Here is a 56686-nt window from a genome sequence, read left to right as displayed (position 1 = left end):
GTACTGACCCGCGACACCGTACTGGTCGGCCAGCGCCTTGCCCGCGGCTTTGGCCTGGTCGACGGCAGCCCGAACATCGGTCTCGGTCTGGGCGGGCAGCTCGACCGGCAGTTCGGCGGCGGGCTCCTCGACTACCTCGGGCTCGGATGCGCCCGACTGCAGGAACTGGCCGCAGTGGGGCCACGCGCCGACGCCCTGGCTGGCGAGCACGTTCTCCGCGACGCGGATCTGCTCCTCCTTGCTGGCGTTGTGTGCCGAGCCGTGGCCGCCGTTGGCCGCCCAGGTGCTCTGCGAGAACTGCAGGCCGCCGTAGTAGCCGTTGCCGGTGTTGATGCCCCAGTTGCCGCCGCTCTCACACTGGGCGACACCGTCCCAGTTGTAGGCGGCGGCGGAGGCGGTGCCGGTGGCGAGGCCGAACGGAACGGCAACAAGGGCGCCTGCGATGGCGGCGACGCCAAGGGCGCGGGTGCTGAATTTCCGGGTATCGGTCATGGGAGAGACGCTAACCAATGAATCGTTGTCGATCACATCTTGATAACGGTCAGATTCCATGATTGGAATATACGCCTTTTGGGTGTTTATGCCGCATAGCCAGTGGGAATGTCGGGAACTGATTACTTTGTAATTGTTCCGTTATGTGTTCGGTATCACGCGGAGATAGTGATTCCGCTCACTGAAATGTGGGCATACTGCCCGAGGTTGCCGGACTATGTGATGACTGCCACAGTCGCCATTCGCTGAAGCGCGGTGATTCGGGGTCGGGATGATGCGTGCGGGTCGTAAAACCTGTATTGACCTCGCGATTTGGTACCTGTGTGCACCTGTGTGTAATGTTGTGTTCACACCGACGCGGGGTGGAGCAGCTCGGTAGCTCGCTGGGCTCATAACCCAGAGGTCGCAGGTTCAAATCCTGTCCCCGCTACAAAGAAAAGGCCCGGAACCACTGGTTCCGGGCCTTTTTGTCTTTCGGGCCGGCTCCCGCGTGGGAATGGTGCCGCTGGTCACACCCGAACCGGCAAGTGCTCGACGTCACGGTGAAAGTCGGTGCAGGTCAACAGGTTTCGAGTGCGCTTTCACATCACCGTTACGCGCCTCGCCGAAGATCGACATCTCGGCCGGAGACGCTCAGCCGCATGAGGCGATTCGCAGCGCGACCCCGTGTCACGGTCCTGGCCTGCGAGGTGTGCGGCAGGCTGCCGCATCCGGGGCGGACCAGGCTCACTCTCGCCAAACTCGCGGCGGTGTTCCCGGTGGAGCTGGCGCTGCACGCGTTGGTGGTCCACCTGCACCCGCCCTACCTACTGACCGTGGCGCTGCTCACGGTCACCACCACGATCCTGGTGATCTGGGTGGTGGAGCCGTCGGCGATGCGAATGCTCGGCGGCTGGCTACACAGCCCGGAGCTACGTCACCGTGACCGCATCGACGCCGCGCCCGCGCTCTGGCGGATCCGGGTGCGCCTGGCTGATCGGCCGGGCGCCCTCGAGACGCTGGCCAAACACCTCGCCCATCGCGACGCCAACATTCTCACCGTGCACGTGCACCAGCTGGAGGACGCGGTACTCGACGAACTCGTCGTCGCCGCGCCCGCCGAGGTGACCCCACACGCCATCACCGCCGCCGCGGAACACGCGGGTGGCTCCGGTGTGCGGGTCTGGCCCGCGACCGTACTGTCGCTGATCGACGGTCAGACCAAGGCGCTGGCCATCGCCGCCCGCATCGTCGGCGATCCGGACGAATTACCCCTGGCGGTCGCGGAGCTGCTCGGTGCGCGCTACCTCGCGCCCGGCACGCCCGCGGTGACCGAATCAGGCGATGGCACGCTGCTGGAATTGGACCGCGACGATCGTCGCTGGGGTTTCGTGCGCCCGGACGAACCGTTCACCCCCGCTGAGATCGCTCGCGCGCATCGGCTCGCCGATCTGGCGGCGCTCATCGCGCGGCGACAGTGAGCGTCAGTCGAAGCCGAGGTCGCTGGTGAGCGGATCGCGCAGGGCGCCCTCGGCGGCTCGCAGCCGATCGGTGACCGAGGTCAGCAGATCCATCGAATCCCGCGACAGCCCGAGCGCGAGGCGAGTCAGGTGGCGGGTGGCATCGCAATGGAAGCGGTCGGCGAGTAGGGCGTCCGGGTCGGCGGGCGCGGCCGAGTGTTCGACGACGTTCACGGCAGGGGCACTCACAATCTCGTATTTTCGAGTATGACGCACCTTACATCCACCCTGGGGTTCGTGAACCCCGGTCGGCGTGCGAAAGTGCAGCAATGAGTCAGTTCGCCGACTATCAGAACGAGATCTACCTGGCCGCACTCGGGGGGATCCAGCCCGAATTCCCCATGGACTACGCGACGCTGGAGCGCAAAGCCACTGCGGCACTGCCGGATTCGTTGCTGAACTACATCGCCGGCGGAGCGGGCGACGAGCTCACGCAGCGGCGCAACGCCGAAGCCTTCGCGGATTGGGGCCTGGTGCCTCGGATGCTGGTCGGCGCCACCGAGCGCGACCTCGCCGTCACCGCCTTCGGCCACACCTTCGCCAGTCCGCTGTTCCTCGCACCGGTCGGGGTGATCGGTCTGGTCGGTGAGAACGGACACGGCGACATCGCGGTGGCGCAGGCGTCGGCGCAGACCGGCGTACCCGCGATGTACTCGACGTTGATGGAGGATCCGCTCGAGGACGTGCGCCCGCACGCGGGCGACACGCCCTCCTTCTTCCAGCTCTACACGCCGAAGAACCGTGAACTCGCCGAGAGCCTGGTGCACCGCGCCGAGGCCGCGGGGTACGCGGGCATCACCGTCACCCTCGACACCTGGGTGCCCGGTTGGCGTCCGCGAGATCTGGCCGGTGGCAACTTCCCCCAGCTGCGTGGGCACGTGCTGAGGAACTACACCAGCGACCCGGTCTTTCAGCGGATGGTCGGCTCCGACGACCCCAAAATGATTGTCCTGCACTGGATCGCGACCTTCGGAAACTCGCTGACCTGGGATGACCTCAGCTGGCTGCGTTCGCTCACCGATCTGCCGCTGATCCTCAAGGGCATCTCTCATCCCGAGGACGCGCGCAAGGCGATCGACTTCGGCGCCGACGGCATCTACTGCTCCAATCACGGTGGGCGCCAGGCCAACGGTGGTCTGAGCGCGCTCGAGACCTTGCCCGCTGTCGTGGCCGCGTGTGACGACCGAGTGCCGGTGCTGTTCGACTCCGGGGTGCGCTCCGGCGCCGATGTGGTGAAGGCGCTCGGGCTCGGTGCGACGATGGTCGGGCTCGGCAGGCCGTATGTGTACGCGCTGGCGCTGGGCGGCGTGCGCGGACTGGTGCACCTGCTGCGCAGCTACGCGGCCGAAGCGGACCTGTTGATGGCGGTCAACGGCTATCGCGATGTGGCCGCGGTGCGCGCGAACATCCGGCCGACCACGCGCGGCAACGCCACACTCGGCTGAGGGGAGTCACGGCCCGGAATCCTCGCGCGGGAGGGATTTTCGGGCCGTGTGGGCGGCTCGGGGAAGAACTTGTCGGTGCGGTGCGGCATCATCTGTGCGAAGACCACGCTGTAGCACCAACCCCCGGAGTCCACGATGTCCTCGCCGAGCACCAAGTCCGCATCCCGCCGATCAGCACCGCCGGTATTGACCGAGGCCGAGCTCGCGCGTATCGCGGACGAGCTCGCCGATGGCAAACCGCCGATGGTGTGGTTCACCGCCGCCGCTGTCGGTGTCGCCGAGGGGAAGTCGGGCAAGGTTGTCGCACTCGACGATCCGTCCGCCGGCGACTTCCTGCAGGTGCGGCCCACCGGTTCCAAAGATGTGCTCTCGTTCGGCCCGAGCGAGGTGACGCTGACCAAGCCGGCTCGCGGGACTACCGTAGCGCCGGGCGGATCCGCACGGACCCGCCCGGAGAGTGCCCCCGCGCCGAGCAACCGAAAGGACAACACTGTGACCCAGCCGTCGACCCTGCCGAGCACGCCCGCGCCCGCGCCGGCGTCGCTCGCTCCGGTAGCCGATGACACCAAGCCCGCCCCGGCGACGCCGCGGCCCGCGAAGGCTCCCGCGGTACGCAAGGCCAAGGTGGCCGAGGTGACCGTGACCCTCACCGGGACCACCGACGGTGAGTGGACGGTCGATGTGGTCAACGGGAAGAAGCGCAGTGTGAAGGGGTTGGCGGTCAGCAGCGCGGCCGTCGCGCAGACCGCGAAGATCCTGCACCCCGAGGTGGAGGAAGTGGTGGCCGGGATTCTCGAGGCCGCTCGCGGGGCTCAGCAGGCGAAGGTCGCGCAGTTGCAGGCCGAGCTGGAGGCGGCCCGGAAGTTGTTGGAGGAGTTGGGGGATTGAGCTACTGCGCCACTCGCGTGATGCGCGGGGAGGCGGAGATCCGGCGACGCGACGTCGGCTTGCGCAGTTCGTCGTGGAAGCTGAGGCCGAGGCGGTATTCCTTGGCGTGGTACATCGCGGCGTCGGCGGTGCGGATCAGGTCGTAGATCGTGGTGTCGGTGGGGCAGGTGGTCAGGCAGGCGACGCCGATGCTGGCGGTGATGGGGATCTCGCCGCAGCTCAGTTCGAAGGGGCGGATGAAAGCCCCGAGGATGTGTTCGGCGAGGACGGCGGCTTCGGCGCGGGTGCGTGGCGCCAGGACAACGAATTCGTCGCCGCCGTAGCGGGCGGTGAGGTCGGCGCTGGCGGTGGTGCGGCGGATGCGGGACGCGGCGTTGGCGATGAGTTCGTCGCCGACAGCGTGCCCGTAGCTGTCGTTCACCATCTTGAAGCCGTCCAGGTCGATGAACAACAGGCACAGCGGTTTTCCGGCCCACTGCTCGCGGTATCGGTGGGGTGCGCGCAGTAGAGCGGCCCGGTTGAACAGGCCGGTGAGCAGGTCGTGGTCGGCCTGATACTGCGCGCGGCGTTCGCTGCGCGTACTGCGGGCGATGGCGCGTTCGCTGCGCACCAGTACACCGGCCAGCAGCACCGTGAGCATCGAGCAGATCACGACGCGGTCGACCACCCAGAGCTCGGCGCCGACCACGCTCACCAGCGCGGCCGCCACCAGTGCCACCGCGATCATCCCGGCCCGCTGCCGCGATCGATGCGGTCCCACATCCTCGACGTCGCGCGCCGTGCCCATCGTCGGCTGCACCGCGGCCAGCCCGGCCAGCAGGTACGCCCACTGCTGTGGCACCAACGCGAATTCGGGGTCGAGGGCGATCGTGCCCGCGGCGGTGAGGCTTTCGAGGAACCCGCCGATGAGCACGGCGATCAAGGCAGCCTGCAACAACCGCAGCCAGGTTTGCGAGCGAACCACGGTCGCCAGCGAATGCGCGAGCACGGTGGCCAGTAGTGCGTTGATCACCGGGAAACTCGCGGCCAGCGCGGTATCGACGAACCCGGTGCTGTGCCGCAGAATCGGCGAGATCAGGAACGTCCAGGAGGCCAAGAGCGCACTGAGGCCGATGAGTGCCGAGTCCAGCCACAGGTCACGGGTATCGCGGAGCCGGTGCGGCCGCAACCAGCCGACTGCCGCCAGGCCCAGACACAGCGAGGCGGCCAAGGTCGCGAGATCGTCGACCGGGTGCAGGCTCGAATGCGGCCCGAGCGCGCGGATCGCGGCGCCCGTCGCGAACAGCGGCCCCGAGGCGGCCATGAGGTACCAGGGCAGCCGATGTGCGGGTCGGTGGCAGTACATGCCGTACCCGATCATCGCCAGCGATCCCGCGACGATCACGACGAGTAGCAGCACCGGCACCGTCCGGCCGCCCGCCAACGGTGCGATCAGTACGGCCCCCGCCGCGCCGAGCAGTGCCACACGCCGTCGCCTGCTCCCGTCGTGTGTTTCGCTGATGGTCATCAGCCCCCCTCGATCCTGCTGCGCACGCGACGAGCGTCGATCGAATGTGAGGCCGGTGAATCACTCGAAGTATCGGCCGAGAGCACCGAGTGTTGTTGTCCGAGCACGATCCCCAGCCGGCAGCGCCGACGCTCAAAACCTTGACACCTCAGTCGATCATGACACGTCCACGGCCCTGCTGTCGATGCGTTGTGGGCATTGCCGGATACCGATTCGACACCCGATGCCCCACGATTGCCGACCGTGGTGTTCGGTGATGGCATCGTCGCGGGAAGCGGAAGGGAAGTACGGGTGCAGAAGTGGATCGCGCCGGGCCGGGTCAACATCATCGGCGAGCACACCGATTACAACGCCGGATTCGTGTTGCCGATCGCGTTGTCGCTCGGCGTTGTCTGCGCGGCCGAACCACGCGCCGACGGGCTGGTGCGCCTCACCTCGGCGCAGCGGCCCGGCGACATTGTGGTGGCACGCGTAGATGATCTTGTGGCCCAACGGGATCGGTTGCCCGGTTGGGCCCGTTATCCGCTCGGGGTCGTCGACGAGTTCGTCCGTGGCGGCCATCCCGTCGGCGGGGTGAATCTCGAACTCGACGGCACGGTGCCGATCGGCGCCGGCCTGTCCTCGTCGGCCGCCCTGTGCTGCGCGGTGACGATCGCGCTGCGCGATCTGTTCGCCCCGGCGCTCACCGATCGGCGCATGATCGAGATCGCCAGGGCGGCGGAGAACGGTTTCGCCGGCGTACCCACCGGCCTGCTCGATCAGGCCGCCTCGATCCTGTGCACCGAGGGACACGCCCTGTTCCTCGACATCCGAGCTTTCACCGGTGCGGAATCGTGTGCCGCCGAACAGATTCCGTTCGACCTGCGTTCCGCCGGACTGACGCTGATCGTCGCGGATACCGGTCACCCGCACGAGCTGGCCGACGGTGGGTATGCCGAGCGCAGGGCCCAATGCGAAGCCGCCGCCGACGCGCTGAATCTGCCCGCCCTCCGCGATGCCACCTCCGAGGACCTGCCACGCCTGCGGGATTCAGTGCTGCGGCATCGCGCGCGGCACGTGATCACCGAGAACGCGCGGGTGCTCGCGGTCGTCGACCGGCTGCGCGATGGTGCTGACCCACGCGCGATCGGTGAGCTGCTCACGTCCTCACACCGCTCGTTGCGCGAGGACTTCGAGGTATCGGCGCCCACACTGGATCTCGCCGTCGACGCGGCTCTGGACGCGGGCGCGTACGGTGCGCGCATGGTCGGCGGTGGCTTCGGCGGCAGCATCATCGCCCTGGTCGAACACGCCGACCACGTCGCCGAGCGCATCATGAATCGTTTTGCCGCAGCGGGTTTCGCGTCACCTCACATCTTCGCCGTCGAACCGGGCACGGGTGCGCGCACACTGGAGTGAGCCGTCCTGCGGTCGTTGTGCGCGAACCCTCACGCTGACTGGACCGCGCCGGGGATTCCGTCCTCGACGACGAAACTCGCCCGCGTGCTGATCGGGGCACCCGGACGGCTGACGTAGGGGACGACACGAAAGTCGTTGCGCCACTGTCGATGATCCAGATCGACGCGGACATAGCCCCGCTGGCGGTTGTAGAACTTGAGGTCCGGGTTGGCGGCCAGCGGGTGCGGCCCGTGTCGGTGAGGTCGGCGCCGTCGCTGCCGGTGCTGATCGAGGTACCGGTGAATTCGGTGGCTACGACCGGCGATTCGGGGTCGGCGTAGTCGCGGCGCAGGTCGGCGACGTAGTTCTCGTGGCGGTCGCCGGTGATCACGACCAGATTGTCGACAGCGTGATCGGCGGCCGCGGCCAACACCGTATTGCGGTCCGCGACATAGCCGTCCCACGCGTCGGTGCCGAGCAGCAGATCGGGCCCGGGGTCGTAGTCGGACTGGGCCATGGCGACCTGATTGCCGAGCACCTGCCAGCGGGCGGGCGAGGTGGCGAAGCCGTCGACGAGCCAGTCCCGCTGGGCCGCACCGAGAATGGTGCGGTCGGTGGCGAAGCGGTCGGCGCATCCGAGCACCGCCGAGCCGTCACCGCAGGCCTGGGGGGTGCGGTACTGCCGGGTATCGATCATGGTGAACTCGGCCAGATCACCGAATCGGTAGCGGCGGTGCAGGTGTATCGATGGGCCCGCGGGTAGCTGGGCCAGGCGCATCGGCTGGTGTTCGTACATGGCCTGGAACGCGGCGGCCTTGCGGCGGCGGAACAGTGGCGCGAGGCGGTGGACATCGAGTCCGAGGCCGGGCCGGTCGCCGGCCCAGTTGTTGTCGAGTTCGTGATCGTCGAAGGTGACGAGCCAGGGGAAGGCCGCGTGCGCGGTCCGCAGCGGCGCTTCGCCTTTGGCCTGGGCGTAGCGCAAACGGTAGCCCGCCAGATCCACCGCCTCGCCGGCGAGCTGGGGCGGCAGGTGCGCGCCCCGGCGGGCCAGTACCCAGGACGACTCGTAGATGTAGTCGCCGAGATGTACCACGAGATCGAGATCCTCGGCGCCGAGGTGCTCATAGGCGGTGTAGTAACCCGAGCTCCACGACTGGCACGACGCGAAGGCGAACCGCAGTCGCGCGGTCGGGCTGCCGAGCGCGGGCGCGGTACGCGTACGGCCGACCGGTGAGATCGCCGAACCGGCCCGGAACCGGTAGTAGTACCACCGATCCGGCGCCAGCCCGGCGACCTCGGGATGCACACTGTGCCCGAGCTCGCGGGTCGCCACCGCCGAGCCCCTGACCACGACTCTCGTGAACCGTTCGTCCTCGGCGACCTCGTAGTCGACGGTCACCGGGGCGATCGTCATCCCGCCGTACCCGTCGGGCGCGAGCGGATCGGGCGCGAGCCGCGTCCACAGCACCACGCCGTCCGGGGTCGGTTCGCCGGAAGCGACCCCGAGCGAGAACGGTTCACCGAGCCGCCGCGGCGCGGCGAAGCGCGCGCTGCTCACCGCGGATACCCCCACCAGGGCGGCGATCGAACCACCGATGCCGCCGTGCAGGAGTTGTCGGCGAGACAGCGTCATCGATTGATCCTCGCACCGCCGACGCCGACCGGCCACCGATCGTGTCCGGTTCGGCGTCGCGGTGTGGGTGTCAGAGCCGGAAGATCCGCGCGCCGACGGCCCAGCCCGCGCTGGACCAGTTCGGACCGAAGCACGCCACCGTGCCCGCCTGGCCGACCGGCAGATCCTGGCGGATCGTGTACGGCCCGACGGCGAAGGGCGCGATGTTGTAGCCGACGCAGTCGACCTCGAGCCGGTAGGTGCCCTCGCCGCCGTAGCATCCGCCATTGAACGCCCACGGGCCGTTCAGCGACCCCTGGCAGCCGGGATCAGCGGCGGCCGTCCCCGCGGCGACGCCGGTCAGGGCGACCGCGATAGCCGGAACGGCCAGGCACAGAGCGACTGCGCGAGCTGAGGTACTCATGGGGCTCCGATCATCGAGTGTCATGGGTTACATGGGATGTTTCCTCGATAGTTAGCCATGCGTTACACCTTGTCCGCGCGAGCGGCCAGGCCCAATGCCACATCGATGAGCAGGAAAACGAGCAAGCTCACCCCGATGAGCGGCAGGAACCAGCCGATAACGACCGCCGCGCCGACCAGCGGAACCGTGATCCACGGTGACGTGCGGCGCAGGACACCACGTCGTGGCGGCACGGGCAGCGCGGTCCGTCTGGTGGGTCGACGCTGCCACCACATGCGGTAACCGAGCACGATCACCGTGCCGAGTCCGACCATGATCGCGAGCAGCAGCAGCTGGTTGACCAGGCCGAACAGCAGACCCATGTGGAAGGCGATGCCCCAGTTGGTGAGCTTGGCCATCAGCGGCCAGTCGGCGAAGGCCAGCCGATCGGTGACCGTGCCGGTCGCGCCGTCGACGGCGAGCGCGTCGATGGTGTAGGTGCCGGGCAGGCGCAGTTCCTTGACCCCGAACGCCTTCTCCGGTGTCGCCGGGATGGCGATCTCGGCGCCCTGGGTGATGCCTTCGGCGCGAGCGACCTCGTACACGCGATCGAGTCGCGCGATCTGCGCCGCGAGGTCGACCGGGACCGGGGCGCTCTGCCCGCCACTGTGGTGGTCACTGCCCGATGGCTGGGCGGGACCGGCGGCGCCCGGCAGCTTCACACTCACCGAGGGGGTGGTCCAGCTGAGTTCCTGGCGCAGCTTCGTGACGTTCTCACCGGCATAGGTCGACCACGTCATGCCGGTGGCCGAGAGCAGCAGCAGCACAGGCAGGATCCAGACGCCGATCGCGCCGTGCCAGTTCATCTTTCGCCGCCTGGTCTGGGACAGGTCCGGCTTGAGCAGCCACTGCGCGGAATTGCGCTCGCGCCGCTTGCGCACCCGATGCACCCACAGCACCAGCCCGAACAGCGCGATCACCCACAGCCACGAGGCGGCCAGTTCGCTGTAGATTCTGCCGGGATCGCCCAGGTGCAGGCTGCGATGGAACTCGCTGAGCCAGGCGCGCAGTGGCAGCGCGCCGCCACTTCCGTAGACCACGGACTCGCCGACCGGCTGGGCGGTGTGCGGGTCGACGAACACCGACAACCGCTCGGAATCGCCGAGGGTCGGATCGTTGAACAGCACGCGGGTGGTGTCGCCCGCGTTCGGGGCGGGGGCGACGGCGACCGGAGTCAGGTCGGGGCGAGTCGCTACGGCGGCTTCGACCTGGGCCGAGAGCGGCTGATCGGGTCCGGTGGTGTCGACCTGGAGCAGATCGCGCGAGACGAACCCTTCGATCGTCGGTGCGATCGCGTACAGCGCGCCGGTGAGCGCGGCGATCAGGATGAACGGGGCGACGAAGAACCCCGCGTAGAAGTGCAGGCGCAGGGCCAGGGGCGACAGGCGTAGGCCCCGGCGTGTGCCGGAACGCGGACTGTCATCGGAGATCGGTGGTGCCGAGGGGGAGTTCTCCTCGGCCGGACGAGTGTCCGTGATACTCATGCTGATTCATTTCTGGAGTTCTGGAACCCGGTGCGCGCGCACGGCAGTCAGCCGGGTGCGCCGATGCGCGAAGAAGGCGCACGGGAAAAGTCCGTGCACCGGGTGAGGGAAAGGTCAGAAAGGAATCGCGAGCGGGGGAGCGCGGGTTCGTCGCGACGACGTGGCGAGGATTCGCAGAATGACGCGGTCGCGGTGGGCCAGGCGCAAGGGCGCCGGGTCGGGGACGCGGGGGGTGCGGTAGCGCAGCGGCAGGATGCGCGCCAGCACGGCGCCGCCGATCCGGTACGCGGCTTCGGCGCCCACGATCACCACGGCCGCGAGTAGCGCGGCGACGGTGTGCGCGGTGAGCATGCCGAGTCCGAGGGCATCGTCAGCCGAGTGCGCGTGCCCGGACCAGCTCATCGTGGTGTGGCCGACCAACTGGCCGCCCAACAGCACCGCGGCCAGTCCCAGCGCACCGTGACGCAATGGCCCGATCCCGGCGACGAGGGCGCCGACCACCGCCGAGGCCGCCGCCAGCAACGCGATCGCCGTGCTTCCCGGCAGCGCGCCGCCGGTGGCCATCCCGTGCGCGGCCAACGACAGCGCACCCGACATCGAGCCCGCACAGGCGCCACGCAGCCGCGCGCCGACCGCACGCGACGGCGCGGAGGCCTGGTGGAACCCGATGATCACGCGCTGATGATAGTCGACCGGCGTGACCCGCTCGGCCGGCTTTAGAGCGGGCTACGTCCAGTCGTACTCAGTCCGTCTCGACGGACATCTCGATCAGTGGCTTGCGCAGCAGTTTGCCCGTCGCGTTGCGCGGCAGTTCGTCGACGAAGATCACCTCGCGCGGCACCTTGTAGCGGGCCAGGTTCTCGCGGACGTACTCCTTGATCTCCTTGGCGTCGCGCGCGGACTCCGGACCCGGCACCACGATCGCGCGCAGGCGTTTGCCGTAGTCGTGGTCGTCGACGCCGACCACCGCCGCCTCGAACACGTCGGCTCGGCCCGCGATGAGGTTCTCCACCTCCAGCGGGAAGACGTTCTCGCCGCCGGAGACGATCATGTCGTCGTCGCGGCCGTCGATGTAGAGCAGACCGTCGGCATCGAAATGGCCCACATCGCCGCTCGACATCATGCCGTCGACCATTTCCTTGGTCCGCCCGTCGGTGTACCCGGTGAAGGCGAACCCGTTGTCCACGAAGATCGTTCCGGTGACATTCGGTTCGGTGATGGGCTTGCGGTTTTCGTCGAGCAGCACGATCCGGATGCCGACCGGCGCCTTGCCCGCCGTGGTCGGCGCCTTGCGCAGATCCTGCGGGGTGGCCACGGTCATCACCGCGCATTCGGTGGAACCGTAGAGGTTGTAGAGCGAATCACCGAAGTAGTCCAGGGTGCGGGTGACCACGTCGGGCGCGATCGCCGAGCCCGCCGCGAAGATGACCTTCATCGTCGACGGGTCGTACTTCGCCAGGGTCTGCTCGTCCAGATCGAGGATGCGCTGCAACATCGTGGGCACCACGACCAGCGAATCCGCCTGGTACTTCACCACATTGGCGAGCGTGAGCTCCGGGTCGAACCGGCGCTGCTGGAAGATGACCCGGTTCCCGAGGGCGAGTCCGAGGGTGAACTGCGACAGGCCGGTGCCGTGGAAGATCGGCGCCGCCATGATCATGGTGCCGTTGTTGGGCAGCGGCACCCGATCCACGAACTGCGCCGATGCGAACGGGCTCACCTTGTCGCGCGGTGCGCCCTTGGGGGTACCGGTGGTGCCGCTGGTGAGGATCACCATGCCGCCGGGCTTGCTCGGCGCGGTGAACGCGGCGGTCGACCGATCCGCCGACAGCGATGCCACGGTCGGGATCGAGGAGTCGGCCCCGTGCGCCTCGTCGACCCAGGTGAGCACCCGCGGGATCTCGGTGGGGATCGCGCTCATCAGGTCGAGGAACTCGCTGTCGTGCAGCACCGCCTTGACCTTCTCGCGCGCGGCGACGTCGGCGAACTGCGGCTTGGCGAACCCGGTGTTCATCAGCACCGCGCGCACACCGAGCTTGCCCGCCGCGAGCAGACTCAACACCATGCCGCGATGGTCACGGGCCAGTACGGCGATCACGTCGCCCTCGTTGATCCCGCTCGCGCGCAGGCCGCGGGCGAACGCGTTGGACTGCGCGTCGAGTTCGCCGAAGGTGATCTCACCCAGTTCGTCGACGATCGCGCCCGCCTGCGGCCTGCTCTGCGCGGCGTGCATGACGACGCCGGCGAACGGGCCGAACTTCGAGACATTGCGAAACGATCGGGCGGCGTGGTCGAGGCGCAGTGGGTTGAACAGCTTGCGATCCACCATGACCTTGACGCCGAGCGCGAAGTCACCGGCGCGGCGAGCCGTGGTACCGAGCGCGGGCAGAGACAGAGACATCGAACAGCCTTCCGGCAGACCTGGCCCACGCGACATCGCAGGCCGGACCGCGTCTTCGAGATCCAGTGCTGTGGATAACACTAGCAAGCGATCCGGCCGCGCTGTCTACTCCGTAGTAACCAGGGCCTATCCCTGTGAGACCTCATAGTCGACAAGGGTGCGGCGCACGATCTTGCCGGTGGCGTTGCGGGGCAGTTCGTCGAGGAAGATCACCTCGCGCGGCACCTTGTACCTGGCCAGATTCGCCTTGACATGCGCCTGGAGCTCGGCGGCGTCGACGGTGTGGCCCTGCTCGAGAACGACGAAGGCGCGCAAGCGCTTCCCGAACTCGACGTCATCGACGCCGACCACGGCGACGTCGAAGACCTCGGGCCGTTCTACCAGCAGGTTCTCGACTTCCTGCGGGTACACGTTCTCGCCGCCGGAGACGATCATGTCGTCGTCGCGGCCGTCGACCATGAGCAGCCCGGAGTCGGTGAAGTGGCCCATGTCGCCGCTGGACATGAAGCCGTCGATGATCTGCTTGTGCCTGCCGTCGGTGTAGCCCTCGAACGGCGCGCCACTGCGCACGAAGATCCGGCCACGCGTGCCCCGAGCCGTGACCGGCTTGTCCTGGTCGTCGTAGAGGCGGACCTCGCAGGTGATCGGTGAACGGCCGACCGTGCCCGGCGCCTCGGCCAGTTCGGCCGGGTTCGCGACGCTGGCGATGGCCACCTCGGTCGACCCGTAGAGGTTGTAGAGCACCGGCCCGAAGGTCTCGGTGGCCTTGACGCACAGCTCAGGGGTGAGCGCGGAACCCGCGAAGAGGATGACCTTCAGCGAGGACAGGTCGTATTTCGCGCGGACCTCGGCGGGCAGTTCGGTGAGCCGGTGCAGCATCGTCGGCACGCACACGAGCATCTCGACCTTGTGCTCGGCGATCGCGGCGAGGGTGGCCTCGGCATCGAAGCGACGGCGCATCACGATCTTGTTGGACAGGATCGAGTTGACCAGCCAGGTGCCCAGACCCGTGCTGTGGAAGATCGGCGACACGATCATCGCCGTGCCCCGCCTCGGGAACGGGATGCGGTCGACGAACTGCGCGGTGGCCATCGGCGTGACCCTGGTGCGCGGGGCGCCCTTCGGCAGGCCGGTGGTACCGCTGGTGAGGATGATGAAGCCGCCCGGCTTGCTCGGCGCGGGCAGATCCTCGGTGGCGTTGTTCGCGATGAGGTCGTCCAACGTCGTGGCGTCGGCGGGGAGTTCGGTGCCCTCGTCGACCCAGGTCAGGTAGCGCGGTAGGTCGGCGGGTAGCGCGTCGAGCAGGCCGAGGAATTCGCTGTCGTGCAGCACCGCGCGCACGTTCTCGCGTACGCACACCTCCGCGAACTGCGGCTTGGCGAAGCCGGTGTTCATCAGCGCGATGCGCGCGCCCAGCTTGCCCGCCGCGATCATCGACATGATCAGGCCGCGATGATCGCGCGCCAGCACGGCGATGACCGTGCCCTCGCCGATGCCCGCTTCGCCCAACCCGCGGGCGATGGCGGTGGACTGCTCGTCGAGTTCGCGATAGGTCAACTCACCGCGCTCGTCCGCGAGCGCCACCTGGTCGGGGGCTACGCGGGCCGAATGACGCACGAGCGTGGCCTGCGGGCCGTAGATCTTGGACTCTTTCATCGTCCGCAGGGTCTCGAGCGGCGTTTTGGGATCGGAGACACCGCGTGCGCGCAGTACTCCGATCGCCTTCACGCTTTCGAGCAGATGTGACAGGTTCACGTGACTACCTCCGCAGCGTTGTTCACTCGACGTTTACCGTAGCAGTCGATGTGCTGTGGATCACAGTAGCCTATACGGACAATTTGGACATATTCCAGAGGTCGCCCGAGTCAGCGCTGCGCGGCCGCCAGTGTCGCGAGCAGCGGGATGAGCCTGCTCTCCGGCACCTCGAAGCGGCCGCGACCCGCGGTCTGCAACCAGCCGACCGCGGCGAGCTCGCGCAGATGCTGGTAGATCTCGGCCGAGGTGCCCAGTTCGGCGATCGCCGCGAGATCGGCGGCGGTCCTGCGGCCGTAGACGATCTCCTGCAGTAGCCGCAGGCGCACCGGGTCGGCCAGTGCGGCAAGGCAATTGGCGGCCTCGATGGTCCACACGTCGCCGACGATCGCATCGGTGGCGTATTGCGCCTGCCAATCGAATCGCTCGCCGGTCGGCAGTTGCAGCGCACCGGCCAGCAGTACGCCGCCGGTGCGCTGCCCGGCATCGGCGAACTCCTGCCGCAACCGCGCCACCGCCCACGGCAGCTGCGCGTCCTCGGGGTGCGCGCTCTCGAGCGCGGCCACCCGCCGTTCCAATTCTTCGAGTCGGTCGACCAGATCCTCCACGCCGGTCAACCTACGCCACACCGAAGCTGTTGCGCTGCTTCATCGAAACGACAACGCACCCCGGATCGCGTGGACCCGGGGTGCGCAGGGGCGGGTATCAGCGGGTGACGGCGCCGAACGAGGGTTGCTGGATGGTGCCGAGCTGGTACGCGAAGCCGTCCGGATGCGCGTCGTCGACCGGCACGGACCAGCGGTGCCACAGGTTGCCGTAGACCGCGGCCACGATCAGCCCGCCGCCGGTGTTCAGCGGCGCCGTGCGGATGGTGGTGTCGACCGGCACGTCCTGATGTTCGGTCAAAACCGCGGTACCGCTCTGCCCGGTGGCCAGATTCAGCCACATGACCTCGAGCTTGGCGCCGCCCTGGTTGGGCGAGATGGTGCCGGGGCCGCCGAAGAAACCGAAGCGGAAGCCGTCGAGGTCGAGGGCGATGCCAGAGCCGTAAACCCCTGGCCCGCCGCCGTTCTGGCCGATATCGGAGGTCGCCGGGATCTGGAACGGTTGCGCGGGCAGCGCGACCTCGACCGCGCCCTTCGCGGCGAATTTGTCGAGGGCGGCGAGCGCGCCCGGATTGTCGGCCACCGATGTACGCAGCTTCGCGACGGACGCGGCCACATCGATAGTCGGTGGCGACGGTTGCGCGACCGCAGGGCCCGCGAAGACGATGGCGACGGCGGCCGACGTGACGGCTACCGCGGTGGTGAAGCGACGCGTGAAACTCAGATGATGCATAACCAGCTCTCCCTCGAGTGTTCCTGGTACTGCTGTCCCTGGTGATTCGTTCGCTGTGTCGGTCGGGCGGATGAGCCACCGACCACCTGTGCACGGTACCGACACCGGCCGTGGAATCCGCCACTACCCCGGAAGGCGAGTTCGGGCCGTCGGTTACGGCATATTCGCGATTTCCACCTTGTAGCCGCGATAGAGCTCGGGTTTGGCGGTGAGGACCGGCATGTCCAGATGCTGCGCGGTGAACACCACGGGCGCGATCAGCGGCCAGTCGAGATGGTTGTCGGCCATCGGCACCGTGGTGCCGACGCGGATGGCGGTGGGCGCGTCGAGTTCGGCCCAGCGCACGGCGACGCGATTGTCGAGCAGGCGTCCGAGTTCGTCGATGTTGTCGACGGCGCGCATCGCGGCCATCAGACTCACGGTCGGCACCACCAGGATTCGGCGCTGCTGGGTGAACTGGCGCATGATCACCTGCCCGAACAGCGGCGACAGGGCCAGGGTGGTGAGCGCGGTGTGATCGGCGACGCTCACTGGTGGCTGTCCAGCGCGCCCATCAGCTTGCTCAGTTTGGCTTGCGCCTCAGCGATATCGGCCGCGGAATGCTGGGTGATCCTGGCGTCGAGCTTGCCCAGGATCTGTTCGCGCAGATCGTCGTTGAAGTACGCGGGAGGCAGTGCCGCGTGCCGCAGGACCTCGGCGGGTACCACCGCGACCAACTCTTTTCCCTCCCGCGTCACGATCACCGGCCGTCCGCTCGCGGACACTCCGTCGAGAACACTTCCCAGCTGACCACGCAATTCGGTCAGCGGCACACTGTCGTAATCGGCCATAGTCAACTGTACATCGCTATGTACAGTTCAGCCGTTCGATGACGGGTATCGATGATGCCCGCCTGTTCCGGCGGGCGTCATCGTGCTCAGGCGACTTTGCGGGCGGGTTCGCTGCGGTAGCGGGTGACCGGGCCGTCGATGCCGAGTAGCCGCCAGGTCAGCTTCGCGACCGGGTTCATCAGGCCGCTGTTGGTGGCCAGCGCGCGCACGTCGCCGAAGATATTGCGCATCGTGGTCTGCGATTGCTCGCTGCCCCAGTAGGCCTCGCGCATGACCTCCGCCGGAATGTCGAACTTCTCGACGAATTCCTTGGGCGGGGTCATGATCATGTCGAGCATCAACCGCATCGCGATCGGGAAAGCCACGGAGAGAACCGATTTCGTGATCGGGTTCATACCGGGCACGTTGCGTCGCAGGTACTCGTGGGCGAAGGAGATGTGGCGGGCTTCCTCGGCCACATGGATCTGCATCACCCGCTGCACCATCGGGTGCAGATCGACGCCCGCGCGCAGCAACGACTTCTGCAGGTGGTCGATCGGCTCCTCGCCGCCGAGGATCATCGTGAAGAACAGTTCGGGGAAGTACTTCACCGCGGGCCAGATGGCCATCGTCAGCTTGCGATCGATGGTGCCCATGCCGATCACATCGCGATAGCCGATGCGATTGATCATCTCCTGGAACATCATCGTGTGGTTGCACTCTTCGGCGGCCTCGTGCGTGATGTACCGGAATTCCGGGTCGCCGTTGGGGACCGAGATCAGGTACTGCATCAGCCCGCGGATCAGCAGCTGCTCGAAATCCAGGCCGACCTTGGCGATGCCGGCTTGGCGCCACATGCCGATGGCGATCTGCTTCTCGATCGGCTGGGCCCGGTACCAGGGGTGGCGACCCAGTGGGTCCTCCTCGGGCATGATCCAGCGCGGATCGTCGCTGTGCACGGCGAACTCGGGGGAGTCCCAGTCGATGTCGACATAGGGGTCGAAGTGTCGGTTGACCGAACCTTCGGACAGGTTGCGCAGGATCTCGTGGTACTCGGGATCGGTGGCGGTGTTCTTGATTGTCGACAGCATCAGCGGTGTCTCCTTCGGTGTGGCGCGATCTCCACGTTATATGAGACTCGGAGTCCCACACAACCCCCCTGGTGGTGCGATCCGTCCTTGCGACGCGATCTACCAGCGCCGACGTAGGATGAAGCGTCGCAGGACACGCCGAACGGTTGACCAGTCAGCCAGCGCACCTGGCTGTGAACGGGCGGGGCCGACGTCGGCCGCGCACCGAGAGAGCGAGGAATCCGATGCCGCGTTCCACTCCCGCCGGGGCCGTCTGGCCGACCCTGCGCGTCGACACCTGGTCCGATACCCGCGACACCCTGCACATGTGGTCGCAGATCATCGGCAAGCTGACAATGGCAGGCACGCCGCTGGTCAACCACTGGTGGAATGTCACGTTCGCGGTCGGCGCGCGCGGGTTGTCGACCGGTGCGATTCCCGTCGACGGCCGCCTGCTCGACATCGAATTCGACTTCGCCGACCACGAACTCGTCTTACGCGTCAGTGACGGCCACCGCGCCACCGTCGCCCTGCGCCCGCGCACGGTCGCCGACTTCTACGCCGAACTCGGCCACGTGCTCGGCCGGCTCGACATCGTGGTCGACATCGAGGCCTCACCCAACGAGGTCGACCCGGCCATCCCCTTCGCCGAGGACACCACCCACCATTCCTACGACGCGGACGCTGTCCACCTGTTCTGGCAGCAGCTCGTCCAGATCGAACGAGTATTCCAGCGCTGGCGCGCCGGATTCGCCGGGAAATCCAGTCCGGTGCAATTCTTCTGGGGCTCCTTCGACCTGGCCTGCACCCGTTTCTCCGGTCGCCCCGCGCCGCTGCACCCCGGCGGCGCCCCCAACTGCGCCGACTGGGTGATGCAGGAGGCGTATTCGCGCGAATGCGCGAGCGCCGGCTTCTGGCCCGGTGGCGACGAAGGCACCTTCTACGCCTACTCCTACCCGGCTCCGCAGGGCTACTCGGCGCGTCCCGCGGGTCCCGACGGCGCCCAGTGGGACGCCGCCCTCGGCGAGTTCGTTCTCCCGTACGACGTGGTGCGAAATTCCGCCGATCCCGATGCCACGCTGCTGCACTTCCTCGATACCACCTACGCCTCGGCCGCCGACCTGGCCGACTGGGATCGTGCGCTCCTCGATGTGGATCCCCACCGCCTCGATCGTCGACTCCACCTCGACGAGACGACCGCACTCTGACCGCGCGTTCCTCGACGCGACATCAGCCCGTGTAGCCCGACGAGTCGTGCCATCGACGTATCGCCGCGCAGTGCCCTTTCGGGATGATGCGGCAAACGTCGATGGCACGACCCGTCGGGCTCGCGAATCAGACCGGGACGCCGCCGTAGGTCCGGCGGTGCTTGGCCTCGAGAAAGGACAGCACGCCGAAGGCGATGAGCCCGAGCGCGATCAGCATGAGCAGCCAAGGGCCGAAGGGGCTTCCGGCGAAATCGTGCAGGACCGCGTCGACGCCCTTGGCAGCCGTCGCGTCGTAGTTCACCGCTGCCACCATGGCGGCGAAACCGATGGCGATCACGATCACGCCCCGCGCGAGGTAACCGACACGGCCCAGCCAGATCGCGGCCTCGCGCATACCGTGCGTCATCCAGCCCATCCGAAGGCCCGCGGCGAAGTCGAGGCGCAAACCACGCGCCGCCTGCCAGAAGCCGAAGACGAGAATGGCGGCGCCGATCGCCAGCACGACCACCTGCCCGCCCTCCCAGCTCAGGATGCGACCGGTCAGATCGCGGGCCACCGCATCGCTCGGGGTCGGCGTGCGGCCGTGCATCACGAACCGCAGGGTGGCCCAGAAAGCCAGGGCGTACACGATTCCGGAGATCACGGCGTAGGTGCGGTGTCCGCCCGAATAGGTCCGTCGCGCACCGGCCACCTGCACCGCGCGCCACACGGCCAGCGCGGCGAAGCCGAGCACGAGGATCCACAGCAGCAGATAGCCCAGCGGCTTCGCGGCGATCGCGGCGAGTGCCCCGCCGGCGTCCGGCTCGTGCTCGGCCGTACCGATCGCCAGCAGGAAAGCCAGAATGCCGATCACGATGTAGGCGATGCCACGCGCCACGAACCCGAAACGGGCGACCGACTCCAGCGCGCCGGAACCGGCGGACCTGCGCGGCGCCCGTTCATAGGTCCGACGGCCCCAGCCCCGGGTCCGGGTGGACTGGCGGCCCCGGTTTCGGGTGGACCGCCACCGGCTACGCCAATCGGTCCGGACCGGTTCGCGTCGCCGAAACGCGCTCGCACTGCGAAATATGCTCATGATGTTCCCCATCTCTCGTGTGCGGGAATGCCCGCGCTGTGGGGTTGAAACACCATGAACCGATTTCGATGAGGCCAGACCTGCTGCCGGACAAGCGAATGCGTCGAAAAACAAGAAATCCGGTGCGAGTCGACTCGCACCGGATTTCCTTGCCTACCAGGTTACTTCAGCTCGGAGCTGGTCTTTCCGAGCACGCGGCGAGCCACGATCAGCTGCTGGATCTGCTGGGTGCCTTCGAAGATGTCGAGGATCTTCGAGTCGCGGGCCCACTTCTCGAGCAGGGTGCGCTGGGAGTAGCCGATGCTGCCTGCCAGCTCCACCGCCTTGAGGGTCACGTCGGTGCCGGTGCGGCCCGCCTTGGCCTTGGACATCGAGGCCTCGAGGGAGTTCGGCTTCTTGTTGTCGGCCATCCAGGCGGCGCGCAACGAGAGCAGATAGGCCGATTCGTAATCGGCTTCCATGCGCAGGAATTCGGCGGCCGCCGCGGACTGGTTCATCGCGGGGGTGTCGTAGGAGATCTCGACACCCGCCTCGGTGAGGACGGTGCGCAGTTCCTCCAGCGCGGCGCGGGTGACGCCGACCGCCATCGCCGCCACGAGGGGGCGGGTGTTGTCGAAGGTCTGCATGACCCCCGCGAAACCCTTCTCCACGTTGACTTCCGGCGAGCCGAGGATGTTGTCGGCGGGGATGCGGCAGTCCTGCAACAGCAGCACCGCGGTGTCGGAGGCCTTGATGCCGAGCTTGTGCTCGAGCCGCGCCACCGACAGGCCAGGAGCGTCACGCGGGACGACGAAGGACTTGATCGCGGCGCGACCGAGGCTCTTGTCGACCGAGGCCCACACCACGATGTGGGTGGCGCGCTCACCGCAGGTGACGAAGATCTTCTCGCCGTTGAGGACCCACTCGTCACCGTCGAGGGTGGCGGTGGTGGTGACGGCGGCGGAGTCCGAACCGAAGGACGGCTCGGTGATCGCCATCGCGGCCCACACCTTGCCGAAACGCGACAGCTGCTCGTCGGTCGCCACCGCGGCGATCGCGGCGTTGCCCAGTCCCTGGTAGGGGATGGTGAGCATCAGGCCGACATCGCCCCACGAGGTCTCGAGGGCATTGAGCAGCGCGGACATGTTGCCGCCGTTGGCATTCGCGGTGAGGTCAGTGGCGGCCTCGTCGTTGCGGCCGCCCGCGGCGCCGCCGATCTTCTGGGTGCCGGAATCGGCGAGCCCTTCGATCATGGCGGCCATCGTGTCGAGCTCGACCGGGTACTCGTGCTCGGCGAGGTCGTACTTGCGGGAGATGGGACGGAAGATCTGCGAGGCGACCTGATGGGCCTGGTTGGCGCTCGCCTTCAGCTTCCTGGGGAGTTCGAGATTGATCATGGGGGGCTCCTACGGAGGTGAGAAACGGGCCTAGACCAGCACGATGCCTTCGGCGACACCGACGGAACGAAGGTCGCGGTACCACCGCTCGACCGGGTGTTCCTTGGTGAAGCCGTGACCGCCGAGCAGCTGCACGCCGTCCAGACCGATCTGCATGCCCTTGTCGGTGGCGAGCTTGCGCGCCAGCGCCGCCTCACGGGCGAACGACAGACCCTGCTCCGCGCGCGACGCGCCACGCAGGGTGACCAGGCGCAGGCCGTCGAGCTCGATCGCCATGTTGGCGACCATGAAGGCCACCGCCTGGCGATGCGAGATCGGCTCGCCGAACGCCTCACGCTCGTTCACATACGGGATCACGTAGTCGAGCACGGCCTGGCCGGTACCGATGGCCAGCGAGGCCCAACCGAGCCGGGCGAGCTGCACCGCGTCGCCGTATTCGGCGGCACGGGTCTTGGCGTCGCTGTCGCCCAGCACCGCATCGGCGCCGACGGCCACGTTGTCCAGGATCAGCCGGCCCAGACCCGCGGCGCGCAGACCCATGCTCGGGTCGGCCTCCACGGACAGCCCGGCGGAGTCGGACTCGACGATGAACAGCGCGGGACGCCCGTCGAGCTCGGCGGCCACGATGAACAGCTCCGCGTCGGCCGCGGCCGGAACCAGGCTCTTCACGCCGTTGAGCTGGTAGCCGCTGGGGGAGCGAACGGCCTTGGTCTGCAGCGCGAACGGGTCGAACAGGGCGCGCGGCTCGTTGATCACCACGGAGGCCTGCGGCACGCTCTCGCCGGTGAAGGCGGGCAGGTAGGTCTGCTGCTGGGCGTCGGTGCCCCACTGCGACAGCGCGACGGTGACGCCGCTCGGCGCCAGGATCGGCAGGGCCAGGCCCATGTCGCCGTGCGCCAGCGCCTCGGCCACCAGGGAGTTGGTGACGGCGCCGCGCTCGGAGGCCGCGCCTTCCAGCTCCTCGGGCACGTTGATGAGGGTGATGCCGAGTTCGGCGGCACGCTCGAGCAGGTCACGCGGGGCCTTGGCGGCGTTGTCGGCCTCGTAGGCCGCGGGGCGCAGGATCTCGCCCGCGAAATCGCGCACCGTCTCGACGATCATCTGCTGTTCGTCGGACGGGGTGAGATCGAAGTAGTCCTTGGTCTTGGCCTCGTTGTCGACCAGACGCTTGGGTTCGCCGCCGCCCGCGACCTTGGCGAACGTACGAGTGGCCGCGCCCAGGGTGCGGAACCCGGTCTTGGTGCCCTCGTAGGTGACTCGCTCGATCGGCTTGCGCAGGTTGTACTTGCCCGCGAGCTCCGACCCGGTAATGGTCGTCAAAGCGCGCATCGCGGCGCCCATCCAGTCCCGCTTGGGCTGGCTGAGACCGACCGCGGACGTGTCGTTCGGACGTCGCTTCGTCGCGCTGTCTCGAGTGCTCATCATCACCTGATTTCCTCGGCTGTCGGGGTACCTTCGACCCCACTATCTTACTCTTCGGTAAGACTATCTTACTCCGGAGTAAGAAGTGTGCCGACCCGTTGCCGAATCATCGGTCCGCTCGCCGGCCACTGGTCGGCGGCTGGACTGGTCTTACCCTGATCGGCCGCCGTTGTCGCCGTTTCTGGCCGAACTCATGGTCGCGGCCGATTCCGATTCGTTACGTGTCATGAGGATTGTGCCGCCGTCGACGTGACCGCGCGGGGTTGATGGTGAGAGTCGTTCCAGCTATTCGCGGACGTAATAGCGCAGGGTGAGATACGCCGTGACGGCGGCGAAGATGATGCCGACCGGCGCGATCGTCAGGGCCACCACCGCGATGTCGTCGCCGGTGATGCGCGGGAAGACATTGCTGTCGAACAGCGGGCCCAGCGCCCGGTCGATCACCAGCGGCCGGGCGATGACCAGGCCGAGGACCGCGAGCACCGAACCGACGAAGGCCGCCGCGACCGCTTCGAGCAGGAACGGCAGCTGCGTATACCAGCGGGTCGCGCCCACCAGGCGCATGATGCCGACTTCCGTGCGCCGCGTGAACGCGGCGATCTGCACCATGTTCAACACCAGCAGCATCGCGGCCAGCGCCATCACCAGGGCCAAACCGAACGCGGCGTTGCGTAGTCCATCGAACAGACTGGTCAGCCGGTCGACGAACTCCTTGTCATTGGCCACGATCCGTACGCCCGGACGCGTGGCGAAGCTGTCGTAGATGTGCTGATACTGGTCGGCGTCGGTCATCTTCACCCGCAACGAGGCGGGCAGCGGCGAGTCTGAGATGTACTGCACCATCTCCGGCTGATCCGCGAACAGCTTCTTCGCCTCTTCCAGCGCGTCGGCGCGGTTGAGGAACTGCACGCTCTCCACGCCGGAAGTCTGCTTGAGATCGGCCAGCAGCGACTTGCACGGGTCGGCGGCGCAGTCGGGATCGGTGTCGGAAACCGCGTCGTCGAGGTAGAAACGCACCTCGAGGCGGCCGATGAAGAAATTCTCGGTCTTGTCGGCCATCCGCACCGACAGCATGCCGCCGCCGAGCATCATCAACGACACCGCCGTGGTCAGGATCATCGCGATGGTCATCGTCAGATTGCGGCGCAGGCCGTCGACGACCTCGGTGAACAGGAAACTCAGTCGCATTATCGACCCACCCCGTAGACGCCGGTCGCCTCGTCGCGCACGAGTCTGCCGCGGTCGAGTTCCACCACCCGCCTTCGCATGGCGTCGACGATGTGATTGTCGTGGGTGGCCATCAGCACCGTGGTGCCGACGCGGTTGATCCGTTCCAGCAGGGCCATGATGTCGGCACTGGTGTCGGGATCGAGGTTGCCGGTCGGTTCGTCGGCCAGCAGCACGAGCGGCCGGTTGACGAACGCGCGCGCGATCGCGACCCGCTGCTGCTCACCACCGGACAGTTCCGACGGCAACCGCTGCCCCTTACCGCCGAGCCCCACCATGTCGAGCACCTCCGGCACCGTCCGCTCGATGAACTGACGCCGCTTGCCGATCACCTCCAGCGCGAACGCGACGTTCTGTTCCACGGTCTTCTGCTGTAAAAGCCGGAAGTCCTGGAACACGCAGCCGATCCGCTGCCGCAACTTGGGCACCTTCCGGCCGGGCAACCGGTCGACGCGGAAATCCGCGACCCGGATCTCGCCCGAGGTCGGCGCCTCTTCCTTGAGCAGCAGTCGCATGAACGTCGACTTGCCCGAACCGGACGGGCCGATGATGAAGACGAACTCGCCTTTTTCCACATCGACGGAAACATTGTCCAGCGCCGGTCGCGTCGAGGTCTCGTACGACTTGGTCACGTTGCGCATGGTGATCACGGGGAGCCAGTGTAGCCAGCGAACACCCCGTCTCAGCGGGACGCGGCGCGTCGATCAGGGTTGGGGGTCGACATTCACCCAGGTCGGTACAGCATTGAGGAACGTGGTCGGACCTTCGGCCGTGGTATCGGTGGGTCTGACGAACACGTACACGACGAAGGTCGCCAGCCACGCCGCCATCAGGATCGCTGTGGACTTACGTGGTCTCACTGATTCCCTCTCTACGCAGGGCCGCGGCGACGCGCACGCGCAGTTCACGACCCACTTCGAATTGTTTGCCTGGCAATGTGCGGGCAACCATCCGGATGTTCATCACCTCGAGCGAGAGATCCTCGACGCCCATCACCGACGGCTCGTCGAGCAGCAGCGGTGTGAGGCGGGGATCCTCGTAGGCTTTGGTGCACACCTTGTGCAGGATCTCGTTGATCTTGGTGATGTCGGCCTGCGCGGAGACCGGGACGTCGATCGCGGCGCGCGCCCAATCCTTGGACAGATTGGTGACTTTCACGATCTGCCCGTTGGGGACGATGATCACCTCGCCGTCGGAGTTGCGCAGCGTGGTGATGCGCAGGGTGACGTCCTCGACGGTGCCCTCGGCCACCTCGGCGGAGCCGGTGACCGAGATCTGCACCACGTCACCGAAGCCGTACTGGCGCTCGGTGATCAGGAAGAACCCGGCCAGGATGTCCTGGACGATGCGCTGCGCGCCGAAACCGAGCGCGGCGCCGAGCACCGCCGCAGGCGCGACCAGACCCGTCACCGCGAAGCCGAGTCTGCGCAGCACCTCCATGCCGACCAGCACGTACACGATGGTCAGCACCACCCATGTGACCACCTGGGCCAGCGCGTGCCGGTGCTTGGCCGCCTCGGTGCGGACCAGGGCGTCGCTGGTCTGGAATCCCGAGTCGATCTTGGTGGTCACCCGGTCGCGCAGGAACGCGGCGAACCGGCCGAACAGCATCGCGCCGACGATCAGCAAGACGATCTCCAGCCCACTGGAACGCATCCAGTCGGTGATCTCGGGTCCGCTGTTGGCCGCGAGGACGTCGGTCATCGCGTCTCCTTCATGGACCTGCGCAGGCACAGTTTCGGTTCGGTCGAACACACACCAGAAAGGTTACAGGTGGGTCACGGCGTGCGGTCAAACGTGGCGAAAGGCACGGTTTGCGAGCGAACAGTTGGCTACGCGTCGTCCTGATCGCGCATGCGCCAACGGATTCCGGATTCGATGAAGCCGTCGATATCGCCGTCGAGCACCGCGGTCGGATTGTTGACTTCGTGGTTGGTCCGCAGGTCCTTGACCATCTGGTACGGATGCAGCACGTAGGAACGCATCTGGTTGCCCCACGAAGCGCCCTCGTTGGTCTTGAGCGCGTCCATCTGCGCCCGCTCCTCCTGGCGCTTGCGCTCGAGCAGCTTGGCCTGCAGCACGCGCATGGCCGAGATCTTGTTCTGCAGCTGCGACTTCTCGTTCTGGCAGGTCACGACGATGCCGGTGGGAATGTGGGTCAGGCGCACCGCGGAGTCGGTGGTGTTGACCGACTGACCGCCGGGGCCCGACGAGCGGTACACGTCGACCCGGATCTCACCCTCGGGGATCTCGATGTGGTCGGTCGTCTCCACCACGGGCAGGACCTCGACCTCGGCGAAGGAGGTCTGACGTCGGCCCTGGTTGTCGAACGGGCTGATCCGGACCAGGCGGTGCGTGCCCATCTCCACCGACAGCGTGCCGTAGGCGTAGGGCGCCTTCACCGCGAAGGTGGCGCTCTTGAGGCCCGCCTCTTCGGCGTAGGAGGTGTCGTAGACCTCGACGGGGAACTTGTGCCGCTCGGCCCAGCGGATGTACATGCGCATCAGCATCATCGCCCAGTCGGCGGCATCGACGCCGCCGGCCCCGGAACGGATGTTGACCAGCGCGTCACGCTTGTCGTACTCGCCCGAGAGTAGGGTGCGCACTTCCATCGCCTCGACATCGACGCGCAGTGCGGCGCGCTCGGCATCGGCGTCGGCGGTGGCTTCCGCGGCCGCCGCGTCCTCCTCGGCCTCGGCCAGCTCGTAGAGCACCGGTAGGTCCTCGAGCCGCTGGCGCAGGTCCTCGACCCGGCGCAATTCGCTCTGCGCGTGCGACAGCTCACTGGTGACCTGCTGGGCGTGCTCCTGGTTGTTCCACAGCTCGGGATCGGCGGCCTGGTGCTCGAGTTCGTCGATGCGGCGGCGCAGCTCCTCGACATCGAGAACCGACTCGACCGTCTTGAGCGTGGTGTCGAGTTCTGCGAGGTCGGCGATAACGTCAGGATGCACGATGACCTAGGCTACCGGTCCCCTCCGACACCGCACGTATTCGCCTCAGCTTGCGATGGACCGCAGCCCACCCGGGCGGCGTCCGACCAGCTGGTCCAGCGCGCCGGCGCTGGCCTCGTCCGCGGGGAGCAGGACGTAGAGCGACTGGTCGTCGTCGATGGACAGATCCAGTGATTCGTAGGCCAGCCGCAGGGTGCCCGCCTCGGGATGGCCGATCCGGTCGATACCGCCCGACGGCGGTAGCCCTGGCAGGCTCGTGAGGCGATCGGTGAAGGCGCTGCCCGCGGTGACGGTGAGCTCGTCGACCAGGGCGGCCACCATCGGATCGGCGCGAAACGGACCCTGCTTCAACGAAGCGACCAACTTGTCCGCCGCCACGTCCCACTCCGGGTACAGCTCGCGCGCGCCGGGATGGGTGAACACGAATCGGGCCACATTGGCCGGCTCACCCTGCTCGAACAGCCCCGCGGACGCCATCAGTTTCCGGTAGCCCTCGGTGCAGGCCAGGATCTCGGTGCAGCGGTTGGTGATCGCGGCGGGCGCGGGTTCGAGCTGGGCGAGGATCGCCAGGATCGTCGGACGCACCGTGCGATTGGGCCCGTTCTCCGCGGCGCCACAACTGAACCCGGACACCCCTTTACTGAGTTGGTGCAGGTGAACCCGCTCGCGGGGAGTCAGTCGCAACGTCTCGGCCAGCGCGGACAACACCTGAGCGGAGGGGTGGCTGTCACGACCTTGCTCGAGCCGGATCAGGTATTCGACGCTGACCCCGGCCAGCATCGCGACCTCCGCGCGGCGCAGACCCGGCGTGCGCCTGCGTGGTCCGGCGGGCAGACCGACCTCGGCGGGGGAGACCGCTTCGCGGCGGGTCCGCAGGAACAGCCCGAGTTCGTTGTCGCTCACCTCTTCCACGGTACCCAGCGCGGCGCCGCGCAGAGTGGCCGTGCCACTACCACTCTCAGCGTGGTCTCCCTGCGATGTTCGCGGTCCGCGAGATTGGGTCGTACCGGCCGATCGGGCCGGATCGACGAAGAGGAGGACATCGTGTCCACACTGAAGCTCGCGATCATCATCGGCAGCGTCCGCGAAGGCCGATTCGGTCCCGTGGTCGCGAATTGGTTCGCCCAGCAGGTCGACGACCGTTTCGACGTCGACATCATCGACCTCGCCGACACCGCCCTGCCCGCCCTGCCCGCCGTGCCGCCCGCGCTCGACCCCGACCCCGTTCGTCCCGCCGACATGCGCGATCTCACCGATCGTCTGGCCGCCGCCGACGCCTATGTCATCGTCACTCCCGACTACAACCGCAGCTACCCCGCCGCCCTCAAGGCCGCCATCGACTGGCACTTCACCCAGTGGGATGCCAAGGCGATCGGTTTCGTCGGCTACAGCGGCGGCTCCGGCGGCCTCCTGGCCATCGAGCACCTGCGCCAGGTCTTCAACGAACTCAACGCGCACACCGTCCGCAACTACGTCTCGTTCCCGCGCTACTACCTTCTCTTCGACGAGGCAGGCCGGCTTCGCGACCCGCAGGAACCAGGAGCTGCCGCCGCGGCCCTCCTCGATCAGTTGCACTGGTGGACAAAGGCACTGGTCGCAGCCCGGTCGGCCCCGATCGCGTCCTGACCGACCACACGACTGCGGCCACCCGGGGGTCATCTCGACAGGCTCGGAACCGTCCGGATGACTCGCCGCACTTCTCGGCCAAAGAAATTGCCGCACAGATAGATTCGCGAAAGTTTGCGACGAAGGAGCATGCAACACATCGGAACTGGCCGCAACTGAAACGAATCACACAGGCCCCCGAACCGGACCTAGAGTCACACCGCAATCACTCTTGTCGCGGGCATAACTGACTAGTCAGTAGCGTGAACACCCGTTGCGTAACTCGATTACCCGTGATTACAGTGACGCTGAACACAGTCGGGACGGCTCGCGTTGCGCGAGCTGATCCCATAGGGGCGATAGCGTCCAGAAGTAGGCTCGATCATCGGTGTTTGGCAGCAGGTTTTCCCGGAGTTCCTCGGTCGCGGTGGGCAAACCCGGGTGGTGGCGCAAACCGTTAGGTGTGCGTGCGAGGTTGCTGATCATCGTCCTCATCCCCAGCGTCGCCCTGTTGGGGATGGGCCTCGGGGCCGCGGGCTACCTGATCAAAGATGGACGCAAGTCCAAGGATTGGGCAGAGTTCGCGAGGCAGACGACAGCGCCCGCGATCGCGATGATCGAAGCGTTCCAGACCGAGCGCACCGCGTCGATACTCGTCCTGGCCGGCGATGAATCGGCGTCGGGCGCGCTGACCGCGGCGAGAAAGAATTCCGACAGCGCGCTGGCGTTCCTGCTCACGTTCGGTCAGGGCTCACGTGACACACGGCCCGAACTCATCGACGACATGGCCGGTTTCGACCAGCTCTACGCCTCGATGCCGATGCTGCGCGGCGGGATCGACGCGCGTGCGATGCCGCCCGAACAGGTCTTCGACGCGTTCAGCATGATCATCGACACGATCGTCTCGGGCAGTCTGATCTCCGCGACAGTCGCGCCCGATGCCGCCATCGCGGTCGACATGGTGCGCGCGATCCCCATGCTCCGTGCCGGCGAGGCGATGTCGAAGGCACACAGCATCAGCACGACGGCGATGCTCACCAACCGGGTCACGAGCACCCAGCTCGCGGATTTCGCCCGCAATACCGGCGATGCGCGCGCCGAACTGGCCTACGCGAATACCGTTCTGTCGGGGCAACGACAGGAACAGCTCCGCACGATCGTCACCGGCCCAGCCTGGCAACAGTTCACCGCCATGGCCGATGCCTTCATCCGCCGTGGGGTGACAGCCACGGACGAGACAACGGGTTCGACGTCGGAGGAGACCGCGAGCGGCACGGCGTCGAGCACGAGCGCTCGGCGAAACCCTCAGCCGAGTACCGCCGTACTTCCGCTGAGCATCGCGGATTGGACCTCGGCCACCACGGAGATCCGGTCGGAGTTGTTCGAATTGTGGCGAGGTCAAAGTGCTGACTCGCACCGCAACGCCATCGCCGCGGGAACGGCGCGCGAGCGGGATTCGCTCTACGGCGCGATCGCGATCACCCTGCTCACGTTGCTGGCGTTCTCGGCGGCGCTCTGGATGAGCAACCGGCTCATCCGGCGGATGCGCCGATTGCGCGAGCAGACGCTGGTACTCGCCGACGTGCAACTGCCCGGGACCATCCGCGCCCTCGCCGAGGGGAAGCCGACCGACAGCGATATCGAGATCACGGCGCTGGACTTCGGGACCGACGAGCTCGGCCAGATCGCCGACGCCGTCAACCGGGCCAACTCCTCCGCGGTCACCGCCGCGGTCGCCGAATCCAAGACCAGGTCCGGGGTCAACGCGGTGTTCCTCAATATCGCCCACCGCAGCCAGGTCATCGTGCACCGCCAGCTCGCCCTCCTCGATGTCGCCGAACGCAAGGAAGACGACCCGGACAAGCTCGATGTCCTTTTCAAGCTCGACCACCTGGCCACGCGTACCCGCCGCAACGCCGAGAATCTGCTCATTCTGGGCGATGAGCAGCCGGGCAGGCGCTGGCGCAATCCGGTGCCGTTGATCGACGTGGTGCGCGGCGCCGTGGCGGAGAGTCTGGACTACACCAGGATCCAAACCGGGAAACTGCCCGAGCTGAGCATCATCGGTGGTGCGGTGACCGACGTGATCCACCTGATCGCGGAGCTCACCGACAACGCCACCGCCTTCTCACCACCGCAGTCGCGGGTGAATATCTCGGCGGGCCATGTCGGCAAAGGCGTGGCCATCGAGATCATCGACCAGGGACTCGGGATGTCGAGCGAGGTCTTCGCCGAACGCAACGCGCTGCTGGCGGAGCCGCCCGACTTCAGCGTCGCCGCGCTGTCGGGCGACGCGCGCCTGGGGCTGTTCGTGGTCGCGAAGCTGTCACAGCGACAGGGCATCTCGGTTCGGCTGACCGAATCCGACTACGGCGGCGTCAAGGCGATCGTGCTGATCCCGACCTCGCTGATCGCGACCGATGCCGAGCTCCCGGCCGAGGAGGTCCCCGCAGCGGTCCCGCGAGAATTGCCGCGACCCGCTGTCACGCCCCAGCCGGTCGCCGCGGTCGCGCCGGAGGTGGCCGACCGGGCGCCGATAACTGCCCACAAGCCCGTTCTACCTCGACGTCGGAGCACCGCCACCGAATCCGCCGCCGCACCGGTGCCGGACCCGCCCCGGACTCGGGCACCGCGCCAGCGGTCCGCGGAGGAAGCCCGCACGCTGATGTCGGCGATCGAGAACGGCACCAAACAGGGCCGCGCCAATCGCGTGGATACAGACCACTCCACCCAGGAGTCCGATCGACAAGAAGGCACCGGTGACCACCTCTCCAGCCCGTAGTCTCGACTGGTTGCTCGATGATCTCGTCGAACGACTCCCCGGTGTTCGATTCGCGGTCGTGCTGTCCACCGACGGACTGCTCCTCGGTCGCTGTGCGGCGATGGACCAGCCCGACGCGGAACGCTTCGCCGCGATGGCCTCGACCCTGCACGGCATCGCACGCAGCGCGGGAGCGCACTTCGATGTCGGCGGCGTCTGCCAGACCGTGGTGGAACTGGACGAGGCGATCCTGTGCATCACAGCCGCCGGTGAGAACGCCTGCCTGGCCCTGCTGACTCTGGAGACCGCCGACATGGGAATGGTCGCCTACGAGATGAACCAGACCGTCCAGCGCGTCGGGGCTCACCTCGGCGTCGGTTCACGTCCCGGGGCGGATCAGGTCGATTCGCGACAGCCATGACCGATGACGAGCGTGAGTCCTGGTACGACGCGGAGGCGGGACCCGTCGTCCGCCTCTACGCGCTCACGCAGGGGCGGTCGAGGAACGCGCGGCCGGAACTGGACATCATCACCCTCGTCGTGAACGTGAGTGGGGGCGTACGACCACGTCGTCCCGAACCGGAGTACGCGCGGATCCTCCAACTCAGCCGCACGCCGTTGTCGATCGCTGAGGTCGCCGCACAGCTCGGGCTGCCGTTGAATTCGACGAAGATCCTGGTCAGCGATCTCATCGACGACCGGATGCTCGAACACCGCTCGCCCGATCAGTCCGCGGAGCCCGCGCGTGACCAGGATCTGCTGCGCAGGCTGCACAGGGCGATCCGGGCGCTCTGATCCCCGGTGGAGTCGGTCGACGCACTACCGCAGGTCGGAGGGTCCGATATCAGTGCCCGCGCCCCGAAACGCCCACCGGTCTCTGCCGTCGGCCTTCGCCCGATACAGCGCACTGTCGGCGTGATCGAGCAGCGTGGTCGCGGGTCGGCTCGAGGCATCGGCGATCACCACCCCGATGCTGAGGGACACAGGCAGAGTGTGCGGTCCGACGACGATCGGCGTCGTCAGCGAGGACAGCAGGGCATCGGCTACCTCCGCGACCCGCGCGTCGTCGGCCGGCGGGGTGACCAGGACGACGAACTCGTCGCCGCCGATCCGCGCGATGGTGTGCTCATCGTCGACCACGCTGGTCTGTAGCCGGTGAGCCACCGCTGTCAGAACCTCGTCGCCGACGGCGTGCCCGTACCGGTCGTTGATGTGCTTGAAGTGGTCGATGTCGGCGAAACACAGCCCTATCCGGGCGTCAGGGCCGGCGGACGTGCCGATGTTCGCTATCCGCTCCATGAGCAATCGGCGATTCGCCAATCCGGTGAGGACGTCGTGGCGGGACTGCCAGTGCAGTTCGTCCTGGAGGCGACGTCGTTCCGTGACGTCCTCGGCGACCGCGACGAACGTGTCGGGGTGACCGTCGGAACCCGGCACATAGGTCACGGCTACCGATGCCCACCGGATCCTACCGTCGGTGCGGACCATCCGGCATTCCACTCGCGCGGTGCCCGACCGGTCTCCGATCCCGTCCAGAAACGCCGCGTTGGCGTCGTCCACATCGTCGGGATGGGTGAAATCGAAAACGGACACGGTATGAAGCGCGTCCGGCGGCACACCCAACAATTCGCCCAGGGCCGGATTCGCGTAACGCACGGTTCCGTCGAGATCCCCGATGGCGACAGCGACCGCCGCATTGTCCAACGCCACCCGCAACAATCGCTCGGTCACCGCGTGGGACGGGTGGTCACCGCGCACAATCGTCGACGGCACAGTGATCGCTTTGTCCCGATGGCCGCGAACCACCGCCGACAGCATGGTCGAGACGCGGTGCTGGGCCTGCGGGTCGTGCCGAGCCTCGGCCAGGCGTCGCAGCGGATGCACCGCGGCGGTGGGCGCGGCGGCCATCACCAGGCCCGCCGCGACCAGAGCGGCCCCGACCCGCTCCCCGACCGCGGCATCGAAAGGCTCGGCATCGAATCCGGTCGACAATTCTTCCACCGAATCGGCGAGTACCTGCGGCACTACTTCCCCTGCTGAGAGTGGCGCATCGCCATCGGAGACGATGTGCTGCCACCACAGCGCGGCAAGTGATGCACGCTCGAGGTCTTCCATTTCGTTACCCTCGCAAATCATCGCTGTCGCGCTAAGCGCTCGACCCGATTCGCGCTCCGGAGCGACAAACCAACGGCACACGTGATTCGAGTGGCCAACTGGTATTGCCAGGATATGCGCACTGCGGTGCCGTCCGCGCCGAGTTCGACCCAGCGGATCCGCGAAAGCGATGAACCCGCCATCGACGGCGAATTCGAGTCCCCTATCTCGCACTCACCACACGGACGGCGCCTGAACACCGAAGCCGGTCCCGAACTCGTGACGGATCACCGCCCAAATACACTTTCCCCGTGGCTGCCTACTCCGCTGACCTGGACCTCGCCCTGCGATTGGCCGACCAGGCCGACGCCATCTCACACGACCGCTTCGGCGCCGTCGACCTCCAGGTCGACGCCAAGCCCGACCTCACCCCCGTCTCGGACGCCGATCTGGCGGTCGAGCAGATGATCCGCCGCGTCCTCGCCGAGGAGCGCCCCACCGACGCCGTCCTGGGCGAGGAGTTCGGCGGTGACGTCGAGTTCAGCGGCAGGCAGTGGGTGGTCGACCCGATCGACGGCACCAAGAACTTCGTCCGCCGCGTTCCGGTCTGGGCCAGCCTGATCTCGCTGCTGGAAGACGGTGTCCCTGTGGTCGGCGTCGTGAGCGCGCCGGCACTGGGCAGGCGCTGGTGGGCCGCCGCCGGTTCGGGTGCCTGGGCGCAGGTCCACCCCGGCGCCCCCAAGCCGATCTCGGTGTCGGCGGTCGCCGATGTCGATGCGGCGAGCCTGGCCTTCTCCAGTCTGTCCGGCTGGCACGAGCGTGGCCTGCGCGAGAAGTTCATCGACCTCACCGATGCGGTGTGGCGGGTCCGCGGCTACGGCGACTTCTTCAACTACTGCCTGGTCGCGGAGGGTGCGGTCGATATCGCCGCCGAGCCGGAGGTCTCACTGTGGGACCTGGCCGCCCTCGACATCCTGGTTCGTGAGGCGGGTGGCGTGTTCACCTCCCTGGACGGGCGATCCGGCCCGCACGGCGGTGACGCCGTGGCGTCGAACGGTCTGCTCCACGACGAGGTCCTCGGCCGTTTGCGCGGGTGAATCGAGTTATCCACAGGTGCGCAACTTCGGCATCGGCCGCCGTCGGCTCCGGTCGACGGACTGCGCGCCCGGCGCGCGCTCGTAGGATGGCCCGGTGAGCAATTCCGGCGCCACAGCCCCCGATGTCGACGACTTCCCGCCCGAGGACTTCCCACCCGACGACGCGTACCCGTCCGACGGCGAATACTTCTCCGAGCACGATTTCGCCGACACCGGCGACTTCCACTTCGACGACCTCGCCCCCGCCACCTCGGGTCGGGTCGCGGCTCCCGACCGTGCCGAGACCGCCGACGAGGTGTTACGCCGCGTTTTCGGCTACGACAGTTTCCGCGGCGACCAGGCGGCCATCGTCGAGCAGGTCGTCGGCGGTGGCGACGCGCTGGTACTGATGCCGACCGGTGGCGGTAAATCCCTGTGCTACCAGGTGCCCGCGCTGGTTCGGGCCGGTGTTGGCGTCGTCGTCTCGCCGCTGATCGCCCTGATGCAGGACCAGGTCGACGCGTTGAGTGCCCTCGGTGTGCGGGCGGGGTTCCTCAACTCCACCCAGTCGCCGGATCAGCGGCGGATGGTGGAGGCGCAGTTCGTCTCCGGCGATCTGGACCTGCTCTACCTGGCGCCGGAACGCCTACGGCTGGAAGCCACGCTGCGCTTGCTCGACCGCGGCAAGATCGCCCTGTTCGCGATCGACGAGGCGCACTGCGTGTCGCAGTGGGGCCACGACTTCCGGCCCGACTACCTCGCGCTGTCGCTGGTGCACGAACGCTGGCCGCACGTCCCGCGCATCGCGCTCACCGCGACCGCCACCGAGAAGACCGCCGCCGAGATCGTCGAGCGGCTCGATCTCGGTGCCGCGAAACAGTTCATCTCCAGTTTCGACCGGCCCAATATCCAGTACCGGATCGAATCGAAGAACCGCGCCGATCGGCAACTGCTCGATTTCATCCGGGCCGAGCACCCCGGCGACGCGGGCATCGTCTACTGCCTCTCGCGCAATTCGGTGGAGAAGACCGCGGCCATGCTCAACGAGAACGGCATTCGCGCGGTGGCCTATCACGCGGGCCTGGATTTCCGGACCCGTGCCGAGAACCAGTCCAGATTCCTGCGCGAGGACGGGCTGATCGTGGTCGCCACCATCGCCTTCGGTATGGGCATCGACAAACCCGACGTGCGTTTCGTGGCGCACCTGGACCTGCCGAAATCGGTCGAAGGCTACTACCAGGAGACCGGCCGCGCGGGCCGCGACGGTCTGCCCTCGACCGCCTGGATGGTCTACGGCCTCAATGATGTTGTTCAGCAACGCAAGATGATCGATTCCAGCGAGGGCGACGCGGCCCATCGCCGACAGCTGCAACTGCATCTGGACGCCATGCTCGCCCTGTGCGAGACGGTCGGTTGCCGCCGCGCGCGGCTGCTCAACTACTTCGGCCAGACCGGTGGCGCCTGCGGCAACTGCGATGTGTGCCTGAATCCGCCCGAGACCTGGGACGGCACGGTGCCCGCACAGAAGCTGCTGTCCACGGTGCTGCGGCTCAAACGCGAACGCGGACAATCATTCGGCGCGGGCCATCTCGTCGACATCCTGCTCGGCAAAACCAACCAGAAGATCACCCAGCATCGGCACAACGAGCTCTCGGTGTTCGGCATCGGCACCGATCTGCGCGATACCGAATGGCGCGGCGTGGTGCGGCAGTTGCTCGCGGGCGGCCTGCTCGCGGTGCAGGGCGAATACGGTGTCCTCGCACTCACCGACGAGAGCAACGAGGTGCTGTTCGAGGGCAGGAAGGTGCCGATGCGGCGCGAGCCCGAACGCGCCGCCCGCCCCGCGCGCAGCGCGAAATCGGCCAAGGCGACCGTCGAGCTGCCCGCCGCCGACGTCGGCGTATTCGAGCGCCTGCGGGCCTGGCGTGCCGCGACGGCGAAGGAACAGGGCGTGCCGGCCTATGTGGTGTTCCACGACGCCACCCTGCGCGAGATCGCCGCGCGCAAACCCGCCGACCTCGCGGCGCTGGGCACAGTGGCCGGTGTCGGCGAGAACAAATTGGCCCGCTACGGCGAGGGGGTGCTGACCACCCTCGGCGAGCAATAGCGGTCGGCATCCGCCGCGCGCCCACGCCCATCAGGGTGTACACGCGCGGCGGAGAGGAACCCGCTCCGAATCCGACGACTCCGGGTTACTGTCGAATCATGGCGGACGGTGAAGGCTCGGAAGTCGATTCGTCGGGTAGCGGCCCGAGTGCGGGAGCCGATGCCCCGACACCCCCGATGCCGCACCGCCATATCGACCCGGTCGTCGCGCCCGGCCTTCTCGGCGTCCACCACGGTGTGATCCACCTCGGCAGGCCACGATGGTCGACCCTCGCGCTGATCGCCATCTTCACCGCCGCCCTGGTTCTCTACCTCGTCCTGAGCCCGGGCTGACGGCAGTTCTGTCCACGCCGCCCGATCGGTGCTGAGCGTCGCGCAGCGGTCAGCACTTCGTCCTGACAAAGGGGCAGGTGATGATGTCCAGCAACGCGGTCGCGCTACCGGTCGCCGAGCCGGTGTCGGGGGTGGAGGACTCTGCCTGGACAGGTGCGACGTCAGCGGTGGCAGGTGCGGCCGCGCCCACGATCACTGCGGACATGAGGACGGCACTGGTCATCGCGGTACGGATGGTGCTGCGGAAGGACACTGAATAACTCCAGATCGAATCGGGTCTGCTACAGAGTCGGCGACGCCACGCACCGGCTGGTGCGATGACGAGAGCCTGGCGAGCGAGAACCGGCTGGATCGCGAAATCCATTCCAGCACTGAGTATCTGGGTTGTTCACGACACCCTCCCGCCTGGGCGAAACCATACGGTCGCCTATGTCACCGCGCAAACCAGCTCCACCCGAACCACTGTCGGCTTGCTCCCACGCAACGACCGCTCGACCGATGTGGCGATGACCGCCCACTCCGGAAATTTTGCGATGGCCCGCACCAGCATTCGCCGACATACGCATGTGAGTTGTCGTAACCGCAGGTCGAAGCGATACCGGCGGCCCTCGACCCGGCGCACCGTTACCGAGCGGGATCGATCACGGAGATCGGCCCGAGTTCGAGGAGGCGACGGCGATGATGCGGTGGACTTGGGGTAAGCGCGTGGTGTGCGCGGCGATCGCTGTCACGGGATTGGCCTGCGTGCCGGCGCCCGCCGGTGCCGACCTCACGGCCCCACCCGGTCTCGACCTCGCGTCGATACTCGGCACGCCGAGCTTGCCCGGCATCTACGGCCCGGACACCGCGGTGGTGGTGCTCGGCTACGGCCTGACACCGGAGGGCACGATGCGCGACGAACTGGTCCGACGACTGCGCGCGGGCCTGGCCCAGGCCGTCTTCGCGCCGTGGTCGCCGATCATCGTCACCGGCGGCAACCCGCGAGCCGGCCGGTCCGAAGCCGACGCCATGGCGGGCTGGCTGGTCGACGCGGGCGTCGACGAGCGCCGGATCCTGCGCGAATCCGAGGCCGACTCGACGGTGGCCAACGCCCGCAACACCGCGGCGATGCTCGTCGAAAAGGGTTTGCGCTCGGTCGTTCTCGTCACCTCGGAGGACCACATCGCCCGAGCCAGAGGAGCCTTCGCCGATGCGGGTGTATCGGTCGTGGGCGACCTCACTCCCGACCGCACCCAGTGGGATTCGGTGCCGCTGTACCTCGGCCGTTTCGGCCCCGTGCCCTCGGTCCGATGATGGGTGCGCCGCACCCGTCCGGTGACGCTGTGACCGATCATCGTCGCAGGTCGATAGTCGTGATGAGTACTCGCGGAATTCTCGGGAATAACCCCGAAAACCCACCCTCGGCCTCGTAACGTCGACTCATGACGCTCCACCTGTCCGACAGCGACATCCTCGCCGAGCTCGAGCCGACGGCCGAAGCCAACCTCAACGACCACCTGTCCAAGGCCAAGATGTGGCACCCCCACGACTACGTGCCGTGGGACGAGGGCCGCAATTTCGCGGCCATGGGCGGCGACGACTGGGATCCCGAACAGTCGCGGTTGAGCGAGGTCGCCAAGGCGGCGATGATCACCAATCTGCTCACCGAAGACAACCTGCCCTCCTACCATCGCGAACTCGCCGACACCTTCGGCTTCGACAACGCGTGGGGCACCTGGGTGGGCCGGTGGACCGCCGAGGAGAACCGCCACGGCATCGTCTTGCGCGACTACCTCGTGGTGACCCGCGCCGTCGACCCGGTCGCGCTCGAAGAGGCCAGGATGTCGCACATGACCGCGGGCATCGCCAAGCCGGAGAAGGGTTCGCAGTTCCTCAAGGGCGTCGCCTACGTCACGTTGCAGGAGCTGGCGACCCGCATCAGCCACCGCAACACCGGCGCCCTGTGTAACGACTCGGTCGCCGATCGCATGCTGGCCCGGATCGCCGCCGACGAGAACCTGCACATGGTCTTCTACCGCAAGCTCTGCGCGGCCGCCCTCGATCTGACCCCCGACGAGGCCATGCGGGCCATCACCGACGTGATCCTGCGTTTCCAGATGCCCGGCCTCAACCAGCCCAACTTCCGTCGCAACGCGGTCCTGCTCGCCAAGCACGGCGTCTACGACCTACGCCAGCACCTCGATGTGGTCCTGCGCCCGACCCTGCGAATCTGGCGAGTCTTCGAGCGCACCGATTTCGGTCCCGAGGGCGAAATCGCCCGCGCCGAGCTGCACGCCTACCTGCTCGACCTCGAGGCCAAGGCGGCGCGTTTCGAGGAACAGCGCGACCGAGCGCTGGCCAGGGCGGCCGCCAGGGTCTGAGTCAGCCATGGAATAAAGCGCTGGCGCCGTCACTTACAGTTGACCGTTATGAAGGAGAAAGGCCGGAAGGTCATCGCGACCAACCGCAAGGCCCGGCACAACTACACGATCCTCGATACCTATGAGGCGGGGATCGCGTTGGTCGGCACCGAGGTGAAGAGCCTGCGTGAGGGCAAGGCCTCGCTGGTCGACGCTTTCGCGACGGTCGACCACGGCGAGGTCTGGCTGCGTGGGCTGCACATCCCGGAGTTCAGCCACGGCACCTGGACCAATCATTCGCCGCGCCGCACCCGCAAGCTGCTGCTGCACAAGCGCGAGATCGAGCACCTGGTCGGCAAGTCGCGCGAGGGCAACCAGACGCTGGTGCCGCTGTCGATGTACTTCTCCGACGGCAAGGTGAAGGTGGAACTCGCCCTCGCCAAGGGCAAGCAGGACTACGACAAGCGCCAGGATCTTGCCCGTCGGCAGGCCGAGCGTGAGGTCACTCGTGAGGTAGGTCGGCGGGTCAAAGGCATGCGTTGATCTCCGTAGTGCTCGCCCTCGTCGCGGCGGCGGGCTACGGAGTCAGCGACTTCTTCGGCGGGATCGCCGCGCGTCGGGTGACGGCGCTGCGTGTGGTGGTGGTGTCGTACCCGTTCTCGGTGCTGCTGGTGCTGTTGATCGCGCCGTTGGTGGGCGGGCATGCCGACACCGCGTCGGTGATGTGGGGCCTGGCCGCCGGTGTGGCCAGCGGCCTGGCGGTGTGGTGGTTCTACGCCGCGCTCGCCGATGGACCCATGTCGGTGGTGTCGCCGGTGACCGCGGTACTGGTCGCGGGCATCCCGGTGATCGCCGGTTTCTTGCTCGGTGAACGGCCTGGCCCGATCGCGGTCGCGGGCATCGCGGTGGCCTTGGCGGCGGTGGTGCTCGTGAGCCGGGAGGCGCCCGACGAGACCACCGAGGAGATCACCGGCGGCCGGAAACTGCGTTTCACCCGCCGGGTGGCGCTGCTCACGATCGGATCGGGCGCCGCCTTCGGTTTCGCGTTCTACTTCCTGCACGAGACCAGCGCGAGCGCCGGCCTGTGGCCGCTGCTCGCTCAACGTGTCGCGGCGACCGCGGTCGTGTGGACATCGGCGCTGGCCGCCGGTGAATTCCGAGGTCTGCACGGTGAACCGCTGCGCCTGGCGCTGGCGGTCGGGGTGCTCGATGTGATCGCCAATGCCGCGCTGCTCTACGCCTTCCACGGCGCGATGCTGTCGGTGGTGAGCGTGATCGGCTCGCTGTATCCGGCGGCGACCGTGCTGCTGGCGATGGTCCTGCTCGGCGAACGCGTCAGCGCCACCCAGAAGGTCGGCATGGGGCTCGCGCTCACGGCGGTCGCCATGATCGCGGCGAGCTGACCTCCGCTACAACCGGGTGCAGGGCTCGTGCAGGTTCAATCGACCCAACGTCGCGCCCTGGTAACCGACGCTCACCGGTCGTGCGCCCATCGGCGCTCCCGCATCCGGTTCGAACACCACCGACCACTCCGACTTCAGATCCGGCTCGGCCGCACCCGCCGGGTGGATCACGACCATGCCCTCACCGTCGGGTTTCATCGCGCCCACGCTGCGGCGCAGGCCGGCTCGGGTGAGTTCGCCGTTCGCCGCCGCCGTGGTGAGCAGGGCTTTGAGCGGATAGGTGATCGCCCAGCCCAGCGAATAGCCGAAGTTGGCCGGTTCGCCGCTGATCGCGTCGCGGGCGTGCTTGGCGCCCATGCTGTCGCCTCCCCAACTGTCGACCGGGGTCGTGTAGTTGTAGAGCGCGGTCAGCGCCGGCGCGGCAGCCGATTTCAGCAGGGCCGCGTTCCAGGTGGGTATCGAGCCGAGGAACCGGCCGGTGTAGCCCGATTTCACGAGCTTGCCCACGATCTCGGCGGTCTCGGCCGGCCCGGTGGCCAGCATCACCAGGTCCGGTGCGGCCGCCAGGATCTCCGCCACCGGGCCGTCCTGGTTGCCGACCTCGGCATTGGGTCCGGTGTCGATGCGGTCGGCGATGGTGGCGTCGTTGGCCAGCGCCCACTTCAGCGCGCCGCTGGCGTAGTCGCCGCCGTAGTTGCCGCGATAGGCCACCACGGCGATATTGCGTGGCGTGTAGTGGGTTTCGGCGAACCAGTCGAGCCCGGTCACCGCTTCGGTGCAGTAGGAGTAGCCGCCGCTGAGCACCAGATTGCGATCCGCACTGCGGTAATTCCAGCCCGACCACAGGGTGGCCGCCGTGCTCATCATGTCGTCGGCGTCCATCTGATTCAGCATCGCGACGGTCTGCGCGGTCCCGAAACTCATCGACAACGCCAGCACGTTCGGCGCGATCTCCTCATACGCGATGCGATGGGTGCGCGGGTCGTAGGAGGTGTTGCGGGTATAGGTGCTGATGTCGATGTCGTAGCCGCCGATGCCGCCCGCCGCGTTCACCTGCTTCCAGAACGCCACCTGACCGTCGTTCATCGAGGCACCGAGCGGGGTGAACGGCCCGTTCTCGAGATCGGAGAGCACCCCGAGGTAGATGCAGCCGCGATCGGTGTGCGCCGAACCGGGGCAGGGGGTGCTGGTGACGCCCTGCGCGGCGATGGAGTCGCCCGACGAGCAGGCCGCGGCCAGCACGAGGCTCGCGACAGCCGGAATAGCCGCGAATCGGCGCAGTCCACGCTGACCGGTGTATGCCATGAGATAACTCCTCGCTCCAGTCGCCCTGAACATTTCACGGTTCCGGGGCGGCCGAACGAGAACAGTACATGTCACTACCGGCGGTCCCACCCGGATTCGCCGAGGCCATCTGGCATGGTTCGCTGCAAGATCACTTCAGCGACACCGCGAGCTGGCAGAGATATTGGGATGATCCGGCTCCGCGCCGGTGTTAATATGACTAGCCCGCACGGTGCGGGCACGTACGGGGCTGAACGGTTTCGACTGCGTACGTTGATTCAGGGGAAGCGTGTCGGTGCAGGCAAGAGACCACCGTAAGCGTCGCTGCAACCAATTAAGCGCCGATTCCAATCAGCGCGAGTACGCCCTCGCTGCCTAAGTAGCCAGGTCGTCTCTGTCAGTCCGGGTTCGTCCCTCGACCCGGGTACTGGCATCAGCTAGAGGGAATTACCGTTCGGCTCGGTCGCGGAGTCGGATGGGACATCCAACAGCGACTGGGATCGTCATCCGAGCTTGTTCGCGAGACCTGGAGATCCGAGTAGAGACACAGCGAACTGCACACGGAGAAGCCCTGAAGACGCGGCGGAGGACCCGGGTTCGATTCCCGGCAGCTCCACTCGAGGCCCCTCACCTGACCCACAGGTGGGGGGCTTTTTCGTGGCTCGGTGGCCTGACTCGCCGTCGACGGCACGGTCCGCGCGTTGATCCGGTAGACCCTGGTGACGGGTGGTGCGGATGGGCCACGTAGAACTGAGCGAATGACGCGGTATGCATACGACTCGGGGGCGGGAACGCTGGTCGCCACCTGGGGGACCGGTCGCGGTGATGTCGCCGAGACCATCGCCGAGGTGCCGGGCGCCGAGCACGGGGTGGAGTTGGCGGCGGCGTTGGCGAGTCTGGCGCGGTTCCAGTGGCGGACCTACACCCATCCGGCGACCGCCGCGGGCGATCCCGACGTCGTGAACGGGGAGGCGTGGCGGCGGGCGGAGGAGCGTAATCGCTTCGCGAAGGTCGAAGCCGCGTTGCGCACGCCCAACCTGCCCGACGACGACGGGTGCATGCTGGTCTTCTACAGCCCCATCGAGGAATCCGCGCACTATGTGGGTCGCGTGCTCCACGCGATCGGTGACGCGGGCCTGGTGGATCGGGTGGTGAACGAGGTCCTCACCGAGCAGGCGGCGATCACGGCCGCGGAACTGGGTGATCTGGCGGGTCGAGCCAGACAGGCCGTCGAACTCACCCGCCCGGAGATCTCCCCGGTGCAGGTGCACGCGGCGGACAGCCTGCTCCGCGCCAATCCGTTGGGCACGATCGACCTGTTCACCGAGCTGGATCCCGCCGCCGCCTCGGTCGCCGCCGCGCACTGGCTGCGGGCCGCGGCGACGGTGGCGGGCGAGGTCGCCAACCTCGAGCCGGTGGACGTGGTAGCCGAGGCGGACGACATCGAAGCACTACAGGTCGAAACGCCGACTGTGGTCCTGGAACGGCTCGGCGCGGGTGAGACGCCCACCGAGGTGGTGGTCGACCTGATCGCCGATGCGATCGCCGTCTCCGAGGGCAAGGTTCGCGACCTGGACGGAATCATCGAAGCCGCACAGGAAATCGAGGAACGCGACACCGAGGACGACGACCTCGCAGCCTGGACCGACGGTTACCGCATCTGCCGCCTCGACCCCACGCGCCCCGCGATCGATCTGCTCGAGGATCTGCTCGGTGCCATCCGGGGATGCTGGCTGGTCTTCAGCGAAGCCGACAGCGGCGCAGGCTTCGAGGACTCCGTTCGCACCGAAGCGGACGCCGACACGTCCCGCTTGCAGTAGTTGCGGCCCGAAAAGCCCGGCGGCGCAGCATGATTGCCGAAGTGCCGCCGCGCAGTGACCGACCTCGGCGCGAGACTATCCGCCGGCGCGACGGCGGAAGGTGCGCTTCCCGCCCGCCTGCGCATGCGTCCCACGCACTTTGGCGGAATTCTGGGCGGCCCCACCCACGGCGGAGTGGCCGTTCTTGCGTTCCAGCGCCTCACGGAACTTCCGCTTCGTCGCTTCTTCCTGCGTTTCGATCGCGTCAGTGGACTGTTCGGCGCGGACTTCCTGGTCATCGGGCATGGGTACAGCCTGCCACCTCGGCACACCTTCGAACACCATCGGCAGGACCATCGCCGGGCTCGCGAGGGACCCTCGGTAAGATCCACCGATGCGGGGCAGGCCAGGAGGGACGTGGCTTTGATCGAAATATGGGGTGCGCGAGTCGCGGTCCGGTACGCGGGCGGGCGGTTGGTGACGACGCCGCTGCGCGCCGACCACGAGATCGCGCTCGATGTGGGGGTGGCCGAGCTGGCCAGAATCGCGCTGGCGACCACCGACGACGCGCAGATGGCGTTGCTGCTGTTCTTCCGGTCCGCCCAGTTCGTGGTCAACGGGGCGCCGACGGATCGTCATCCGGTGCCGGTGTATCTCGAGACCGGCTTGCGCGAACAGGCGCAGACGCTGGTCAGGGCGGTCGAACGCGACCTGGTCAGCTTGCGCCGGGTGTTCCCGCCACGCCCGAATCTCGTTCCACCGCAATCGGTGCAGGGGTCGAACGGTCGACACCGTCCCGATGTCACGGCGGCGGCACGCCGCATGCGCCACGCGGGCAACTCCTTACGCGAGATCGACGTCCTGCACGGTTGCGCTCGTTCCGACGAGTACGTCCTCGAACTGGCCCAGGCCGGTCACGAGGGCGCACCGGGTCTGGTCGCGATCACCACCCTGCGCCTGCTGTTCGTGTCCGCGTGGGCGGTCTACGAATTCCCGGTCTCGGTTCTCACCGGCGCGCAGGTGCGCACGGCTCCCGGGCAGGTCGCGACCCTGCGGGTCTCGGGAGCGGGCACCGATCTCGATTTCGTCGACTGGGAACCCGGCGACTTCACCCGTGTCACCGAGGCCGTGCGCCTGGCCTGCGAGATCGAGCATGTCGACGGATCCATCGCCCAGTCGATGCCCTGCTCGGCCGATCTCTTCGGCGAATGGCAACTGCTGGTGGAACGCCGCAAACTGGGCATGGTCGACGACGATCCGTTCCGTCGTCAAGCCGTCGGCATCATGCTGACGATGCCGGGCTGAACACCGGCGCACCCGCGTGCAGCGACACCCGTCGCCACGGACTCGACGGGCGAAGGTGCAGCCCCGCGATCATCCGTCTGCGTTCGGCCACTTGGCTTTTCGCGGCGGACAGATCCTGTGTGGCCGCCCAGAAGATCGCCCCCGTGAGGAATCCGTCGCCGAATTGACGCCAGTTGCGATAGTGCTGACGCGCCCGATCCAGTCCGGTCAGCATGTGCTCCCACGCCTGGTCCTCGGTCAGATATCCCGCCGTGTGCGCGGCCCTGGCGATGAACACCAGCCGCGCCAGATCCCATGCGGTGGCATCGATCTGGAGCGGGGTCGGCAGGCTGTCGGTGATGCCGAGCTTGATGGCCTGTAGCCAGGCGTCGTAGTCGCGATCGATCCCGGCGGGCCCGCGATAGCCACGGAAACCCGACAGGGTGTGCAGGAATTCGCGATGCTCGTCGGCCACTCCCGACCGGTCGACCCGGCCGGTATCGGTCGCGGCCGTGACGGCGAGCGGATGGACGAGCTCGAACAGCGGCGCGTGCATTCCGGCCAGCAACCGGCGCACGGTGTCGTGCGCGTCCTCGGCGTTGTCCACGCCCCACGACTCGTGCAGGCCATCGATCGCGGTCTCGCGCCGGGTCGACGCGCTGTCGGGCTCCTCGGGCAGGAACGCGACGCCATCGCATTGCGCACCCCAGCTGCGCCCGTAGTACGCACCGACCGCCAACGCCCTGATCCGGTCGTCGTCGACGTGCGCCCCCGACCACACATCCGGTTCGATATCGATATCGGCACCGGGAAATCCCGCCACCCGCGGTCGTCCACCCCGCACTGATGCTGTCGGTTGCATTGGCACCCCTCCGCCGAGCCGAACGTCGTGCCGTCAGATCTTACGGACCGGGTGATCACGGTGCGCCGACCACCTGTCGGTGGGTGGGGTTACCGTCGACGGGTGGCGGAATACCGGGAACGCGCGTCGCGGCTGGACCGAGCGGTGGTCTGGTCGCGGACCATGCCCGCCGTCGCCGGTCCTGTCACAGTGTTGCCCGACGGTTGCATGGACCTGATCTGGACCGAGGGCACGCTGATGGTGGCGGGTCCGGACAGTCGCGCGTTCCTCGCGCCCGCCGCGCGGGCGAGGGAGTTCGTCGGTGTCAGGTTCGCGCCGGGCACCGCACCCACGTTGCTCGGGATTCCGGCGGTGGAACTGCTGAACCGGCGCGTCGATCTGGCGCAGATCGCACCGTCGCGGGTTGCCCGTGAGCTCGTCGACGGCATCGACAACGCGCCCGACCGCGTTGCGGCGCTGGAAGCGGTCGCATTACGATTTGCCGCCGAAAACGGCCCTGTCGATCCCGCGCTCACCGCCGTCGCCGATGCACTCTCAGCGGGTGCGACGGTCGCCGAGACCGCCGCTCACACGAGTATGTCGGCCAGGGCGCTGCACCGGCACTGTCTGTTCGCCTTCGGGTACGGACCCAAGATGTTGGCCCGTATTCTGCGTTTCCAGCGTGCGCTCGTCGCGCTTCGCGCCGGAATTCCGGCCGCGCAAACCGCCGCCGTGACCGGCTTCGCCGATCAGGCACACCTGTCCAGGGAAGTCCGTGACCTGGCGGGGTGCACGGTGGGCACGCTGCGAAACCGCTGATCGGGCGTCTCGCCGCCCGGAAAGTCTCATTCGGCACAGCGTGACGGAAGGATTAGGCTCAGTGGTGCACGCCCCGTCGCAAGTGCTCAGGCCAGCCCTAACCACCGACGAGAGGATGTGACCTGATGATCGACGAATCCGTGTACGCCACGCTCCGCATCGAAGCAGAACGAGACGAAATCCGTCGGCTTGTCGTCGGAGCGGTCATCGTCCGCCATCATCGCGTGCTCATCCTGCGTCGCCGACGATCCGATTTCCTGGGGGGCCGGTGGGAATTGCCCAGCGGCGTCGTCGAGCCGGGTGAGGCACTCGGCGAAGCACTGGCCCGCGAAGTCGCGGAGGAAACCGGGCTGCGGGTCACCGGAGTCGACGACTATCTCGGCGATTTCGATTACCTGACCGGTGCGGGCGCCCGCACCAGGCAGTTCACCTTCGTGGTCGACGTCGCCGCGACGGGACCGGTGACGCTCACCGAGCACGACGCGCACCTGTGGACCAGGCTCACCGGCGAACCCCCGGTGAGCGACGAGGTCCGCGCGATGCTCGGCCGCTATCAGCAGCGTCAGCGCGACCCGCACGACTGGTCGTCCTATTCGGCGGGCAACGGCGCGTAGAGGTCGATTCCGTGCCCGTCGGGGTCGGCGAGCGAGGCGTAACGCTGACCCCAGAAGGCATCCCACGGTGGGAGTTCGCCGTGATAGCCGGCGTCGACGAGTTCGGCGTAGAGCTTGTCGACCTCGGCCGGATCGGCGCACCGGAACGCGAGACTGCTGCGGCCCGGTCCGGTCGGTGGTTGCCAGCCCGGCGTGAAGGAGGCGATCGTCGCCTCGGTGTCCAGCGCCAGCCGGAGACCACCGCCGATCACGGCCTCGGCATGCGGCTCGGCTTCGGCACCGTCCGGAAAGACCAGTCCCAGCCTGCGGTAGAAGGCCACCGAGGCGGCCATATCGGAAACGACAACGGATACGACATCGAGCTGTGGAGTCATAGTCGCAGCGTAAACACCCGACCGCGGGCGCGTCTTGAACGAATCGGACGTGTCAGCGGGCGGGCACCGGCAGCAGTTCGGCGATCAGATTGCCGATCAGGATCCGCAGGTGGTCGCGAATGCCGCGCACCACCTCGATGGGCTGCCCGGCCGGATCCGACAGCACCCAGTCGCGATAGCTGATTCCGGGAAAGTACGGACACACCTCGCCGCATCCCATCGTGACCACCACATCCGAGAGCCCGACGACATCGTCGGTGAGCGGTGCCGGCCGTCGGCCCGCGATATCGATCCCGATCTCGGCCATGGCCACCACCACGGCGGGAATCAGTTCGGCGGCCGGTTCACTGCCCGCGGTGCGCACCTCGATCCGGTCGCCGGCCATGGCGCGTAGGAGACCCGCCGCCATCTGCGATCGGCCCGCGTTGTGGACGCAGACGAACAACACGCTGGGAGTGTGGGCCATGGTCGCCCTTTCGGCGCAGGGGCGAAGTGCTTGTGGCGCTTCGGATATCGCCCACCATCATTCCATCAGCACGCGGCGGCGGGGAACGGTGCGGGCGATCCGGCGACACCGCTGTCCGCCCACGACCTCAGTCGAGCGCGCCGAGCACCCGATGCACGTAGTCGTTGGCGAACACTCCGGTGGGATCGAAGCGGCGGCGCACCGCGGTGAAACGGTCCCAGTCCGGGTAGCGCGAGCGCAGCGTCTCGGCGGTCTGGAAATGGCGTTTGCCCCAGTGCGGCCTGCCGTCGTAGGTGTTGAACACCGCCTCGCACGCGCGAAAGTACTGCTCCCACTTCATGCCCTGGTACTGATGTACCGCGATGTAGCAGGTCTCGCGCCCGTTCGCGGGTGAGAGGAAGGCGTCATCGGGTGCGACCCAGCGCACTTCGATCGGCATCGGTGTGTCGAATCGCCTTGTCAATTCCAGGATTTCGCGAATCGCGTCGGCCGCGTGCGCACGCGGGATCGCGTATTCCATCTCGTTGAACTTCACCAGACGCGGGGTGGAGAACACCCGATAGGAACGGTCGACCTGCCTGTTGTTGCTGCCCACCAGGGTGGCCGTGCGGTGGATCATGGGGATGGCGGCGGGAATTCGCCGACCCACCCGGCACATACCGTCATAGCAGTAGTTGGCGAGCACGATGTCGCTGAGCCATTCGCCCAGCTTGCCGCGTGGTCGCTCGGGCGCCTCGACGCGATTGATCGCCTTGGTCATCGCCGTACCGCTGTGCGCGAAGGCGAAGAACTCGAAATGATCGCTGCCATCAGCCAATTCGTCGATCCCGGCCAGGACCTCGTCCAGTGGCACCGGCCGCTCGACGCACTCCAGCACGAACGACGGCTCGAGTTGCAGGGTCGCGGCGGTGACGACGCCGAGCGCGCCGACGCTGACCCGCGCCGCCTTCCAGCCGTCGGCATCGGTCTGCTCGTTGAGCTCCACCCGGCTGCCATCCGCGCGCAGCACCTCCACCGAGTGCAGTGCCGCCGAGATATTGCGCAACCGGGAGCCGGTGCCGTGGGTGGCGGTCGCGGTCGCGCCCGCGAGGCTCTGGGTATCGATGTCGCCCAGATTGGGGAAGGCCAGGCCGTGCGCGTGCAGCAGCGGGCTCGCCGCGTGCAGCGAGATACCGGCCTCCACCCGCACGCGTCCGGTGGCGGAGTCGACGTCGAGCACCTGGTCCAGACCGCTGAGATCGATCAGGGTGCCGTCGGTGAGCACGGCATCGGTGAACGAGTGCCCCGACCCGGCAACGCGCACGGTTCGCCCCGCGGCGGCCGATTCGGTCACGATCGCGGCCAGTTCCTCGACGTCACGCGGTGCGGCGACGACGGCGGGTGTGCAGCGCTGCTGGCCTGCCCAGTTCACCCAGGTGCTCTTGGTCATGTGTCCAACAGTAGAGGACGCACTGTGACGCGCGCTACTTGCCGGGGAGGTTCGGGCTCAGCGACGGCGCCCGAGGCAGCTGGCGGACTTGGCCCGCTCGACTTCCTCGTTGGTCATCGGCGCCACCAGTAGTGGCCTGCGCGGTACCGCGTCGGTGCGCACGCCGTTGAGGGCGATAGCCATATACCGTTGCCACACTTCGGAATTGATCGGCCCGGCGAACTCCGCCAGGGAATTGACCATGTGGATCAGCGCGAAGAAGTCGGTGGTCGCGATATCGGGGTCCAGCGCGCCCGCCGCGCGCGCCCGATCGATGATGCCCCCGACCGCCGGTTGGATTCGGTCGCGCAACTCGGCGAAACGGGCCGGATCTTCCTCGAGTTCGAGCATGACCTCGCCGAAGCCGCGGTTGGTCGCCAGGTGTTTGCACGCGCTCTCGAAGAACTCGACGAGCGCGAGCCAGGCATCCGGGTTGCTCATGGCCGCGTCGGCCGCGTCGGCGAAGTCCTTGACGTGCTGATCGAAGACCTCGGCGATCAGTTCCTTCTTGTTCGCGAAGCGCCGGTATACCGTGCCGACGCCGACTCCCGCGCGTTCGGCGACGTCGTCGAGGGTGATCTCGAGACCGTGGTCGGCGAATAGCTCACGGGCGGCCGCGACGATGCGTTGCTGATTGCGCGCGGCGTCGGCGCGCAATCTGCGGGGTGGTGTGGCAGTCGTCGTGGCGTGATTCACAAGTACATCCTATCAATCCGGGGATTAAGTGGAGGTTGTTTCTCCGTTACTCTGGTAGCTTCGTTTGAAGCGGAGGCGGTGTCTCCGATTATGCCACCTGAAACCATCCGCAGACCTACTAGGGGAGTTATGACCACCACACTCGACAAGGGGCCGCAGAGCCCCGCGGACACCGGTCGCCGCGGCTCGCACGCCCTGCGCTGGTGGGTGCTTGCCGTACTCGGTATCGCCCAGCTGATGGTCGTGCTCGATGCGACGATCGTCAATATCGCCCTGCCCGCGGCCCAGGCCGACCTCGGCTTCGGCGATGGTGACCGGCAATGGGTCATCACCGGCTACGCCCTCGCCTTCGGCAGCCTCCTGCTGCTCGGCGGCAGGCTCAGCGATCTGTTCGGTCGCCGCAACACCTTCATCGTCGGCCTGGTCGGCTTCGCGGTGGCCTCGGCCATCGGCGGCGCGGCCTCCAGCTTCGAGATGCTCGTCGCGGCCCGCGTCGGCCAGGGTGTCTTCGGCGCGTTGCTCGCGCCCGCCGCGCTCTCCCTGCTCACGGTCACCTTCACCGAACCGGGGGAGCGGTCCAAGGCGTTCGGCATCTTCGGTGCCGTCGCAGGCGCGGGTGGTGCCATCGGCCTGCTGCTCGGTGGCGTGCTCACCGAATGGGCGTCGTGGCGCTGGGCGATGTATGTCAACCTGATCTTCGCCGCCGTGGCACTCGTCGGCGCGGTGCTGTTGCTGGCCAAGCACACGTCGACCTCGCGTCCCAAGCTGGACTGGTACGGCACCGTCACCGTCACCGCCGCGCTGTTCGGCATCGTGTACGGCTTCTCGCACGCCGAGTCCAACGGCTGGAGCGACCCGACCACACTGGCCTTCCTCCTCGGTGGCGCCGTGCTGCTCGCGGCCTTCGTCTGGATCGAGACCAAGGTGGCGCACCCGTTGCTGCCGTTGCGCATCGTCGCCGACCGTACCCGTGGCGCGTCCTACCTGACCGTGTTCGTCATGGGCATCGGGATGTTCGCGATCTTCCTGTTCCTCACCTTCTACATGCAGCTCACCCTGGCGTACACGCCGATCGTCACCGGTCTGGCCTTCCTGCCGATGGTGGCGGGCATGGTGGTCTCCTCGACCACCGCGCCGTCGCTGCTGCTGCCTAGGGTCGGCCCGAAGATCGTCATCAGTGGTGGCTTCCTGATCGCCGCCTCGGGCATGCTGTGGCTCACCCGGATCGGTCTGGACTCGGGTTACGTCACCCACATCCTGCCCGCGCTGGTACTGCTCGGCCTCGGCCTCGGTGGTGCGATGTCGGTCGCGTTCCAGGGCGCGACGGCGGGTGTGCAGCACGAGGACGCCGGCGTCGCCTCGGCGATGGTCAACACCAGCCAGCAGGTCGGCGGCTCCATCGGCACCGCGCTGCTCAGCACCATCGCGGCCTCGGCGATGACCGACTATGTGTCGTCGCATCAGCCCGGTCCGCTCACGGTGGCCCAGGGCGCGATCGAGAGCTACACCACCAGCTTCTGGTGGGCGACGGCCACTTTCGTGCTCGGCGCGATCGTGATCGCGGCGATCATGCCGAATACCGTGCCCGCCCCGGCCGAAGGTGAGCCGGTGCTCGCGCACTGACCCGGTACACCCGCGCCGACGATGGCCCGAACCGACACTCGGTTCGGGCCATCGTCGTTCGTCCGTCGAGGCTGCTGGGAGTTTGCCGCTGAGCGCACCGCTCGCCCGGGTGTCGGTGGGTCTCGATACGATGAACGACGACCACCACACGGATCGGCCAACGGGAGGCGAACGCATGGCATCGCGACCCCCGGCGCTCGATCCGGCCGTCCTCGCGGCGATCTCGGTGGGTGGCGGACTCGGCGCCACCGCCCGTTTCGGCGTCGGGCACTGGTGGCCGGTCCAACCCGGCCGGTTCCCGTGGTCGACATTGACGGTGAATGTGCTCGGCTGCTTCGCGATCGGGGTGCTGATGGTCGTGGTCACCGAACTGTGGGAAGCCCCGAAACTGGTGCGGCCCTTCCTGGGAATCGGTGTGCTGGGGGGCTTCACGACTTTCTCCACCTATAGCCTCGAGATTCGTAGACTCATCGGCACCGGCGCGACGGGCACGGCCCTCGCCTACCTCGGCCTGTCGGTGCTCGCGGCACTCGGTGCCGTGGCCGTCGCCATGATCGCGACCCGATGGGTCGCGCGGTGGGGGTCCACATGAATTCGACGACGGAAGGGGGCCATCCGATGGTCGAGATGTGGCCTCCCGCAGAGGGAGGCGCGCCATGACGGTGGCGCTGGTGATGGCCGGTGGCATGCTGGGGGCGCCCGCCCGGTACCTGATCGACCGGCGGATGTCGGCGTGGTTTCCGACTGGGCTGCCGTGGGGGACGCTAACCGTTAACATTGTCGGTTCGGCGTTGCTCGGGGGTTTGATCGGCGCGAGTGTGGGCAGTGCGCTGCTGGCGTTCGCGGCAACCGGCTTCTGTGGTGCGCTGACCACGTTCAGCACATTCGGCTACGAGACGATCCGTCTGATAACCGAGGGCGCCTACGTGTACGCCGTGGGCAATGTCGTGATCAGCGTCGCGGCGAGCCTGGCCGCGGTGTATGCCGCCGCGTCCCTGACCCAGTGGTTGTGCGCATGATCATCATGACCAGCCGCGCGCAGCCGACACGGAAGGGAACACCCACCATGGCCCACGATCGCGCCGGACGGCCCGCCCGCCCGACCGACCTGGTGGATATCGCCCACCTGGTCACCGCGTATTACAGCCTCGTCCCCGATCCGGACGAGCCGAGCCAGCAGGTGGTGTTCGGCACCTCGGGCCATCGTGGGTCCAGCGAGGACAGCGCGTTCAACGAGGCCCACGTCATGGCGATGACGCAGGCGATCGTCGAATACCGCGCCACCCGTGACATCACCGGCCCGGTCTACCTCGCGCGCGACACTCATGCCCTGTCCGAACCCGCCTGGACCACCGCGCTGGAGGTCCTGGCGGGCAACGACGTCACCGCGGTGATCGACGCCCGCGGCCGCTACACTCCCACGCCCGCCCTGAGTCACGCCGTCCTGAACCACAATCGCGGCGGCACCAAACACCAGGCCGACGGCATCGTGGTCACCCCCTCGCACAACCCCCCGCGCGACGGCGGCTTCAAATACAACCCCCCGCACGGCGGCCCCGCCGACACCAAAGCCACCGACGCCATCGCCGCCCGTGCCAACGAACTGCTGCGCGGCGGCCTGGCCGGGGTCAAACGGGTCTCGCTCGATCGGGCGATGAGCACCCACGTCGAGCGCTACGACTACCTCGACCAGTATGTCGGCGACCTGCCGAACGCGTTGAACCTGGACGCGATTCGCGGCGCGGGCATCCGGATGGGCGCCGACCCGATGGGCGGCGCGAGCGTGGACTACTGGGAGGAGATCGGTCAGCGCTTCGATCTCGAGCTCGAGGTGGTCAACCCGTTCGTCGACCCCACCTGGCGTTTCATGACCCTCGACAGCGACGGTCAGATCCGGATGGACCCGTCCTCGCGCCACGCCATGGCGGCCCTGGTCGGGATCAAGGACGACTACGACATCTCCACCGGCAACGACGCCGATGCCGACCGGCACGGCATCGTCACCCCCGACGGTGGCCTGATGAACCCGAACCACTTCCTCGCCGTCGCGATCGAATACCTGGTCGCGAACCGGATGTGGTGGGACGGGCTCACCAAGATCGGCAAGACCGTCGTCACCTCGTCCATGGTCGACCGCGTGGTCGGTGTCCTCGGGCGGGATGTGTACGAGGTGCCGGTCGGATTCAAATGGTTCGTGCCCGGATTGTTCAGTGGCAGTTTGGCTTTCGGTGGCGAGGAGAGCGCGGGCGCGTCCTTCCTGCGGATGGACGGCACCGTCTGGACCACCGACAAGGACGGCATTCTGCTCGCCCTGCTCGCTGCCGAGATCGCCGCCGTCACCGGCCAGACCCCCTCGGCCAGATACGGCGAACTGGAACGCCAGTACGGCAGCCCCGCCTACGCGCGCATCGACGCCGCCGCCACCAGCGAGCAGAAGGCCCAGCTCGCGAGCCTGACGCCGGAGGCCGTCACCGGCACCGAGATCGCGGGCGAGGAGATCACCGGCATCCTCACCACCGCGCGCGGCAACGGCGCGCCGCTGGGCGGGCTGAAGGTGACCACGGAAAACGCCTGGTTCGCCGCACGTCCCTCCGGCACCGAGGACAAGTACAAGATCTACGCCGAGTCGTTCCTCGGTCCCGAACATCTCACCCAGGTCCAGGCCGCCGCCGAGGAGATGGTGAATCAGGCGCTGGGCGGGTGAGCGCCCCCGCCAAAGTCCGGCTACCCGCCGAGATCTGGGTCCTGATCGCGGCCGCTTTCGTGATCGCGATCGGGTTCGGCCTCGTCGCGCCCGTACTACCGCAGTACGCCCGCGAATTCGGGGTCGGCATCGCGGCAGCGTCGGCGATCGTGAGCGCGTTCGCGTTGATGCGGTTGCTGTTCGCGCCCGCCAGCGGTCGGCTCGTGCAGAAGCTGGGGGAGCGACGGGTCTACCTGGCGGGCATCATGATCGTGGCGCTGTCGACCGGGGCGTGCGCGCTGGCGCAGACGTATTGGCAACTGCTGGTGCTGCGTTCGCTCGGCGGCATCGGGTCCACGATGTTCACCGTGTCGTCGATGGCGCTGATCATCCGGGTGTCACCGCCCGCCGCGCGCGGCCGGGTGTCGGGGGTCTACTCGACCAGTTTCCTGATCGGGTCGTTGCTCGGGCCGTTGGCCGGCAGTAGCCTGGCCGGTTTCGGGCTGCGCGCGCCGTTTGTCATCTACATGGCCGCGCTGCTCGTGGTGTGTGTGATCGTGTTCGCCGGGCTGCGCGAATCGCCGGTGCTCGCGCCCGGCAACGGCGCCGAGCCTGTCGAATTCACGTTCCGGCAGGGGTGGGCCGAGCCCGCCTATCGGGCGGTGTTGCTGTCGAGTTTCGCCGGTGGCATCGCGGTTTTCGGTGTGCGGATGGCGTTCGTTCCGTTGCTGGTCGTGGAAACACTGCATCAGGAAGTCGGCATGGCCGGTGTCGCGTTGACGGTGTTCGCCGCGGGCAACGCGGCCGTGCTGTTCGCCTCGGGCAGGCTCTCCGACCGGCTCGGCCGAAAACCGTTCCTGATCGCCGGGTCCGTCATCTGCGCGCTCGGCACCGGGGCGCTCGGGTTCGCGCCGACGCTGCCGTGGTTCTTCGTCGCGTCGTTCATCGCGGGCCTTGGTTCGGGGATGTTCAGTCCGGTGCAGCAGGCGGCGCTGGCCGATGTGATCGGGTCGCGAGCCCGCGGTGGTCCGGTGCTGGCCGCGTTCCAGATGTCGGCCGATCTGGGCACCGTGCTCGGCCCGATCGTCATCGGCTGGTTGGCCGAACACACCTCGTTCGGGGTGGGCATGGCCGTGACCGGAGCGGTGCTGGCGGTGTCGGCGGTGGTGTGGGTGTTCACCCCCGAGCCCTCGCGAATCGCGCACCCCGACGATCCGGAGCACCCCGATCACGCGGGCGACGGCATCGACCCACAATGCGCCTGCGACGGCAGCCCCGACGGTAAGCCGGTGGTCCGTGACGGCATGGTTCCCGCCGGTCGACCCAGCGATTACCACCGGCCGCAGTAGCAGGTCAGCGCAATGTCGGCCTGCCCGGGCGGCGCGCCGCCGACGACTCGAGGCAGAGTGGACGGGTGAGCACAGCCGGTTCTTCGCACAATCCGCGCCCCGTTTCCAGCAACACCACCTACGCGCTGGCCGCGGTGGCGGTCGTTCTCATCGGGTTGATCGTGTTCGCCGTCTACAAGTGGAGCGCGGAGCCGCCGCCCGCCACCCGCAACGATGGCTACGGGCCGGTCCGCGAGGCCGCTGTGCAGGTCAGCGTCACCCCCGAGGGGGTCA

The 56686-nt window shown here is 67.6% G+C and carries 57 protein-coding genes, 1 tRNA gene, 1 other RNA gene and 1 pseudogene (2 of these 60 running past the window's edge); 28 read left to right on the top strand and 32 right to left on the bottom strand.

The genetic code is table 11. The features are described 5' to 3' along the window. Positions 1–492: the 5' portion of a transglycosylase family protein gene (locus NA12_RS12455; RefSeq protein ID WP_067449427.1), read on the bottom strand. 51 nt of this gene lie to the left of the window's left edge; only the first 492 of its 543 coding nucleotides appear in the window; its start codon is at positions 490–492; its stop codon lies off the left edge, out of view. 356 nt (positions 493–848) lie between these two features. Between NA12_RS12455 and NA12_RS12450 the strand changes: the two genes are divergently transcribed. Together NA12_RS12450 and NA12_RS12445 are read left to right on the top strand one after the other, a co-directional pair. Next, positions 849–922, top strand: a tRNA-Met gene (locus NA12_RS12450). A gap of 211 nt (positions 923–1133) precedes the next feature. Beyond that, positions 1134–1952 carry an ACT domain-containing protein gene (locus tag NA12_RS12445; RefSeq protein ID WP_067449426.1) on the top strand — a complete coding sequence of 273 codons (819 nt, stop codon included), beginning with the start codon at positions 1134–1136 and terminating at the stop codon, positions 1950–1952. 3 nt (positions 1953–1955) lie between these two features. On the opposite strand, the gene NA12_RS12440 is transcribed toward NA12_RS12445, so the two are convergent. Continuing rightward, a complete protein-coding gene (locus tag NA12_RS12440) occupies positions 1956–2180 on the bottom strand; it encodes a hypothetical protein (protein ID WP_132369669.1) in 225 nt (74 codons plus the stop codon). Positions 2181–2260: 80 nt separating this feature from the next. Here NA12_RS12440 and NA12_RS12435 point away from each other — a divergent pair, with 80 nt between their 5' ends. Together NA12_RS12435 and NA12_RS12430 are read left to right on the top strand one after the other, a co-directional pair. Then, positions 2261–3436 (top strand): alpha-hydroxy-acid oxidizing protein, encoded by a 1176-nt coding sequence (locus tag NA12_RS12435; RefSeq protein ID WP_067449424.1) that lies wholly within the window; start codon positions 2261–2263, stop codon positions 3434–3436. 135 nt (positions 3437–3571) lie between these two features. Further along, entirely contained in the window at positions 3572–4324 is a 753-nt protein-coding gene (locus tag NA12_RS12430) for a DUF6319 family protein (RefSeq protein ID WP_067449423.1), read from the top strand. A gap of 1 nt (position 4325) precedes the next feature. On the opposite strand, the gene NA12_RS12425 is transcribed toward NA12_RS12430, so the two are convergent. Beyond that, positions 4326–5831, bottom strand: coding sequence for a GGDEF domain-containing protein (locus NA12_RS12425; RefSeq protein WP_067449422.1), 1506 nt, complete (start codon positions 5829–5831; stop codon positions 4326–4328). 243 nt (positions 5832–6074) lie between these two features. Between NA12_RS12425 and galK the strand changes: the two genes are divergently transcribed. Further along, positions 6075–7229, top strand: coding sequence for a galactokinase (gene galK, locus NA12_RS12420; protein ID WP_243654706.1), 1155 nt, complete (start codon positions 6075–6077; stop codon positions 7227–7229). 29 nt (positions 7230–7258) lie between these two features. Here galK and NA12_RS12415 read toward each other — a convergent pair. From NA12_RS12415 to NA12_RS12365, 11 genes and pseudogenes are all read right to left on the bottom strand, one after another. Continuing rightward, positions 7259–8841: pseudogene (locus NA12_RS12415) on the bottom strand (alkaline phosphatase D family protein). Between the two features lie 70 nt (positions 8842–8911). After that, on the bottom strand, positions 8912–9244 hold the full coding sequence (locus NA12_RS12410) for a hypothetical protein (RefSeq protein WP_132369668.1): 333 nt from the start codon (positions 9242–9244) through the stop codon (positions 8912–8914). A gap of 62 nt (positions 9245–9306) precedes the next feature. Then, positions 9307–10767 carry a PepSY-associated TM helix domain-containing protein gene (locus tag NA12_RS12405; RefSeq protein ID WP_067449419.1) on the bottom strand — a complete coding sequence of 487 codons (1461 nt, stop codon included), beginning with the start codon at positions 10765–10767 and terminating at the stop codon, positions 9307–9309. Between the two features lie 114 nt (positions 10768–10881). Then, a complete protein-coding gene (locus NA12_RS12400; protein WP_084472710.1) occupies positions 10882–11442 on the bottom strand; it encodes a hypothetical protein in 561 nt (186 codons plus the stop codon). Between the two features lie 67 nt (positions 11443–11509). Then, complete coding sequence (locus NA12_RS12395) at positions 11510–13168, bottom strand: acyl-CoA synthetase (protein ID WP_067449418.1); 1659 nt, start codon at positions 13166–13168, stop codon at positions 11510–11512. A gap of 126 nt (positions 13169–13294) precedes the next feature. Then, a complete protein-coding gene (locus NA12_RS12390) occupies positions 13295–14923 on the bottom strand; it encodes an acyl-CoA synthetase (RefSeq protein ID WP_067449417.1) in 1629 nt (542 codons plus the stop codon). A gap of 110 nt (positions 14924–15033) precedes the next feature. After that, entirely contained in the window at positions 15034–15528 is a 495-nt protein-coding gene (locus tag NA12_RS12385) for an ArsR/SmtB family transcription factor (protein WP_067449538.1), read from the bottom strand. Positions 15529–15625: 97 nt separating this feature from the next. Continuing rightward, positions 15626–16258 (bottom strand): hypothetical protein, encoded by a 633-nt coding sequence (locus NA12_RS12380; protein WP_067449416.1) that lies wholly within the window; start codon positions 16256–16258, stop codon positions 15626–15628. Between the two features lie 153 nt (positions 16259–16411). Further along, the gene (locus NA12_RS12375; RefSeq protein WP_067449415.1) at positions 16412–16789 is read right to left on the bottom strand and encodes a PIN domain-containing protein; all 378 of its coding nucleotides are present in this window, start codon (positions 16787–16789) and stop codon (positions 16412–16414) included. Further along, positions 16786–17088: a type II toxin-antitoxin system Phd/YefM family antitoxin gene (locus NA12_RS12370; protein WP_067449414.1), complete on the bottom strand. Its 303-nt coding sequence runs from the start codon at positions 17086–17088 to the stop codon at positions 16786–16788. Before NA12_RS12370 ends, NA12_RS12375 begins: the two co-directional genes overlap by 4 nt. An 86-nt stretch (positions 17089–17174) precedes the next feature. After that, positions 17175–18158 carry an AurF N-oxygenase family protein gene (locus tag NA12_RS12365; RefSeq protein WP_067449413.1) on the bottom strand — a complete coding sequence of 328 codons (984 nt, stop codon included), beginning with the start codon at positions 18156–18158 and terminating at the stop codon, positions 17175–17177. Positions 18159–18382: 224 nt separating this feature from the next. Here NA12_RS12365 and NA12_RS12360 point away from each other — a divergent pair, with 224 nt between their 5' ends. After that, positions 18383–19345 (top strand): DUF5996 family protein, encoded by a 963-nt coding sequence (locus NA12_RS12360; RefSeq protein ID WP_067449412.1) that lies wholly within the window; start codon positions 18383–18385, stop codon positions 19343–19345. 127 nt (positions 19346–19472) lie between these two features. Here the strand turns inward: NA12_RS12360 and NA12_RS12355 are convergent, their stop codons facing one another. The 9 genes from NA12_RS12355 to NA12_RS12320 all read right to left on the bottom strand — a co-directional run bounded on the left by NA12_RS12355 (position 19473) and on the right by NA12_RS12320 (position 28299). Next, complete coding sequence (locus tag NA12_RS12355) at positions 19473–20420, bottom strand: DUF1206 domain-containing protein (RefSeq protein WP_243654705.1); 948 nt, start codon at positions 20418–20420, stop codon at positions 19473–19475. A 161-nt stretch (positions 20421–20581) separates the two neighbouring features. Beyond that, entirely contained in the window at positions 20582–21796 is a 1215-nt protein-coding gene (locus NA12_RS12350; protein ID WP_067449411.1) for an acyl-CoA dehydrogenase family protein, read from the bottom strand. Positions 21797–21826: 30 nt separating this feature from the next. Then, entirely contained in the window at positions 21827–23224 is a 1398-nt protein-coding gene (locus NA12_RS12345) for an acyl-CoA dehydrogenase family protein (protein WP_371855987.1), read from the bottom strand. A gap of 279 nt (positions 23225–23503) precedes the next feature. Further along, the gene (ftsX, locus tag NA12_RS12340; RefSeq protein WP_067449409.1) at positions 23504–24406 is read right to left on the bottom strand and encodes a permease-like cell division protein FtsX; all 903 of its coding nucleotides are present in this window, start codon (positions 24404–24406) and stop codon (positions 23504–23506) included. Then, positions 24406–25095 (bottom strand): cell division ATP-binding protein FtsE, encoded by a 690-nt coding sequence (gene ftsE / locus NA12_RS12335; protein ID WP_067449408.1) that lies wholly within the window; start codon positions 25093–25095, stop codon positions 24406–24408. The genes ftsX and ftsE overlap by 1 nt, the downstream gene beginning before the upstream one ends. A gap of 54 nt (positions 25096–25149) precedes the next feature. Then, positions 25150–25305, bottom strand: coding sequence for an Rv3103c transmembrane domain-containing protein (locus NA12_RS33630; protein ID WP_157106389.1), 156 nt, complete (start codon positions 25303–25305; stop codon positions 25150–25152). Then, entirely contained in the window at positions 25292–26149 is an 858-nt protein-coding gene (locus tag NA12_RS12330; RefSeq protein WP_067449407.1) for a mechanosensitive ion channel family protein, read from the bottom strand. Before NA12_RS12330 ends, NA12_RS33630 begins: the two co-directional genes overlap by 14 nt. Before the next feature lie 128 nt (positions 26150–26277). Then, entirely contained in the window at positions 26278–27396 is a 1119-nt protein-coding gene (prfB, locus tag NA12_RS12325; RefSeq protein ID WP_067449406.1) for a peptide chain release factor 2, read from the bottom strand. A gap of 45 nt (positions 27397–27441) precedes the next feature. Further along, positions 27442–28299 carry a helix-turn-helix transcriptional regulator gene (locus tag NA12_RS12320; protein WP_067449536.1) on the bottom strand — a complete coding sequence of 286 codons (858 nt, stop codon included), beginning with the start codon at positions 28297–28299 and terminating at the stop codon, positions 27442–27444. A gap of 141 nt (positions 28300–28440) precedes the next feature. On the opposite strand from NA12_RS12320, the gene NA12_RS12315 reads away from it, so the two are divergent. From NA12_RS12315 to NA12_RS12300, 4 genes are all read left to right on the top strand, one after another. Next, on the top strand, positions 28441–29022 hold the full coding sequence (locus NA12_RS12315) for an NADPH-dependent FMN reductase (RefSeq protein WP_067449535.1): 582 nt from the start codon (positions 28441–28443) through the stop codon (positions 29020–29022). Positions 29023–29464: 442 nt separating this feature from the next. Continuing rightward, positions 29465–31783 carry a sensor histidine kinase gene (locus NA12_RS12310; protein ID WP_243654704.1) on the top strand — a complete coding sequence of 773 codons (2319 nt, stop codon included), beginning with the start codon at positions 29465–29467 and terminating at the stop codon, positions 31781–31783. Beyond that, positions 31761–32183, top strand: coding sequence for a roadblock/LC7 domain-containing protein (locus NA12_RS12305; protein WP_067449404.1), 423 nt, complete (start codon positions 31761–31763; stop codon positions 32181–32183). The genes NA12_RS12310 and NA12_RS12305 overlap by 23 nt, the downstream gene beginning before the upstream one ends. Next, the gene (locus tag NA12_RS12300; protein ID WP_067449403.1) at positions 32180–32557 is read left to right on the top strand and encodes a DUF742 domain-containing protein; all 378 of its coding nucleotides are present in this window, start codon (positions 32180–32182) and stop codon (positions 32555–32557) included. The genes NA12_RS12305 and NA12_RS12300 overlap by 4 nt, the downstream gene beginning before the upstream one ends. A 24-nt stretch (positions 32558–32581) precedes the next feature. Here NA12_RS12300 and NA12_RS12295 read toward each other — a convergent pair whose 3' ends face one another. Further along, positions 32582–33877, bottom strand: coding sequence for a sensor domain-containing diguanylate cyclase (locus NA12_RS12295; protein WP_067449402.1), 1296 nt, complete (start codon positions 33875–33877; stop codon positions 32582–32584). Between the two features lie 290 nt (positions 33878–34167). Between NA12_RS12295 and hisN the strand changes: the two genes are divergently transcribed. The 3 genes from hisN to NA12_RS12280 all read left to right on the top strand — a co-directional run bounded on the left by hisN (position 34168) and on the right by NA12_RS12280 (position 37371). Then, a complete protein-coding gene (gene hisN, locus NA12_RS12290; RefSeq protein ID WP_067449401.1) occupies positions 34168–34953 on the top strand; it encodes a histidinol-phosphatase in 786 nt (261 codons plus the stop codon). A gap of 94 nt (positions 34954–35047) precedes the next feature. After that, positions 35048–37039: a DNA helicase RecQ gene (gene recQ / locus NA12_RS12285; RefSeq protein WP_084472708.1), complete on the top strand. Its 1992-nt coding sequence runs from the start codon at positions 35048–35050 to the stop codon at positions 37037–37039. Between the two features lie 98 nt (positions 37040–37137). Beyond that, the gene (locus tag NA12_RS12280) at positions 37138–37371 is read left to right on the top strand and encodes a WLR motif membrane protein (RefSeq protein WP_067449400.1); all 234 of its coding nucleotides are present in this window, start codon (positions 37138–37140) and stop codon (positions 37369–37371) included. 49 nt (positions 37372–37420) lie between these two features. Here NA12_RS12280 and NA12_RS12275 read toward each other — a convergent pair whose 3' ends face one another. Continuing rightward, positions 37421–37624 carry a hypothetical protein gene (locus NA12_RS12275; protein WP_067449399.1) on the bottom strand — a complete coding sequence of 68 codons (204 nt, stop codon included), beginning with the start codon at positions 37622–37624 and terminating at the stop codon, positions 37421–37423. A 425-nt stretch (positions 37625–38049) separates the two neighbouring features. Here NA12_RS12275 and NA12_RS12270 point away from each other — a divergent pair, with 425 nt between their 5' ends. The 4 genes from NA12_RS12270 (at position 38050) to NA12_RS12255 (ending at position 41113) form a co-directional block, all read left to right on the top strand. After that, positions 38050–38664 (top strand): YdcF family protein, encoded by a 615-nt coding sequence (locus NA12_RS12270; protein ID WP_067449398.1) that lies wholly within the window; start codon positions 38050–38052, stop codon positions 38662–38664. A gap of 128 nt (positions 38665–38792) precedes the next feature. Beyond that, positions 38793–39731, top strand: a complete 939-nt coding sequence (locus NA12_RS12265) for an acyl-ACP desaturase (protein ID WP_067449397.1) — start codon at positions 38793–38795, stop codon at positions 39729–39731. Positions 39732–39779: 48 nt separating this feature from the next. Then, positions 39780–40253, top strand: coding sequence for an SsrA-binding protein SmpB (smpB, locus tag NA12_RS12260; RefSeq protein WP_067449396.1), 474 nt, complete (start codon positions 39780–39782; stop codon positions 40251–40253). Further along, positions 40250–41113, top strand: a complete 864-nt coding sequence (locus tag NA12_RS12255) for an EamA family transporter (RefSeq protein ID WP_174551075.1) — start codon at positions 40250–40252, stop codon at positions 41111–41113. The genes smpB and NA12_RS12255 overlap by 4 nt, the downstream gene beginning before the upstream one ends. Positions 41114–41119: 6 nt before the next feature. Here NA12_RS12255 and NA12_RS12250 read toward each other — a convergent pair whose 3' ends face one another. After that, positions 41120–42418 (bottom strand): ABC transporter substrate-binding protein, encoded by a 1299-nt coding sequence (locus tag NA12_RS12250; RefSeq protein WP_067449394.1) that lies wholly within the window; start codon positions 42416–42418, stop codon positions 41120–41122. A gap of 225 nt (positions 42419–42643) precedes the next feature. Here NA12_RS12250 and ssrA point away from each other — a divergent pair. Together ssrA and NA12_RS12240 are read left to right on the top strand one after the other, a co-directional pair. Next, positions 42644–43016, top strand: a transfer-messenger RNA (tmRNA) gene (ssrA, locus tag NA12_RS12245). 139 nt (positions 43017–43155) lie between these two features. Continuing rightward, a complete protein-coding gene (locus tag NA12_RS12240) occupies positions 43156–44217 on the top strand; it encodes a hypothetical protein (RefSeq protein WP_067449393.1) in 1062 nt (353 codons plus the stop codon). A 75-nt stretch (positions 44218–44292) separates the two neighbouring features. Here NA12_RS12240 and NA12_RS12235 read toward each other — a convergent pair whose 3' ends face one another. Beyond that, positions 44293–44502 (bottom strand): DUF5302 domain-containing protein, encoded by a 210-nt coding sequence (locus NA12_RS12235; protein ID WP_067449533.1) that lies wholly within the window; start codon positions 44500–44502, stop codon positions 44293–44295. Between the two features lie 111 nt (positions 44503–44613). On the opposite strand from NA12_RS12235, the gene NA12_RS12230 reads away from it, so the two are divergent. Continuing rightward, on the top strand, positions 44614–45501 hold the full coding sequence (locus NA12_RS12230) for a hypothetical protein (RefSeq protein WP_067449392.1): 888 nt from the start codon (positions 44614–44616) through the stop codon (positions 45499–45501). Here the strand turns inward: NA12_RS12230 and NA12_RS12225 are convergent. Further along, on the bottom strand, positions 45479–46342 hold the full coding sequence (locus tag NA12_RS12225) for a DUF1266 domain-containing protein (protein ID WP_067449391.1): 864 nt from the start codon (positions 46340–46342) through the stop codon (positions 45479–45481). The genes NA12_RS12230 and NA12_RS12225 overlap by 23 nt on opposite strands. 102 nt (positions 46343–46444) lie before the next feature. Here NA12_RS12225 and NA12_RS12220 point away from each other — a divergent pair, with 102 nt between their 5' ends. Both NA12_RS12220 and NA12_RS12215 read left to right on the top strand, forming a co-directional pair. Then, entirely contained in the window at positions 46445–47140 is a 696-nt protein-coding gene (locus NA12_RS12220; protein ID WP_067449390.1) for a helix-turn-helix domain-containing protein, read from the top strand. A 125-nt stretch (positions 47141–47265) separates the two neighbouring features. Next, positions 47266–47754, top strand: a complete 489-nt coding sequence (locus NA12_RS12215; protein WP_067449389.1) for an NUDIX domain-containing protein — start codon at positions 47266–47268, stop codon at positions 47752–47754. Here the strand turns inward: NA12_RS12215 and NA12_RS12210 are convergent. The 4 genes from NA12_RS12210 to NA12_RS12195 form a co-directional block, all read right to left on the bottom strand. After that, complete coding sequence (locus NA12_RS12210) at positions 47730–48128, bottom strand: VOC family protein (RefSeq protein WP_067449388.1); 399 nt, start codon at positions 48126–48128, stop codon at positions 47730–47732. The two genes, NA12_RS12215 and NA12_RS12210, sit on opposite strands and share 25 nt — an antisense overlap. A gap of 52 nt (positions 48129–48180) precedes the next feature. Further along, a complete protein-coding gene (locus NA12_RS12205; protein WP_067449387.1) occupies positions 48181–48594 on the bottom strand; it encodes an arsenate reductase ArsC in 414 nt (137 codons plus the stop codon). A 127-nt stretch (positions 48595–48721) separates the two neighbouring features. Continuing rightward, the gene (locus tag NA12_RS12200) at positions 48722–50023 is read right to left on the bottom strand and encodes a D-arabinono-1,4-lactone oxidase (RefSeq protein ID WP_067449386.1); all 1302 of its coding nucleotides are present in this window, start codon (positions 50021–50023) and stop codon (positions 48722–48724) included. Positions 50024–50080: 57 nt separating this feature from the next. Beyond that, entirely contained in the window at positions 50081–50758 is a 678-nt protein-coding gene (locus NA12_RS12195; RefSeq protein ID WP_067449385.1) for a TetR/AcrR family transcriptional regulator, read from the bottom strand. Positions 50759–50887: 129 nt separating this feature from the next. Here NA12_RS12195 and NA12_RS12190 point away from each other — a divergent pair, with 129 nt between their 5' ends. The 6 genes from NA12_RS12190 to NA12_RS12165 all read left to right on the top strand — a co-directional run. Next, positions 50888–52381, top strand: a complete 1494-nt coding sequence (locus NA12_RS12190) for an MFS transporter (RefSeq protein ID WP_067449384.1) — start codon at positions 50888–50890, stop codon at positions 52379–52381. Positions 52382–52556: 175 nt separating this feature from the next. After that, positions 52557–52973: a fluoride efflux transporter CrcB gene (crcB, locus tag NA12_RS12185; protein ID WP_067449532.1), complete on the top strand. Its 417-nt coding sequence runs from the start codon at positions 52557–52559 to the stop codon at positions 52971–52973. A gap of 64 nt (positions 52974–53037) precedes the next feature. Further along, positions 53038–53400 (top strand): fluoride efflux transporter CrcB, encoded by a 363-nt coding sequence (gene crcB, locus NA12_RS12180; RefSeq protein ID WP_067449531.1) that lies wholly within the window; start codon positions 53038–53040, stop codon positions 53398–53400. 47 nt (positions 53401–53447) lie between these two features. Further along, on the top strand, positions 53448–55085 hold the full coding sequence (gene pgm / locus NA12_RS12175; RefSeq protein ID WP_067449530.1) for a phosphoglucomutase (alpha-D-glucose-1,6-bisphosphate-dependent): 1638 nt from the start codon (positions 53448–53450) through the stop codon (positions 55083–55085). Then, complete coding sequence (locus NA12_RS12170; protein ID WP_067449383.1) at positions 55082–56413, top strand: MFS transporter; 1332 nt, start codon at positions 55082–55084, stop codon at positions 56411–56413. Before pgm ends, NA12_RS12170 begins: the two co-directional genes overlap by 4 nt. Positions 56414–56478: 65 nt before the next feature. Further along, on the top strand, positions 56479–56686 hold the 5' portion of the coding sequence (locus tag NA12_RS12165; RefSeq protein ID WP_067449382.1) for a DsbA family protein. 533 nt of this gene lie beyond the right edge of the window; 208 of the gene's 741 nt are visible here — the first part of the coding sequence; it begins with the start codon at positions 56479–56481; its stop codon lies beyond the right edge, outside the window.

It is taken from the genome of Nocardia alba NBRC 108234, assembly GCF_001612665.1.
GTDB classification, from domain to species: Bacteria; Actinomycetota; Actinomycetes; order Mycobacteriales; family Mycobacteriaceae; genus Nocardia; species Nocardia alba.
This window is presented reverse-complemented; position numbering and strand designations above follow the sequence as displayed.

Coding starts and splice junctions, on each gene's coding strand:
- NA12_RS12250 (WP_067449394.1), bottom strand. CDS start 42,418: ATGGCATACACCGGTCAGCGTGGACTGCGCCGATTCGCGGCTATTCCG.
- NA12_RS12395 (WP_067449418.1), bottom strand. CDS start 13,168: ATGTCTCTGTCTCTGCCCGCGCTCGGTACCACGGCTCGCCGCGCCGGT.
- NA12_RS12405 (WP_067449419.1), bottom strand. CDS start 10,767: ATGAGTATCACGGACACTCGTCCGGCCGAGGAGAACTCCCCCTCGGCA.
- NA12_RS12360 (WP_067449412.1), top strand. CDS start 18,383: ATGCCGCGTTCCACTCCCGCCGGGGCCGTCTGGCCGACCCTGCGCGTC.
- NA12_RS12435 (WP_067449424.1), top strand. CDS start 2,261: ATGAGTCAGTTCGCCGACTATCAGAACGAGATCTACCTGGCCGCACTC.
- NA12_RS12330 (WP_067449407.1), bottom strand. CDS start 26,149: ATGACCGACGTCCTCGCGGCCAACAGCGGACCCGAGATCACCGACTGG.
- NA12_RS12190 (WP_067449384.1), top strand. CDS start 50,888: ATGACCACCACACTCGACAAGGGGCCGCAGAGCCCCGCGGACACCGGT.
- NA12_RS12370 (WP_067449414.1), bottom strand. CDS start 17,088: ATGGCCGATTACGACAGTGTGCCGCTGACCGAATTGCGTGGTCAGCTG.
- NA12_RS12215 (WP_067449389.1), top strand. CDS start 47,266: ATGATCGACGAATCCGTGTACGCCACGCTCCGCATCGAAGCAGAACGA.
- NA12_RS12445 (WP_067449426.1), top strand. CDS start 1,134: ATGAGGCGATTCGCAGCGCGACCCCGTGTCACGGTCCTGGCCTGCGAG.
- crcB (WP_067449532.1), top strand. CDS start 52,557: ATGGCATCGCGACCCCCGGCGCTCGATCCGGCCGTCCTCGCGGCGATC.
- NA12_RS12350 (WP_067449411.1), bottom strand. CDS start 21,796: ATGATCAATCTCGAACTCCCCAGGAAGCTGAAGGCGAGCGCCAACCAG.
- NA12_RS12300 (WP_067449403.1), top strand. CDS start 32,180: ATGACCGATGACGAGCGTGAGTCCTGGTACGACGCGGAGGCGGGACCC.
- NA12_RS12200 (WP_067449386.1), bottom strand. CDS start 50,023: ATGACCAAGAGCACCTGGGTGAACTGGGCAGGCCAGCAGCGCTGCACA.
- NA12_RS12265 (WP_067449397.1), top strand. CDS start 38,793: ATGACGCTCCACCTGTCCGACAGCGACATCCTCGCCGAGCTCGAGCCG.
- NA12_RS12270 (WP_067449398.1), top strand. CDS start 38,050: ATGATGCGGTGGACTTGGGGTAAGCGCGTGGTGTGCGCGGCGATCGCT.
- NA12_RS12365 (WP_067449413.1), bottom strand. CDS start 18,158: ATGCTGTCGACAATCAAGAACACCGCCACCGATCCCGAGTACCACGAG.
- NA12_RS12425 (WP_067449422.1), bottom strand. CDS start 5,831: ATGACCATCAGCGAAACACACGACGGGAGCAGGCGACGGCGTGTGGCA.
- NA12_RS12205 (WP_067449387.1), bottom strand. CDS start 48,594: ATGGCCCACACTCCCAGCGTGTTGTTCGTCTGCGTCCACAACGCGGGC.
- crcB (WP_067449531.1), top strand. CDS start 53,038: ATGACGGTGGCGCTGGTGATGGCCGGTGGCATGCTGGGGGCGCCCGCC.
- NA12_RS12235 (WP_067449533.1), bottom strand. CDS start 44,502: ATGCCCGATGACCAGGAAGTCCGCGCCGAACAGTCCACTGACGCGATC.
- smpB (WP_067449396.1), top strand. CDS start 39,780: ATGAAGGAGAAAGGCCGGAAGGTCATCGCGACCAACCGCAAGGCCCGG.
- NA12_RS12380 (WP_067449416.1), bottom strand. CDS start 16,258: ATGCATCATCTGAGTTTCACGCGTCGCTTCACCACCGCGGTAGCCGTC.
- NA12_RS12410 (WP_132369668.1), bottom strand. CDS start 9,244: ATGAGTACCTCAGCTCGCGCAGTCGCTCTGTGCCTGGCCGTTCCGGCT.
- NA12_RS12225 (WP_067449391.1), bottom strand. CDS start 46,342: ATGCAACCGACAGCATCAGTGCGGGGTGGACGACCGCGGGTGGCGGGA.
- NA12_RS12210 (WP_067449388.1), bottom strand. CDS start 48,128: ATGACTCCACAGCTCGATGTCGTATCCGTTGTCGTTTCCGATATGGCC.
- NA12_RS12280 (WP_067449400.1), top strand. CDS start 37,138: ATGGCGGACGGTGAAGGCTCGGAAGTCGATTCGTCGGGTAGCGGCCCG.
- NA12_RS12240 (WP_067449393.1), top strand. CDS start 43,156: ATGACGCGGTATGCATACGACTCGGGGGCGGGAACGCTGGTCGCCACC.
- pgm (WP_067449530.1), top strand. CDS start 53,448: ATGGCCCACGATCGCGCCGGACGGCCCGCCCGCCCGACCGACCTGGTG.
- NA12_RS12430 (WP_067449423.1), top strand. CDS start 3,572: ATGTCCTCGCCGAGCACCAAGTCCGCATCCCGCCGATCAGCACCGCCG.
- NA12_RS12295 (WP_067449402.1), bottom strand. CDS start 33,877: ATGGAAGACCTCGAGCGTGCATCACTTGCCGCGCTGTGGTGGCAGCAC.
- ftsX (WP_067449409.1), bottom strand. CDS start 24,406: ATGCGACTGAGTTTCCTGTTCACCGAGGTCGTCGACGGCCTGCGCCGC.
- NA12_RS12355 (WP_243654705.1), bottom strand. CDS start 20,420: ATGAGCATATTTCGCAGTGCGAGCGCGTTTCGGCGACGCGAACCGGTC.